Source organism: Sphingorhabdus sp. (assembly GCF_040079335.1).
Classification (GTDB): domain Bacteria; phylum Pseudomonadota; class Alphaproteobacteria; order Sphingomonadales; family Sphingomonadaceae; genus Sphingorhabdus_B.
The window spans coordinates 1-48056 of sequence record NZ_JBEBKL010000017.1 but is presented as its reverse complement, the minus strand read 5'-3'; the positions used below and the strand labels follow the sequence as shown (position 1 = coordinate 48056).

At 58.4% G+C, this 48056-nt stretch carries 31 protein-coding genes and 1 tRNA gene; 17 read left to right on the top strand and 15 right to left on the bottom strand.

Annotated elements, in window-relative coordinates; genetic code table 11:
* Positions 1–37: 37 nt before the first annotated feature.
* The 3 genes from ABL922_RS06915 to ABL922_RS06905 all read right to left on the bottom strand — a co-directional run bounded on the left by ABL922_RS06915 (position 38) and on the right by ABL922_RS06905 (position 3190).
* A complete protein-coding gene (locus ABL922_RS06915) occupies positions 38–1207 on the bottom strand; it encodes an acetyl-CoA C-acetyltransferase (protein ID WP_349023476.1) in 1170 nt (389 codons plus the stop codon).
* 108 nt (positions 1208–1315) lie between these two features.
* On the bottom strand, positions 1316–2242 hold the full coding sequence (locus tag ABL922_RS06910) for a hypothetical protein (protein WP_349023475.1): 927 nt from the start codon (positions 2240–2242) through the stop codon (positions 1316–1318).
* Between the two features lie 42 nt (positions 2243–2284).
* Positions 2285–3190, bottom strand: a complete 906-nt coding sequence (locus ABL922_RS06905; protein WP_349023474.1) for a DMT family transporter — start codon at positions 3188–3190, stop codon at positions 2285–2287.
* A 71-nt stretch (positions 3191–3261) separates the two neighbouring features.
* Between ABL922_RS06905 and ABL922_RS06900 the strand changes: the two genes are divergently transcribed.
* The 6 genes from ABL922_RS06900 (at position 3262) to ABL922_RS06875 (ending at position 9517) form a co-directional block, all read left to right on the top strand.
* On the top strand, positions 3262–4575 hold the full coding sequence (locus ABL922_RS06900; RefSeq protein ID WP_349023477.1) for a hemolysin family protein: 1314 nt from the start codon (positions 3262–3264) through the stop codon (positions 4573–4575).
* Between the two features lie 123 nt (positions 4576–4698).
* A complete protein-coding gene (locus tag ABL922_RS06895; RefSeq protein WP_349023473.1) occupies positions 4699–7566 on the top strand; it encodes a pitrilysin family protein in 2868 nt (955 codons plus the stop codon).
* Between the two features lie 25 nt (positions 7567–7591).
* A complete protein-coding gene (locus ABL922_RS06890; RefSeq protein WP_349023472.1) occupies positions 7592–7894 on the top strand; it encodes a hypothetical protein in 303 nt (100 codons plus the stop codon).
* 121 nt (positions 7895–8015) lie between these two features.
* A complete protein-coding gene (locus ABL922_RS06885) occupies positions 8016–8570 on the top strand; it encodes a TspO/MBR family protein (RefSeq protein WP_349023471.1) in 555 nt (184 codons plus the stop codon).
* A gap of 3 nt (positions 8571–8573) precedes the next feature.
* Entirely contained in the window at positions 8574–8885 is a 312-nt protein-coding gene (locus tag ABL922_RS06880) for an accessory factor UbiK family protein (RefSeq protein ID WP_349023470.1), read from the top strand.
* Positions 8886–9004: 119 nt separating this feature from the next.
* Positions 9005–9517, top strand: a complete 513-nt coding sequence (locus ABL922_RS06875) for a YbjN domain-containing protein (protein WP_115550441.1) — start codon at positions 9005–9007, stop codon at positions 9515–9517.
* Between the two features lie 3 nt (positions 9518–9520).
* Here ABL922_RS06875 and ABL922_RS06870 read toward each other — a convergent pair whose 3' ends face one another.
* Together ABL922_RS06870 and ABL922_RS06865 are read right to left on the bottom strand one after the other, a co-directional pair.
* Positions 9521–9931, bottom strand: a complete 411-nt coding sequence (locus tag ABL922_RS06870; protein ID WP_349023469.1) for a PaaI family thioesterase — start codon at positions 9929–9931, stop codon at positions 9521–9523.
* Positions 9928–10395: a PaaI family thioesterase gene (locus tag ABL922_RS06865; protein WP_349023468.1), complete on the bottom strand. Its 468-nt coding sequence runs from the start codon at positions 10393–10395 to the stop codon at positions 9928–9930. The genes ABL922_RS06870 and ABL922_RS06865 overlap by 4 nt, the downstream gene beginning before the upstream one ends.
* An 82-nt stretch (positions 10396–10477) precedes the next feature.
* Here ABL922_RS06865 and ABL922_RS06860 point away from each other — a divergent pair, with 82 nt between their 5' ends.
* On the top strand, positions 10478–10963 hold the full coding sequence (locus ABL922_RS06860; RefSeq protein ID WP_349023467.1) for an MmcB family DNA repair protein: 486 nt from the start codon (positions 10478–10480) through the stop codon (positions 10961–10963).
* 150 nt (positions 10964–11113) lie between these two features.
* On the opposite strand, the gene ABL922_RS06855 is transcribed toward ABL922_RS06860, so the two are convergent.
* The 3 genes from ABL922_RS06855 to ABL922_RS06845 form a co-directional block, all read right to left on the bottom strand.
* Positions 11114–13042, bottom strand: a complete 1929-nt coding sequence (locus ABL922_RS06855) for a DUF3604 domain-containing protein (protein WP_349023466.1) — start codon at positions 13040–13042, stop codon at positions 11114–11116.
* A 77-nt stretch (positions 13043–13119) separates the two neighbouring features.
* Positions 13120–13908: a sterol desaturase family protein gene (locus tag ABL922_RS06850; RefSeq protein WP_349023465.1), complete on the bottom strand. Its 789-nt coding sequence runs from the start codon at positions 13906–13908 to the stop codon at positions 13120–13122.
* 3 nt (positions 13909–13911) lie between these two features.
* A complete protein-coding gene (locus tag ABL922_RS06845; RefSeq protein ID WP_349023464.1) occupies positions 13912–15006 on the bottom strand; it encodes an alkene reductase in 1095 nt (364 codons plus the stop codon).
* Positions 15007–15081: 75 nt separating this feature from the next.
* Here ABL922_RS06845 and ABL922_RS06840 point away from each other — a divergent pair, with 75 nt between their 5' ends.
* The 8 genes from ABL922_RS06840 to ABL922_RS06805 all read left to right on the top strand — a co-directional run bounded on the left by ABL922_RS06840 (position 15082) and on the right by ABL922_RS06805 (position 22691).
* Positions 15082–15969, top strand: a complete 888-nt coding sequence (locus tag ABL922_RS06840; RefSeq protein ID WP_349023463.1) for a DMT family transporter — start codon at positions 15082–15084, stop codon at positions 15967–15969.
* A 9-nt stretch (positions 15970–15978) separates the two neighbouring features.
* Positions 15979–16647 (top strand): COQ9 family protein, encoded by a 669-nt coding sequence (locus ABL922_RS06835; RefSeq protein WP_349023462.1) that lies wholly within the window; start codon positions 15979–15981, stop codon positions 16645–16647.
* Between the two features lie 44 nt (positions 16648–16691).
* Complete coding sequence (locus tag ABL922_RS06830) at positions 16692–16934, top strand: FeoA family protein (RefSeq protein WP_349023461.1); 243 nt, start codon at positions 16692–16694, stop codon at positions 16932–16934.
* Positions 16931–18781 carry a ferrous iron transporter B gene (locus ABL922_RS06825; RefSeq protein ID WP_349023460.1) on the top strand — a complete coding sequence of 617 codons (1851 nt, stop codon included), beginning with the start codon at positions 16931–16933 and terminating at the stop codon, positions 18779–18781. Before ABL922_RS06830 ends, ABL922_RS06825 begins: the two co-directional genes overlap by 4 nt.
* Before the next feature lie 39 nt (positions 18782–18820).
* Positions 18821–19336, top strand: coding sequence for a single-stranded DNA-binding protein (gene ssb / locus ABL922_RS06820; RefSeq protein WP_349023459.1), 516 nt, complete (start codon positions 18821–18823; stop codon positions 19334–19336).
* 22 nt (positions 19337–19358) lie between these two features.
* The gene (locus tag ABL922_RS06815) at positions 19359–20039 is read left to right on the top strand and encodes a TVP38/TMEM64 family protein (RefSeq protein ID WP_349023458.1); all 681 of its coding nucleotides are present in this window, start codon (positions 19359–19361) and stop codon (positions 20037–20039) included.
* Positions 20029–21501 (top strand): FAD-dependent oxidoreductase, encoded by a 1473-nt coding sequence (locus tag ABL922_RS06810; RefSeq protein WP_349023457.1) that lies wholly within the window; start codon positions 20029–20031, stop codon positions 21499–21501. The genes ABL922_RS06815 and ABL922_RS06810 overlap by 11 nt, the downstream gene beginning before the upstream one ends.
* 122 nt (positions 21502–21623) lie before the next feature.
* A complete protein-coding gene (locus ABL922_RS06805) occupies positions 21624–22691 on the top strand; it encodes a transglutaminase-like cysteine peptidase (RefSeq protein ID WP_349023456.1) in 1068 nt (355 codons plus the stop codon).
* A 300-nt stretch (positions 22692–22991) separates the two neighbouring features.
* Here the strand turns inward: ABL922_RS06805 and ABL922_RS06800 are convergent, their stop codons facing one another.
* The 6 genes from ABL922_RS06800 to ABL922_RS06775 all read right to left on the bottom strand — a co-directional run bounded on the left by ABL922_RS06800 (position 22992) and on the right by ABL922_RS06775 (position 44995).
* The gene (locus ABL922_RS06800) at positions 22992–24275 is read right to left on the bottom strand and encodes an HlyD family type I secretion periplasmic adaptor subunit (protein WP_349023455.1); all 1284 of its coding nucleotides are present in this window, start codon (positions 24273–24275) and stop codon (positions 22992–22994) included.
* Positions 24272–25366, bottom strand: a complete 1095-nt coding sequence (locus ABL922_RS06795; RefSeq protein ID WP_349023454.1) for a cell wall hydrolase — start codon at positions 25364–25366, stop codon at positions 24272–24274. Before ABL922_RS06795 ends, ABL922_RS06800 begins: the two co-directional genes overlap by 4 nt.
* A 2-nt stretch (positions 25367–25368) precedes the next feature.
* Positions 25369–27504: a type I secretion system permease/ATPase gene (locus tag ABL922_RS06790; RefSeq protein WP_349023453.1), complete on the bottom strand. Its 2136-nt coding sequence runs from the start codon at positions 27502–27504 to the stop codon at positions 25369–25371.
* 228 nt (positions 27505–27732) lie between these two features.
* Positions 27733–29136 carry a TolC family protein gene (locus ABL922_RS06785; RefSeq protein WP_349023452.1) on the bottom strand — a complete coding sequence of 468 codons (1404 nt, stop codon included), beginning with the start codon at positions 29134–29136 and terminating at the stop codon, positions 27733–27735.
* 14 nt (positions 29137–29150) lie between these two features.
* The gene (locus tag ABL922_RS06780; protein WP_349023451.1) at positions 29151–29876 is read right to left on the bottom strand and encodes an OmpA family protein; all 726 of its coding nucleotides are present in this window, start codon (positions 29874–29876) and stop codon (positions 29151–29153) included.
* Between the two features lie 44 nt (positions 29877–29920).
* On the bottom strand, positions 29921–44995 hold the full coding sequence (locus tag ABL922_RS06775) for a DUF5801 repeats-in-toxin domain-containing protein (RefSeq protein WP_349023450.1): 15075 nt from the start codon (positions 44993–44995) through the stop codon (positions 29921–29923).
* Between the two features lie 439 nt (positions 44996–45434).
* On the opposite strand from ABL922_RS06775, the gene ABL922_RS06770 reads away from it, so the two are divergent.
* On the top strand, positions 45435–47096 hold the full coding sequence (locus tag ABL922_RS06770) for a histidine kinase (RefSeq protein WP_349023449.1): 1662 nt from the start codon (positions 45435–45437) through the stop codon (positions 47094–47096).
* On the top strand, positions 47089–47754 hold the full coding sequence (locus tag ABL922_RS06765; RefSeq protein WP_349023448.1) for a response regulator transcription factor: 666 nt from the start codon (positions 47089–47091) through the stop codon (positions 47752–47754). Before ABL922_RS06770 ends, ABL922_RS06765 begins: the two co-directional genes overlap by 8 nt.
* A 68-nt stretch (positions 47755–47822) precedes the next feature.
* Here ABL922_RS06765 and ABL922_RS06760 read toward each other — a convergent pair.
* Positions 47823–47897, bottom strand: a tRNA-Glu gene (locus ABL922_RS06760).
* Between the last annotated feature and the right edge of the window lie 159 nt (positions 47898–48056).

Here is a 48056-nt window from a genome sequence, read left to right as displayed (position 1 = left end):
CCCCTAGCCCCTCCCCCGAAGGGGAGGGGAATCAGGTTCAAAGCCGCTCGATGATCGTGACGTTGGCTTGGCCACCGCCTTCGCACATCGTCTGCAGGCCATATTTGCCGCCCTTGGCATCGAGCACACCGAGCAGGGTCGCCATCAGCTTGGTGCCCGAAGCGCCGAGCGGGTGGCCGAGCGCAATCGCGCCGCCATGGACGTTGAGGCGATCATGCGACGCGCCGAGATATTTGAGCCATGCCAGCGGTACCGGCGCAAAGGCCTCGTTGACTTCATAGGCGTCGAAATCCTCGATCTTGATGCCCGCTTTCTTCAGCGCCTTTTCGGTTGCGAACAGCGGCTCTTCGAGCATGATGATCGGGTCGCCTGCGGTCACCGAGATATGGTGGATGCGCGCGCGCGGGGTCAGGCCATGATCTTTCAAAGCCTGTTCGGAAACGATGAGCGCAGCCGATGCGCCGTCACAAATCTGCGAGCTGGATGCGGCAGTGATCGAGCCACCTTCCTGCAACAGCTTCACACCCGAGATGCTCTCCATCGTCGCATCGAAGCGGATGCCTTCGTCGACCAGATGCACTTCCTTGCCTTCGGGGGTTTCGATTTCGATGCCGATGATTTCGTTCTTGAAATGGCCAGCTTCGGTCGCTGCCTTGGCACGCTGGTGGCTGGCGAGCGCGAAGGCGTCGAGATCGTCCTTGGTGAAGCCGTGCTTTTTGACAATCATTTCCGCGCCGGCAAACTGGCTGAACATGATGCCGGGGAATTTCTCTTCGAGGCGGGGTGACTTATAGTTGCCCAGGCCTTCCTTCATGAACAGGGTTGCAACCGAGCCCATCGGAACACGCGTCATGCTTTCGATGCCGCTGGCCAGCACGATATCCTGCGTGCCCGACATCACAGCTTGCGCTGCAAACATCATCGCCTGCTGCGACGATCCGCACTGGCGGTCGATGGTGACGGCGGGGATGCTGTCGGGCAGTTTCGATGCGAGAACCGCGTTGCGGCCCAGATCCATCGTCTGCTGGCCACCCTGCGAGACGCAGCCGGTGATGACGTCGTCGATCGCTTTGGTGTCGAACTGGTTGCGGTCGGCAATCGCATCGAACACGGCAGCGCCAAGATCGACCGGGTGCACACCGGCAAGCTTTCCACCGCGCCGCCCACCGGCGGTACGAACGGCATCGACAATATAGGCTGTGGCCATGACAGGACTCCTTGGATTGATTTAATCGTGCGATTAAACCGAGTCTGTTCAGGGGTCAATGCCTATAGCGAATATAGGTCAGGTGTTTCTGGATGAAGCGATTTGAAACTAGGCTTTCAGCGCCGCAATCGCTTCCCTGGTCGTCCGCGAATAATTGCCCCAGCGATAGCGATAGGTGCCGATATAGTGCACTAAAGCGGGGCTTTTTGGCATCGGTTCATCCCAATGGTTGATATAGCGATCATAGGGCAGTTGCACCGGATCGGTATCGTTGGCGACCACCCAGTTCGACGCCACCTGCTCGCTACCCCATTGCCGCCAGGTGTTACCCAGCCGCTTGTCCATTTCCTGCGAAAAACGGGATACGGTGGCGCGGCCATCATTGCTTTTGGCAAAGCCCGCAAAACCCGCACAGCCGCGTATATAACGCAGCGTATCGGCATCGGGCAGCGTCTTCATTGCCGCTTCGGCATGCGCCTGCACATGGTCGGTGGTTGGTCCATTGGCGTGGAAAATCTGCGAGATTTCCCGCGCACTTTTGAACCCGTGCTGCGCCTCATCGAGTCCGCCTGCCAAAGTGAAACTGCGATTGGCATCAATGGCCTCGGCGACGTCTGGAACGGGCCCGGTGGTGACGGTGTCTGAATCAAGCTGAATGACAAAATGGTCGCTCCGCCGATCGAGAATCGAGATCAGGCGCTCCCAGCAATTGTCACGGGGGCACAGTCCGGTATCGACGTCGGGCTTTTCGATGATTTCAGGATTGTCGCAATGCTTGGCCAGCACCGCTTTGTCATCAGCGGTCAATGTGCCGTCGTTGAGGAGCACAATTTTGCCGCGCGGCAAATGGTGATGCAGCGATTTGACCGCCACCAGATAGGGCAGCAGCACGGCGGTTCCGATCATCGAAAACAGGATGACGCCATCATCCTGCGCAACAATCGGGGGCGTATCCAATATGCCCTGCACTGCGCGCTCATGCGCCCAGCTTCCGGCTTTTCGGCCTATCGCCGTGAGTATTTCCATCAGGTTCAACCGCTATTCCTTGTGCGCAACCTGCCGCACCTAGCCGCTTCCTTAGGCAGAAGCCATTTCGACATGATTAACAATCGCAGGTTTTACACGCGCGGCAATCAGGCTACCGCCAACAATCAGCGCAGTGCCGATTAAGGTTGTCAACGTCACCGGTTCCGCAAAGAATACCCAGCCGAACAGCACTGCCCAGACAAAGGCGGTATATTCAACCGGGATCAATATCTGGGCTTCGGCCCGTGCATAGGCCCAACTCATCAGCAGCAAAGAGAATATGGCAAGCGATGCGGCGGTCAGCAGCATTGGCACCTTGGCGATCACCAGCGGCGCCAGAAACCAGGGTGCAGCAAGTGCCAATACCGACGCAGTTAGCAAATTCTGGAAAAAGGCAATCTCGATCGGCCCCGCTGCCTGTGCCTGCTGTCTTGCTAGAATCAAATTATAGGCGAACAGCACGGCGGAAAAGAGCACAGCCAGCGCGCCCCACAAAGCGTCGCTCGAATAATGCCCGCTGAACTTTCCATAGAGGATCACGCCAACGCCCGCGAGGCCCGCGACCGAGGCCAATATCGCCTCACGTCCGATCTTCTCGCCCAGCAAAATAGCTGCGAGATAGAGCGCGATCACCGGCGCAATAAACGACAGGCCGATAGCTTCGGCCAGCGGCAACACCGCCAACGCCCAGAAAAAGCTGACTGCCATCCCCGCGACAATGAAACTGCGCCACAGATGCAAGCGCAGATTGCTGCGTGCCGGCCAGCCCTGACCAGTCGCGACGAACAATATGCCCGCAATCAGGGTGCCGACAAGATTGCGCCACAGTACGGCATTATAGGCGCCGACGCTGATCGACAGATCCTTCATCGCAGCATCCATCAGCGAAAAAGTCCCAATACCCGCCGCAGCTACAGCGAAGGCGATGGCGGGGCTGGTGGGGCGCAAAGTCGACATCGGCAAGGGCATAGGCATTGCCATGGGTCTTGCCAAGGGCGGCAGACGCACACTATGTGCAGGGCAACACCATGGACCTCGACCCATTCCCCTGGCTTGATGCGCTGATAATCCTCGCGCTGATCGCCCTCAACGGCGTATTCGCGATGTCCGAACTGGCGATTGTGTCGTCGCGCCCCGCGCGGTTGCAGGCGATGGCCGAAGGCGGCAGCAGCGGCGCTGCAGCAGCACTTCATCTGTCAAAGGACCCAGGTAGATTTCTGTCTACGGTGCAGATCGGCATAACCCTGATCGGCATCATCGCCGGTGCCTATTCGGGCGCTAGCCTTGGCGGGCCGACCGGCGAACGCATCGCCTTGTTAGGTTTGTTCAGCGAAAAATGGTCGATGAACATCGGCTTTGGCCTCGTGATTGGGGCTACGACTTTTGCGTCCTTGGTGATCGGCGAGTTGGTACCCAAGCAATTTGCGTTGGTCGCCCCTGAGCGCATAGCTGCGCTGGTCGCGCGGCCGATGGAATGGTTGGCGCGGATTGCGGCACCTTTCGTCTGGTTGCTCGACAAATCCAGCCGCCTCATTTTCAAACTGCTCGGGCTCAACCGCGACAATCGCGATGCGCTGACCACCGAAGAACTGAAGGTCGTCTTCACCGAAGCGACCCATGCAGGCATCATCGAAGAGCATGAGCATAAGGTGATTTCGGGCGTGGTCCGGCTAGCCGATCGCCCGGTGCGCGAAGTGATGACCCCGCGAACCGAAGTCGACACGATCGCAGCAGACGCCAGTGCCGAAACGATCCGCGACCGCCTCTTGAATTCGCCGCACACCCGGCTGCCGGTGATGGGTGACAGCGTCGACGACATTATCGGCGTGGTGCAGGCGCGCGATATTGTCGCCGCCCAGATCGAAGGCCGCCCGCTTGATCTGCGTGCCATGATGCGCAAGGCTGAAATTGTGCCTGATCAGCTCGATGCAATGGATGCGCTCGAAATCCTGCGTAAGTCGGAAGTGCCCATGCTGTTGGTGCACGACGAATATGGGCATTTCGAAGGCATCGTTACCCCCAATGATTTGCTTGCCGCGATAGCGGGAGAGTTTGCCTCTGATCAAGAACAAGGCAGTGCAGCGAATATTGTCACGCTCGACGACGGGTCGCTGCTGATTGACGGGGGCATGGCTGCCGACGCGATGGCGCAAGCGCTTGACATCCAATTGCCCGAAGATCGCGATTACGCGACCGCCGCCGGGCATGTGCTTCACATCCTCCGCCACCTACCCGAAGAGGGTGAGAGCTTTGTCGACAATGGCTGGCACTTTGAGGTCGTCGACATGGATGGTCGCAAGATCGACAAGCTGCGTGTGCGCAAAATCGAAGGAAAAGAATGAATATCGCTGCGACTAGGTCGTTCGTCGAATAGCAGTTTACCCGCATTGGATTCGCCGCTTGCCGCGCTATACCGAATTATCTGCCTGAAAGGGCGCACAAGTTTTCCTGAGGAGAGCAACTACATGATCCGCAAACTGACCCTTGCCCTTGCTGTGTCAACCATCGCCCTGTCGAGCGGTGCCATGGCCAAGACCGCACCGGCACCCGTCGCCGACCTCGTGAAAACGGTCAATATTCCTTACGAGAAGTTCACCCTCGACAACGGCCTGACTGTTATTGTCCACGAAGATCGCAAGGCGCCTGTCGTCGCGGTGTCGATCTGGTACGGGGTTGGATCCAAGCATGAACCCAAGGGTCAGACTGGCTTTGCCCATCTGTTCGAACATATCATGTTCAACGGCAGCGAAAACGCGCCGGGCGACTATTTCCAATATACCAAGCAGATCGGCGCGACCGACCTGAACGGTACGACCTGGCTTGATCGCACCAACTATTTCCAGACCGTCCCGACCAGCGCGCTTGAATCCGCATTGTTCCTAGAAAGCGACCGGATGGGGCACTTGCTTGGCGGCCTGACCGAAGAGTCGGTGAAGACGCAGATCGGCGTCGTCTCCAACGAAAAGCGTCAGGGCGATAACCAGCCTTATGGGATGGTTGAATATGCCCAGTCGGAAAATCTCTTTCCGGTTGGCCACCCCTATCACCACAACACAATCGGCAGCCTTGAAGATCTTGCCGCCGCTAAGCTCGACGACTTCAAGCAGTGGTTCAAAGACTATTATGGCCCGAACAATTCGGTTCTGGTGCTCGCTGGTGACGTGAATGCGGCGCAGGCCAGGCCATTGGTGCAGAAATGGTTTGGCGATGTTGCACGCGGCCGCACTGTGCCGCCGGTGAATGCGCCGATTCCAACGCTTGAGGCACCCAAAAAGATTGTGCTGAAAGACAAGGTTCCTGCCACGCGCATCTACCGCAATTGGATCGTCCCCGGTTTGGCGGACCCCGATTATACTGCCTTGCGTGCCGGCGCGTCGGTGCTCGGTGGCCTCGCCAGTTCGCGCCTCGACAATATCCTTGTGCGGGAAGAACAGAGCGCGGTTGCCGTTTCCTCCTTCGTTTTGCCCTTTGTTCATGGCAGCCTTTTCTGGGTGCAAGCCGATGTGAAGCCCGGAGGCGATGCGGATGCCGTTGGTAAGCGGCTCGACGACATCATGGCCGATTTTATCGCTAAAGGTCCGACAGCTGACGAAGTGCAGCGTGTGGCAGCGAGCGAGGCCGCGGGCCGGATCGATGGGCTTGAACAGGTTGGCGGCTTTGGCGGCAAGGCCGTCGCCTTGGCCGAGGGACAACTCTACACGGGCGATGCAGACTATTACAAGAAAGAGCTGGAACGGCTCGCGGCTCTGAAGCCGGAAACGATTTCCGCCGCTATGCAGAAATGGCTCACACGTCCGGTGCTGGAAATCCGCGTCGAACCCGGCGAGCGTGAGGCCTATAAGGAAGTCGCGTCGGGGTCCGGCGCGCGCACCGGTGGTCTTACAGCTCCGGCGTTCTACATGGCGCCGGGCAGCGATGGCCACGCCTCTGCAGGCGTGAAGGCAGATCGCAGCAAAATGCCGGTACCCGGCGAAACCCCGGCGCTCGATTTTCCGACTGTTGAAACAGGTAAGCTGAAAAACGGCATCAAGGTGCATTTCGCGCGCCGTAATGCTGTGCCCGCTGTGCGCATCGCAGTCAGCTTCGATGCCGGCTATGCAGCTGATCCGTTGGACAAGCGCGGCGTTTCGAACATCATGGGCAATTTGCTTTCGGAAGGCACGCTGACGTTGAACGCGACTCAGCTCGCTGAAACCGAAGAGCGTCTGGGTGCCGATATAAATGTGGCTTCGTCACAGGACCGGACGGTCGCTTCGCTGCGTGCGGTAAAGCCGAATTTGGCGGCATCGATTGGATTGCTGGCAGACGTGGTCAAGAATCCGGCCTTTGCCGAAAAAGATCTCGAGCGTGTCCGCGTCCAGCAATTGACCCGGATCGCAGGTGAAAAGAACCAGCCGCAAGGTCTGGCGCTGCGCGCGTTGCCCGAACTCATCTACGGCAAAGCGCATCCCTATGGTGGACCGCAAACGGGAACCGGCGATGAAGCCGCCGTGCGCACTCTGACGCGTGCCGATGTGGCTTCGTTCCACCAGAGCTGGATTCATCCCGCAAAGGCAGAAATCTTCGTAGTCGGCGATACCTCGCTCAAGGACATCACCAAGCTGCTCAACAAGCAGTTCGGCAATTGGAAACCGAAGGCGACCGCGGCACCGGCGAAGAATTTTGCCGTCGCCATGCCCGAGGCAAAAGCGCGGATCGTGCTGATCGATCGCCCCAATTCGCCCCAGTCATATATCCTTGGCGGCAAGGTGCTTGATGCCAAGGGCAGCGATGACCTGTTGCCCTTGCGCAGTGCCAACGAGATTTTCGGCGGTGATTTTACCTCGCGGATCAACATGGATCTGCGCGAAACCAAGGGCTGGTCCTATGGCGTCCGTTCGCAAGTTGGGGGCAATGAAGACCGCGTGCCATTCCTGATTTTCGCGCCGGTGCAGACCAACCAGACAGGCCCATCGCTGGGTGTGTTGTTGAGCCAGGCGCGCGACTTTGTGTCGAGCAAGCCGATTACCAAGGAAGAGCGCGACACCACTGTGGTCAGCAATGTCCTGGAACTTCCGGGCAGCTATGAACAGTCCGCCGCAGTTCTGGGCCAGATGCGCGCTGATGCCCTGTTCAAACGGCCATTCGACTATGCCGAAAAGCTTGCCGGAAAATATGGCGCTTTGACCCCCGAAAGCATGACCGCAGAGTTCAAGGCCAAGATCAATCCAGAGAAGATGAGCTGGGTTGTCGTGGGTGATGCGGCCAAGGTGAGGCCGCAGTTGGAGGCGCTTGGATTGCCGGTTGAAATGCAATCCGAAGCTGCTAAGCCTACTGACACCAATGCAAATTAACGCTTGAATCAAAAGGAGAAGATTAATGGCAGCAGTAGATGGCGATTGGGAAGTAACCGTCAAAAGCCCGATGGGCGACCAGAAATCGGTTCTGACCATCAACAGCAGTGGTGACAGCTTCACCGGCAAAATGCAGGGCAGCCTGGGTTCGATGGACATTGCCAATGGCAGCGTCAGCGGTAACACATTGAGCTGGAAGATGGACATGACGGTTCCGATGCCGATGACGCTCGACTGCACCGCCACCGTCGATGGCGACAGCATCACTGGCGAAGTCAAGGCAGGTGCCTTTGGTTCGATGCCGGTTTCGGGTACGCGCAAGGCGTAAACCACCTCAAAAATTTGAAATTCAGGCGGGCCGCTCCCCTTTTGGGTGAGCGGCCTTGTCGTTTCTGGATGTGGTGCGTAAGACTTTGGTTTGCCGATTCTTATAGGCCGAAGGGAATAGAATGAGCCAGCTTGCCTCTCCCTCCCAATTGCGGATGTCGCTGTTGCGATGGGCCTTGTTCGTTATCCCGACGATCATGCTGCTCGGATTTCTCTCCGGCACAATTTCCGGGTCGGGTGAGCAGAATAGCTGGTTTGCCGAACTGGTGAAGCCAGAGGCGCAGCCGCCGGGCTGGGCCTTCGGTGTCGTCTGGCCGATCCTGTATCTGCTGATGGGCATCGCATTCTCAATGATCTTGAATGCACGAGGGGCGCGGCTGCGCGGCATCGCCATAGCGCTGTTCCTCGTCCAGTTGGCCTTAAACCTCTATTGGTCGCCGCTGTTTTTTGGTCAGCATCAGGTGACGGCCGCTTTCTATCTTTTGCTCGCGATTTGGGCAACGGCACTGGCCACAACCATCGTCTTCGGACGTGTCCGCCCCGTCGCCGCATGGCTGTTGGTGCCTTATCTTGCCTGGCTCAGCTTTGCCGCAATCCTCAATTACCAGATCGACCGATTGAACCCCGATGCAGAGCGCCTATATGTGCCAGCAGCAACTTCCGAAATCGGAGCCTGAGCCATGCAGAGTGACAAGCGTATTTTCGACGATCTTTCCAAATTCCTGAACGGCGTTGCCGGAACGGTCGCGGGCATGGGGCGCGAAGCCGAGGCTGGATTTCGCGAACGCACCCGCGAATGGGTTGCCGGCATGGATCTTGTCAGCCGCGAGGAGTTCGACGCTGTTAAGCAAATGGCGGCGACGGCGCGTGCCGAGGCCGAAGAGTTGAAGGCGCGTGTCACTGCCCTTGAAGCCGCTTCTGGTAAACCAAAACAGGCGCCGAAAGCGGCAGCAAAGCCAGCGCCTAAGCCTAAGGCAACGCCCAAGAAATAAAGGGCTTAGCGCCCTTATCCACATATGGCCCACAGACTAATGCACCTTAGGGTGCATCGGCGGTTGCGCGCGAGTCCGGCGACGGGCATTTACCATGCATAACAAGCGACAGGGCCGCGATGCGCAATCAGGACGAAGACTTTACCGAGTTCGAGCGCGAAGAGACTGCGCCACTCGACATGCTCGCCGCGCTTTTTGAAGCGCGCGGCTGGGATTTTGAGCCGGTCAGCGACGAAGAAGTCAGCGCTGAATTCAAGGGCAGTTGGACCAGCTACCAGATAAGAGCAATCTGGCGCGAGGAAGACAATGCGCTGCAATTGCTCGTCATGCCCGACGTCACCGTTCCCAGCGACAAGCGTGACGATGTCTATAAGGCTTTGGGCCTGATCAACGAACAACTCTGGATTGGCCATTTCGATCTCTGGTCGTCAAACGGCATGCTGCTATTCCGGCACGGCAGCCTGTTGCCGCCAAATGGACTGTTGGGGGTCGACCAAGCGCAGACGATCATCGACGTCGCGCTCGACGAGTGCGAACGCTTTTATCCGGTATTCCAGTTCATCATCTGGGGCGGCAAATCGCCCGAAGATGCGATCACCGCTGCGCTGGTGGAAACGCACGGCGAGGCCTGAGCCTCAACTCCGTTTCAGCAGATAGTGCAAATAGGCGATCGTGATCGGCTTGGCCGGATCATCCTGCCACGCGCGCGCCTCGACATTGGCCATGGTGCGGCCCAGACGGGTGACTTCACCCACGGCATAGGTCGTCTGCGGCGTCCCACCGCGCATGAAATCGATTGTGACATTGACCTGCTTAAAGCTCGCTTCGTCACCACGTTCGTGCAGCGCGTGCTGGATTGCCGCAACAGCTGCCATTTCGAGTAAACCCGAAATGGCTCCACCATGCAGGAAGCCGGGCCGCCCCTGCACCTTGTTGGCGAAGGGCATCTCGATCAATGGCGCGCCATTGTGCAGCCCAATGATCGTCATATCGAGCGCGCGCGCATAAGGCGGCAGCAATTCGGTGCGGGGGTCTGGCGTTGTCATCCGAGGCGATCCCCCACGCGGATGAAGGTGCCGCTGACATGCGCCAAAGGCTCATCGAGATTGCCATTATGCGCAACGCCGCGAACGAAACCGATGCTGTGTGACAGATGATAGCAATAGCCGCGCCCAAAGACTTTCGCGCCTTTGGGGGAGGGGCGGAGATAATCGACGCGCAGGTCCATCGTCACCTGCGGACGGAATTCCTGCAGCTTGGTCCAGATCGACATGCTGGTGGCATTGTCCATCAGGCTGATAACAACAGCAGAGGCAAGCACGCCGGTATTGGGGTCGCCAACCAGATCCTCGCGCCAGTCAATGGCCAGTTCGACCCAGTCCTCGCCATGGCCGACATAGTCCATGCCGAGGAACCCTCCATGGCCTGCCTTGCCCATGAAGCTGATCGCGATCCGTGGATCGAAGCCGCCATGTTCGGCAGCCAGTTCAGCTATCGTCTTGTCGCTCATGCCCATTCCCTATCTGCGCAGCAGGTCGCTGCCAAGGCAGAAAGGGCTTTATCTTGTTCGCGCTTCGTTCTAGCCATGCGGCATGGCGAGCAACTCTATCAGCATGCAAATTGATTCGGCGGCGGTGGCGCGTGGCGTCAGTCGGTTATTCCTGCGCAACCAGATCATGGTCCAGCCAGAGGTCAGCTTGCGCAACAATCGCCGCGCCGACCTGATGGGCATCAACGCCAAGGGCGAGGTAATTGTCGTCGAGATAAAGGTATCGCGTGCCGACCTGCTGGGCGACCAGAAATGGCCTGAATATCTCGATTATTGCGATCGCTTCTTCTGGGCGGTGCCCGCTGGATTCGATTTCTCCCCGATTGAAGGGGAGGCATTCATGCCCGAGCGTACCGGATTGATCGTCGCGGATGCCTATGATGCCGAAATCGTCCGCTCCGCCGCCCTCGTTCCGCTGGCGGCGGCGCGGCGCAAGGTCGAGATGCAGCGTCTCGCGCGGCTAGCCATGCGCCGGCTGATGGGAATCGCCGATCCCGATCCGACACTGGCCGGGATTATTGCAGAGTAGCATAAACAACGGGGTCTTATTTGCACCGTAGCCCTGAGCCTGTCGTGCCATCGGCCACCAAAGGTGAACGGCGCCTCTCAGATGTTGCTCAAACTATATAGGCGTGCTTCGACAGGCTCAGCACTACGGTTTTATGTTTAGCGAAGTGCCCTAAACCGTCGGATTATACCAGATCGGCGAGGTGTAGGCCCGCTCCTGCGACTTCAGCTCGGTTTCGGGAAGCAGCTTTGCTCCAAAACGCAGCGCATCAAACAGCACCCAGCGCGGCGTCGGAATTTCGAGTACCCGGACATAATAAAAAGCGCGCTGGCCGGGGTTGAACTCCGGATCGCTCCACACCGAACGCAGCTCGGGGGCGCCGATGCTGTTGGTGTAGCTGGCCTTGGCGATGTCAACGGTGTCGCCCACCGGGGTCAGCTTGCCGCCAACCAGTTTGCGTGTGTCGGGTGATGACCAGCTTACCTCGAAGACCTTCTCCTGCAGCTTGCCCGAAGCATCGACCCAGCCCTTAACCACTTGTACGCGGTCTAGATTGGCGCCTTCGGGGTCCTTGAGTGCAGAAATCAGAAAGCTTGGTTTGCCGGTGCCGGCTTTGAGGTCCGCCCCCATAGGAACGCCGCGCGCATAACCAGTCTTTACCCAGTCACCCGACCAGTCCTTGTCGCTGAAGTCCCAGCCGCCAAAAACGCGCACCTGCATGCGTGGACCTGTGGTGGCATAAACCTCCCGCCGCATCATCGCGTCGAAGATCGCGGCACGGGTGTTGGCGGTCGCCCAAACAGCTGCATAGCCACCTGCCAGATAGTGCCAACCAAAGCGGCCTTCGCGGGTGCCCAGATTCTGCGCTTGCGAAGCCCGCTCGGAATTGGGTTCGCCATCCGAATGCTTGCCGAAGAAATTATCCTCGTCAGATGTGGCAAGTGCGGTGTGGCTGTCGGTCGAACCAATCAGGCCGAATTTGTAGGGGTTAACCCCGGTTTTGGCCTCGACAGCTAATCCGCGCTTCAGTGCCTCGCGCACATAATCGCCCGCCAGCATGTCGGGTGTCTTTTTGCGCTGCATTGTCAGATTGCCCAATTCCCAACCCGCATCGCCGAAATTGGCGAACTCGTCATTGGGTGAAAGGAAGGGGTGGCTTTCGCTGTCCCCCTTGATCTGGGTGATTTCGACCAAAGGTTCGCGGGCTGCACGCCGACGTGCATAATCGGCGGTCATCGGTCCACCGCCAGGCTGAACCATTTCGAACATCAGCCCATTGGAAACATTGCTGTTGTGCGGGATGGCCAGCATCTTGCCGCCAGTATTTTTCTCATAGGCGTCCATATAGTCCCACAATTTGTCGACCGTTTCGGTGCCTTCGGTCTGCGGGTCATAGGGACGAACCTTGTCGGCACGCGGCTTGCCATCGCGTAGGATCACAACGCGGTGCAAATTGTCGCCATTGGGCATCAGGGTATATTCGAAACCCATGAAGGCGGTGAACTTGCCCGGTTCGTTATAGCGTTCGACAATGCCGGTATGGCTCGTCCAGATTTTCATCGTGCCTTTGGCTTGCTCTTCGCGTGGAAGGATGCCCGCCAGCTTGCCTTCGCCGGCCGCATTGATCAGTTCCATCGTCGCCTTCTGGCGGCCTTTCTGGCCCTCGTGCATCAGATCGTGCCAACGCAGCAGCGTTGGATCCTTGATCATGAACCGCGGCGCTTCATATAATCGCTGGGTAGCGCCAAGTCCGCCACTATGGTCGGCGATGACGAGGAAATCGAGCGGGCGTTCAAGCTTGGCTTTGAGCCCCCAGGTGGATTTGACTTCCTCGCCCCGAGCAAAACGCAGCGCTTCTTCGGGCCCCAACTTCACGCCAAAGCCGAAGGCGTCAATCGAGTTGGAGGTGTGGAGATGGGTATCTCCCCAAAGCAATTTGGTCGCGACGCCGCTGGTTACTTCCTTGTCATTGGCCGCCTGGCTGTCTTCGGCCTTGCTTGCTTCGCGGTTCGCATTGAATGCTCCCCAGCCAAAATATAGCCCCGCGCCTACCGCCGCAGCGGCAACGGTGCCCAATGCAACCTTGCGAAATGATGCCATTATCCCTCTCCCTCGCCGGGAAAATTGCGCTTTTAGATGCCGCGCGTCAATACCTTCCGATGTGTCAGTAGCTGACGTTACGTCAACGGTAATTTCAGGCTGATTCCCGCATGAGACGGTCGCGCATCCTGCATGTCGGCTAAGCCGATTGACTGCAGATGGCGGCCATTTTCCGACTCATCCACATAGGTTCCAAACAGGCGGTCCCAGATAGTCAGCGCGAAACCGTAGTTGCTCTGTTGCTCACGCATAATGACGCTGTGGTGGACAAGGTGCATATCGGGGGTAACAAGGCATAGCCGGACAATCCGGTCAAGCCAGCGTGGCAGTTCGATATTGCCATGATTGAACGCGGCATTGGCCGCTAGCCAGGCCTCGAACGCGATGATGATGGGCGCCGAGAAGCCAAGCAGCAGCACCCAGCCGGTCTTCCACAATACGGAAAATGCAATCTCACCGGGGTGGAAGCGGATAGCCGTCGAGACGTCGATATCGGGATCGGCGTGATGCACCTTGTGGAAACGCCAAAGCAGCGGAACCTTGTGGGTCAGCCGATGTTGCAGCCACATCGCAAAATCGAGCAGCAGGAACGCGCTCAGCCATTCGGCCCATAAAGGAAGCGCAATCTGGTTGAACAACCCGATGCCCTTCGTTTCGGCCCAGAAAGCAGCAGCGGGAACAGCGATAATCCACGCCAACAGCAAGACAGTCGCACGGTTGCACACAAATAGGATCAGGCTGGTGGTCCAGCGACGCAAACGGCCGAAGCGCAGTGCACGCCTCGGCCGCATGGTTTCGAGAAGGGCGATCAGCACAAAGACGACGGCTGGCATTAGCGCGACCAGCTTTGTGCCGTTATCGCCCATGGCTCAGGCCGCTTCGGCCTCCAGCGCCGGATAGTCGGTATAGCCTTCGGCACCCGGCGAATACCAGGTCTTGAAATTGTCGGGCGCTATTTCGGCCCCGCTTCGCAGACGCTCGACCAGATCGGGGTTGGAGATGTATGGACGGCCAAAGCTGATCGCGTCGGCGAGGCCGCTTGCGATGTCGGCCTGTGCGGTCTCCAGCGTATATTCCTGATTGAGCACCAGCGGGTTGGTGAACACTTTGCGGATTTCCGGCGAAACCGGCTGGACATCGCTGGTACCGAAATTGCCGAAAGTTTTCTGCTCGCGCAGTTCGAGGAAAGCGATGCCGACCTTTTGCAATGCCGCCGCCGCAGCGGTGAACAGGCCGACAGGGTCGCTATCGTCGCAACCTTGCGTTTCGCCATTGGGAGACAGGCGGACCGAGGTGCGGTCGGCGCCGACAGTGTCGGATACAGCCTGCGCGACTTCGGTGGTCAGGCGGATACGGTTTTCGATCGAGCCGCCATAATTATCGTCGCGGAAGTTCGAATTTTCGCGCAGGAACTGGTCGAGCAAATAGCCATTGGCGCTGTGGATCTGGACGCCATCGAAGCCGGCTGCCATCGCATTTTTCGCGGCGTTCACATAATCGCCGATCAGCCGGGGGATTTCATCGAGCCGCAATGCCCGCGCCTCTACATATTCCTTCTTGCCTTCATAGGTATGGGCAAAGCCCGGTGCGGTCGTGGCTGAGGCGGAGACGGGTTGGCCGCCACTGAGGAAATCTGAATGCACCAGCCGGCCCATATGCCACAGCTGGAGGATGATGCGGCCGTCGGCCTTGTGCACGGCATCGGTCACCGGCTTCCACGCCTCTACCTGTTCGTTGGACCAGATCCCGGGCGCGGATGGCCAGCCTGAGCCTTCCTGGCTGATGCCTGTGGCCTCGGCGATGATCAGTCCAGCATTGGCGCGCTGCGCATAATAGTCTGCCTTGAGGGCGCTGATCGGCACATGCACGCCTTCGCTGCGCCCGCGTGTGAGCGGTGCCATCAGGATGCGGTTGGGGGCGTGGATCGCGCCGAGCTGGATCGGATCGAAAAGGCTGGTGGTCATGGTCGCTTGCTTTCCCTATTGGCGTTGCTTGCCTTTTAACATGCGGATACGGGTTGCAAATTGCAACGGGGGTTTATGGCGGACAAGCAAATCTTTCAAAAGGCCCCCGCACTTGTCTTTGCCGCGTTGATCGCGGGCAATGTCTGCATCGCGTTCGGGCCGCTGCTGGTTCGTTTGTCCGATACCGGGCCGATTGCGACCGGATTCTGGCGGCTGGCGCTGGCTACGCCATTTCTTGCTTTTATTGGCTATCGTGCCGGGTTCCGGATCCAGTCGATGCCAAAAGGGCTGTTGGGGCTGGTGTTACTGGCAGGATTCTTCTTTGCGGTGGATATCGTCGCCTGGCATATCGGTATCTTCAAAACCAAGCTGGGCAATGCGACCTTGCTCGCCAATTGCGCCAGCTTGTTGCTCGCCATTTATGGCATATTCCTTGCGCGTAAATTGCCGCCGCCGATGCAGGGCGCGGCGATACTGCTCGCCTTTGCAGGTGCGGCTTTGTTGATGGGGCAAAGTTTTGAAATCTCGCCCGAGCACTTTGAAGGTGACTGGCTGAGCCTGCTCGCAGGGCTGTTCTATACCTTCTATCTGCTCGCAATGATCCGGGTGCGCGAAAGCACCGAAAGCTGGTCGTCCTTGGCGCTGGCTTCGGGCTCGGCCGCCTTGTTCCTGTTGCCGGTCGCATGGTTAGCGGGCGAACAAATCCTCCCCGGCAACTGGACGCCGCTGATCATCCTTGCCTTGTCGAGCCAAGTGCTGGGACAGGGGTTTTTGACCTATGCCCTGCCGCATTTCAGCCCGCTCATCATAGGGCTGGCGCTGCTATTGCAGCCCGCGCTTTCGGCATTTGCAGGATGGGCTGCGTTTGACGAAGCGATGACGCCGCTCGACTATATTGGCGGAGCGATGGTGATGGCGGCTTTGGTGCTGGTTCGCCTTGCCGAGGGGCGGGCAAAGGCTTAGACGCGACTCATGGCTTCTGCACCGCTCCCCGCCAACCCGACGCTTGATGAAATCCGCAATGCCGTGGCCCCGCGCCTTGCTTCGCATGCCGCTTTTGACGGCTGGACTGACAAGGGGGTTGAATCAGCGGCAATGGAGATAGGCGTCGACGCTGATCTTGCGAAATTGTCGCTTAAAGGCGGCCCGATGGCTTTGATCGAGGCATGGATCGGTTCGGTCGATGCCGAAATGGCCCGCCGCCTGCCGCCTGAAAAACTCGATTCGATGAAGATTCGTCAGCGGATAACCACTCTGGTCGCGACCCGCCTCGAAATCGCAGCCCCTGATCGTGAGGGGCAGCGCCGCGCGCTGGCCATCATGGCGATGCCGCAAAATGTCGCGGCTGCCGCGCGCATCGGCTGGCGCAGTGCCGACCGGATGTGGCGGTTGGCGGGGGACTCCGCGACCGATTTCAACCATTATACCAAACGGATGACTTTATCGGCGGTCTATGCCTCGACGCTCGCGGTGTTCGTCAACGACGATAGCGATGACTTTGCCGAGACGCGCGCCTTCCTCGACCGGCGCATCGAAAATGTGATGCAGTTTGAAAAGGCTAAGGCACAGGCAAAGAAACGGCGTGAATATGTGCCCAGCCTTTCACGGTTCATCGGACGTTTGCGTTACCCGCCACGCTAGATAATGCGCTTGCCTTTATTGCGAAACATTATCAAAAAGCCCTCGTGAATCTCGACACTCTCCCCATTCGGGCTTCGGCCCGTATCACTTCGATCGACTGGATAGCGATTCCGGAAACCGAAGGCCATCGCTTGCGTTCGCTGGGATTTGACGCTGGCGTGACGGTGGAGGCGCTGCACAAGGGCATATTGTTCTGGCGTGATCCGATTGCGGTTCGGGTTGGCCGTATGACCGTCGCACTGCGCCGCAAGGTCGCCATCGCCATTGCCTGTGAGCTTGTAGCATGACCGAAGCGGTGCCTCTGGTAGCGTTGGTCGGCAATCCCAATGCCGGGAAAAGCGCTCTGTTCAACGCACTCACCGGTGCCCGCCAGAAAATCGCCAACTATCCCGGCGTCACGGTTGAGCGGAAATCGGGGCGCGCCACATTTGCCGACGGACGCCCGGTGGAGCTGATCGACCTTCCTGGAGCCTATAGTCTTGAGCCGGACAGCCTCGATGAAGCAGTCACTCGTGACGTTGTCCTCGGCCGGTTTGATGGCCAGCGCCGACCCGACGCACTGATTGTTGTCGTCGATGCAGGCAATCTCGACAACCATCTGCGTTTTGCGCTCGAACTGATCGGGCAGGGGTTGCCGACCGTAGTCGCGCTCAACATGGTCGATCTCGCATCGCGCGATGGTCTCGAGCTTGATGCCGCCAAACTTGCGCATGAACTAGGTGTACCTGTAGTCCCGACCGTTGCCGTGCGAAAACGCGGTCTTGAAATACTGCTTGATGAACTTGCGCAGGAACTGAGCACGCACATAGTCGCGCCTGAGGTGCCAAAGGGACGCGCTGACATCACCAGACGCGCGCACGAAATTTCACGAGTGGCGATTGTCAGCGAAACGCAGGGACGTCAGTGGACGCGGCGTCTGGACAATGTCCTGCTGCATCCCGTGGGCGGCATAGTCGTCTTGCTCGCCTTGCTCTTTGTGATGTTCCAGGCGGTCTATGCCTGGTCAGAGGCGCCGATTGGCTGGATCGAAACCGGCTTTGCGATGTTGACCGACACGATAAACGGCGCGGTGCCGGATAGCATCTTCCGATCCTTCCTCACCGATGGTGTGATTGCAGGTGTCGGGGCGGTGGTCGTTTTTCTGCCGCAGATATTGATCCTCTTCCTCTTCATTCTGCTGCTCGAGGCGTCGGGTTATATGACGCGCGCCGCCTTTGTGATGGACAGGATGATGGCGGCGGTCGGCCTATCGGGGCATAGTTTCATTCCGCTGCTGTCGTCTTTTGCCTGTGCCATTCCCGGTATCATGGCGACCCGTTCGATCATGGATCAAAAGGAACGTCTGGCGACGATCCTGATCGCGCCATTGATGACCTGCTCGGCGCGTTTGCCCGTTTACACAGTTATAATCGGCGCCTTTATTCCTTCGGTCGGTGTTGGCCCGGGCATCGGCTTGCAAGGACTTGTGCTCTTTGCACTCTATATTGCGGGCATAGTCGGTGCGATGCTGGCGGCGGCTGTGATCCAACGCTTTGTCACGCAGAGCCGCGGGGGCAGTTTCCTGATCGAAATGCCCCGTTACCAGCTTCCACGCGTCCGCGATATTGCACTGGGTCTCTGGCAGCGTGCGTTGGTCTTTCTGCGCCGTGCGGGCACGATCATTTTTGTCGCAACCATCATCTTGTGGGCGTTGTTGAGCTTCCCCAAGGTTCCAGTCGGCAGCAGCGAAAGCCAGGTCGAATATTCGATTGCCGGGCGTATCGCAGACGGGATTGAACCGATTGTGCGCCCGATCGGTTTCAACCACGATATTGCGCTGGCGATCATCCCTGCGATGGCTGCGCGCGAAGTCGCGGTTTCGGCACTCGCCACCGCTTATGCCATCGATGCCGACGATGAAGAGGAACAGGCGTCGAGCCTAGGCATGAAACTGGCGGGCAACTGGTCGCTGGCTACCGCGCTGGCCTTCCTCGCTTGGTTCGTCTTCGCGCCGCAATGCATCTCGACCATCGCGGTGACGCGGCGCGAGACCAATGGCTGGAAATGGCCCATCTTCATGGTCGTCTATCTCTTTACGCTCGCATATGCTGCCGCCGGGATTACTTATTGGACAGCCCGTGCCTTCGGCTTATAGCAGTGGGCAGAATCCCAATTTCAACAGGCGAGGAACAATATGGCGGGCAGCGTCAATAAGGTTATTTTGGTCGGCAATCTGGGCGCGGACCCCGAGGTGAAGTCATTCCAAAATGGTGGTCGCATCTGCAATTTGCGGATTGCGACATCCGAAGATTGGAAAGACCGCCAGACCGGCGAGAAGAAAGAGCGCACCGAATGGCACAGCGTCGTGCTGCAGTCAGACGGGCTGGTCGGCGTCGCCGAACGCTTTCTGCGCAAGGGCTCCAAAGTCTATATCGAGGGCCAGTTGCGCACGCGCAAATGGCAGGACCAGTCGGGCAATGATCGCTACACCACCGAAATCAGCGTTGCCGGTTTTGACGGCAAGCTGGTGATGCTCGATGGCGCCAAGGGCGGTTCGGGCGGTGGTAATGATGGCTGGGGCAGTGGCAGCGGCGCCTCCTCGGGCGCTGGCGCGGGTGGTGGCCAATCCGGCGGTGGCTGGCAAGGCGGCTCCTCGGGCTTTGGCGGCGGGGACTTCTCTGATGACCTTGACGATGACGTGCCGTTTTGATCGGCAATAGGGTTCTGACAGCATGAACAAACGCATCGCCCTGCTGGCTCTGCTCGCAGCGGCGATTGCGGCCTATTTCTGGTTCGACCTTGGCCAATATCTCAGCCTCGACGCGTTTAAGGCGCAACAGGCGCAGATCATCGCGGCCAAGGACGCCAACCCGCTGCTTTACATCGGCGGCTTCTTCCTGATCTATGTGATCGTCACAGCCCTCTCATTACCGGGGGCGGCGATCATGTCACTGGTGGCGGGCGCGTTGTTCGGCGTGGTCATCGGCACGATCATCGTCTCCTTTGCCTCATCGATAGGGGCGACGCTCGCCTTCCTGTCGGCGCGCTTCCTGCTCCGCGATTGGGTGCAATCGAAATTTGGTGAGCGCCTCAAGCCGATTGATGACGGCATTGCCCGCGACGGGGCAATGTATCTCTTCACGATACGCCTGATCCCGCTTTTCCCCTTTTTCGTCGTCAATCTGCTGATGGGGCTGACGCGGATCAAGACACGGACCTTTTATTGGGTCAGCCAGATTGGCATGCTGCCCGCAACGGTCGTTTTCGTGAATGCAGGCACGCAGATCAGCAAGATCGATTCGCCCGCAGGTCTACTCTCGCCCACGCTCATCGGCTCCTTCGTGCTGCTCGGTATTTTTCCGTGGATTGCACGCGGGCTGGTCGCGGCGGTGAAGAAGGTCAATGCCCGCTAGCTGGACCAAACCGCGTAAGTTTGACCGCAACCTGATCGTGATCGGGGCGGGGGCGGCGGGGCTGGTATCGTCCTATATCGCTGCGATGGCCAAGGCCAAGGTTACTCTGATCGAAGCCCATGACATGGGCGGTGACTGCCTCAACACCGGTTGTGTTCCTTCAAAGGCACTGCTCAAAAGCGCACGCGTGGCGCATGGCGCGCGCGATGCAGCGCGCTATGGCATCGGCACTGGAGAGGTAAAGGTCGACTTTCCGCGCGTGATGCAGCGTATTCGTGAAGTCATCACCGCGATCGAGCCGCATGACAGTATTGAACGCTTTACCGGCCTGGGTGTCGACTGCATCACGGGCTATGCGCGTTTTGTTGATCCGTGGACCGTGGATATCGCCAAGGCTGATGGCAGCAGCCAGCGCCTGACCGCAAAAGCCTTCGTCATCGCAACTGGTGCCGCGCCTGTCGTGCCGCCGATCCCCGGCGTAGAGACAAGCGGCTATCTGACCAGCGAAACTTTGTGGAACGAAATGGCCACACGCAAATCAGCACCTGCGCGTCTTGCCATTTTGGGTGGCGGCCCGATCGGTTGCGAACTGGCACAAGCCTTCCAGCGACTGGGCAGTCAGGTGACCTTGGTCGAAATGGCCGACCGGCTGATGCTCAAGGAAGATGCAGAAGCGGCGGCACTGGTGACGGAGACGCTGAAACAAGAGGGTGTTGATGTTTGTATCGGGCATAAGGCCATACGCTTTAATGCTGGAAAGCAACTGCTGGTCGAAGCCGCAGCCGTTCAGTCGGCAGTCGCCTATGATGATCTCATCATCGCGGTCGGACGCAAGGCGCGCGTGACTGGGTTTGGCTTGGAAGAGCTGGGTCTGCTGGTCGACGGGCGATTGGCCGTCGACGCAAAGCTGGCGACTGCCCTACCGCATATTTTTGTGGCCGGCGATGTCGCCGGAAACCAGCAACTCACCCACGGTGCTAGTCATGAAGCCTGGTATGCGACCGTCAATGCGCTGGCGCGACCGTTCAAAAGCTACAAGGCCGATTACCGTGTGCTGCCACGCGTAACCTACACCGATCCGGAGGTAGCGAGCGTCGGCTTAACCGAATTGGAAGCACAGGCGCAGAGCGTCGCTTATGACGTGACCCGCTACGATCTCGACGATCTCGACCGTGCAATTGCGGAGGGCGAGACGCATGGCTTCGTCAAGATTCTGACCGCGCCTGGTAAAGACCGGATATTGGGCGCGACTATTGTCGCCAGCCATGCAGGTGAAATGATCGCCGAGCTGGTCTTTGCAATGCGCTACAATCTGCCTCTCGGAAAGCTGATGGCGGTCATTCATAGTTACCCGACATGGAGCGAAGCGAATAAATTTGCGGCCGGGCAATATCGGCTGGCAAGGAAACCGGAGCGTTTGCAACGCTTGGCGCAGCGCTGGTTCGATTGGCAGCGTGGCTGAAATCCGTCGCTAAATAATCTTCACTAAAAGCCGTTAACCCTTTTTCGTCGCACTTCGTCGACCATGATCGTCAACCATAGCGTTCAACGCTAAATTGTCCTTTCCCTGCAATTTAGGGCAGCATGAAAATCCATGCTCCCAGCGGAAAAAAGCGCAGTGCCCGTCTTGCCCAAGCGACGGTCGCCCTGACGGCCAGCCTGTGCCCGACTTCGGCCTGGGCCTTGATCGTGCCGCCACCGGCCCACGAACAAAGCTGCCCTGTCGCATATGATACGGCTATGGCGACGCCGGCTTTGGTGCCGACCAAGACAGAGGCGATATTGGGCGGCGCGCGCAGCAAGCTCGACGAACTGCGCGCGCAGCAGGCTGCAGCTGCCGCACCCGTGCAAGTGCAACAAGTCGCGATGCTGGCACCGGCTGCCGGGCCAACTACTGTTGCGGCGGCACCTTGCGCGGCGATGGCTTTCACCCGCTTGCCGAGCTTCGCGCCCGAACCCGATCTGGATCCGCGTGTGCGGGCCACCCAGTGGGTGTCGCGTCTGGCCGCCGTTTCGATCATGCGTCGCCCGCAGATGCAGCCCGGGCTGATGCTGCCCAAGGTCGACACCAGCAAACCCAATGTGTTCGGCAGCGTCGCCCTTTCGGTCGGGCGCACTCCGCTCGACAGCAAATGGCAGCGCGCGCAGGCTTCGGCCTTGTCTGGCCGTGCCGGGCCGTGGCGCGGTGTGGTTGGCGAAGCCCGCGGTCTCGATCAGGCGGCGAAGATCGATCTGATCAACAGCTGGGTCAACCGCCGCGTTAATTTCATCGACGATTCGGTTCGCTTCAAGGTCGCCGACCGCTGGGCGACCGCGACCGAAACCTTGCGCGCCGGGCAGGGCGATTGCGAGGATTATGCGATTGCCAAGATGAAGCTGCTCGAGGCGGCAGGTGTTGCCCGCAACGACATGTTCCTTGTCATTGCCAAGGATCTTGTCCGCCGGGCCGACCATGCGTTGCTTGTCGTTCGCAATGGTGACCGGCTGATGGTGCTTGATAACAACACCGACCGCATCGTCGATGCCGCATCGATCCGCGATTACCGCCCGGTGATGAGCTATTCGGCGGGCAAGGCATGGCTGCATGGCTATGCAACCCAGACCACAGAGGTTCAGCAAGCACCTATCCGCATCGCCGCGCTTGGCAGCTAAATTATCCTGTTGAAATGTAGGATTTATTTTGCCAGCTTGGCGATACTCGCGACGCAAGCGGACGGTCTGGCTCTTTGACAATGTGCGCTTTGTTTCCTCCAGTTCCCAAGCCCAAGACTTCGACAGGATGTAGGATATTTTCTGTCGCCGGGCTTTTCAAAAGTGCCGATTTTGGCGTCAAGTTCGTCAAGCATGTGTCACCCTGATCGTAACGATGGGCAGAATACCTTGGACGACATTGGTGTCAGTTTTGTCAACTTTGGCGTTGGGTTCGTCCCGATTTGTCGCTTTTGACTGCCCTCAGCGTTCGCGCAGCGCTTCCGAGCGGGCCTTGATCAGAGGTTTGAGCAGATAGCTCAAGATGCTCTTGCGCCCGGTGATGATTTCGACGTCGCAGATCATGCCCGGGCTGATTGGCAGGCGTTTGCCAGCCGACAGCAGATAGGATTTGTCGGTTTCCACAACGACCGTGAAATAGGCCTCTTTGGCGACCTCATCATAAATGCTGTCAGCGGAGACCTGCACGACGCGACCCGATAGGCCTCCATAAATCGAAAAATCATAAGCGGTGACTTTGACATTCGCCCTGTCACCGACCTTGATGAAGGCAATGTCGCTGGGCGTCACACGCGCTTCGACCAGCAGCTTGTCGCCCACCGGCACTACCTGCATGATCTTCTCGCCGGCCTGGACGAAACCGCCGATCGTTGTCACCTGTACATCGTTGACCACGCCATCGACGGGCGAGCGGATTTCTGCACGGTTCACGCGGCCGGCAGCACCTTTGAGCGACTGTTCGTTGACCGCCATCTTGGTGGTGATCTGGCTGCGCTCGTCGAGCGCTTCCTGTTTGAACTGGAAGCCGGCTTCGGATGCCTGTGCCTGCGCCTCGGCGATGCCTGCCTGAGCGCGCGATGCAGCCTGCTGGGCGGCGGCCAGTCGGCCCTGAATGTCGGTGACTTCGCGTTGGGCGGAGAGCAATTCAGTTTGCGGCACGATCGATTTGGCGGCGAGCGGAGCCAGCATGTTGACCTGACTTTGCGCCAGTTGGAGGCTCTGCCGCAGGCTCGCTACAGTAGCTTGTGCTTCTCCATAATCGCGGCGTCTTTGTTCAACAGCTGATCCCAAGGCCGAAATCCGGCTGCGCAATGCAGAGGCACGTACCGACTGCAAAGCTGCTTCCTGCCGGCATTCCTCGGCTATGCTGCCATCCGGATTGGGCGGACAATCTCCACCTGTTCCGCCCTCTCGGGAAAGACGTGCTGCGCGGGCGGATAGCGAACGGTTTTCGGCAGCGATCTGGCCGAGTTGCGACGAGGATTCGGTATCGTCAAGACGCACCAGAAGCTGCCCCTTGCGTACGCGCTGGCCGGAACGGACGAGGATGTCCTTGATTGATGCAGGCTCTGCAGCCTGCACCAACTGCATCTTGCTCGACGGGATGACCCGGCCTTGGCCGCGGGTGACCTCGTCAATCTGGGCAAAGCTTGCCCAGATCAGGAACAGCAGGAACCCGGCGGTGGCGGCAACGATGATCTGGCGCGAGCCGCTTTGGCTCCGGTACCAATCGAGTATAGCTCTCATTGCCCACCCATAGCAGTTTTCACTGTTTCCGCACCACCACTAGACTGGCGCTGGGTCACGGCGGAGGATGCGCCGCGGGTCTCGCGCGGATCAGGAATGCTGAGCGTCCAGCCCTTGCTGATATCCAGGCGACCGCCCACGTCATTTTCGGCGGCCCGCATCGGAACCAGTTCCGGTGCCAGCTTTGAACGCGCCAGCGCCTCGGTCTGCTGGTCGACGGTCAACTGCTCGGTGATGAGGCCTTCCTCACCCAGCGCTGCCAGATTCGTCAAAGTAGGAATGCCTTCTACGCCCGAATAGCTGTCGGTGAATGCACCGGGCATGCCCCATTTGCCGGGCCAGCGATAAAAGATGTGCGCCCCCAGTTGCGAAATCTTGGTCAGCTTGGGGGCCCAATATGGCGAAACATAGTTGGCGTGATAATGCGTTGCTTGCCCAACCGAGCGTTCGACATAACCAGTCAGCGATTCACGCGCCACCGCCTCGGCTGCGGCCCATGCGGCGGCAGAAGGCTTGCGGTTGAGCGAGCCGTCGCAGGTGAAGCTGAACTGGCACACGCGCTGGTTCGATCCCTGATAGACGACGCCGCACACCGAGTTGGGGAAGGCCGGATGGCGCACACGGTTGAGCACGACCTGTGCAACCGCGCGGCGGCCCTGCAGCGGCTCATAGGCGGCTTCGAAATAGACCGCCTGCGTCATGCATTGCAGCGCCGTCAGCCCAGCGCCTGAAAAATAGTTACGGATCGCGAACGGTTTCGCAGCAAGGATTGGTGCCTCGGAGAAGGGCAGGGCTTCATTCTTCGCAAGCGCATCGTCGCCAACCAGCTCAGGCTTTTCAAGCGCTGCCTCGGTGATCGAGAGCAGGGCCTGCCGTTCCTTTTCGCTCATTTGCGGCACCGCGGCTGCCTGGGCGGGCTCGCCTAAACCAAGCATCGGTAGCAGGCGCGAAAGATCGGTGTCGCGCATCGAGACCGCGAATAAAGCGAGCGCGGTCAATATCCCGAAGAATATCAGAACGGGTCGGTTCGACCTTTTGGCGTTTTCGGGCGCTGCAGGGTCTTTCGTCGCGTCGAGTAGGGATGCGTGCATGGTCATTCTCCCGCCAAGCCAGCCTTGGCAAGTATCTGATCCCGCGGCCCGTCTGCGATGATGCGACCCTTGTCGATCACGATTAGACGATCGACAATCGCGAGCATGGCGTTGCGGTGGGTGGAAACGATGAGCGTCTGTTCTGGCTTCATGGCCTTGTTGAGACGATCAATGAAAAGGCGTTCGGTTTGCGTGTCCATCGCGCCGGTAGGTTCGTCGAGGAACAACAAATTGCAGGGTTCGACCAATGCGCGGGCCAGAACCATGAAGCTGCGTTGCCCGCCCGAAAGGCGCGAGCCGCGCTCACCGATATGCAGGTCAAAGCCAGCGGCATCGCGACCGATAAAGCCATCGGCGCCAGAGGCGGCGACCGCGGCCAGCAGGCGTTCCTCATCCAGATTGCGTGCGCCGAGCAAAAGATTCTCACGAACGGTGCCGCTGAACAATTCGGCATCCTGCCCGACGAAACGCAAGGCTGCGCGCAGTTCGTGCGGGTGGTGCTGACGGCTATCGAGTCCATCGATGCGGTAGCTGCCTTCGGTTGGCTCATAGAGCCCGCAGATGAGGCGGCCGAGCGTCGATTTGCCCGAGGCGACGCGACCGATCAGGCCAATGCGCTCGCCGGGTTTGATCTTCAGATTAATGTCCGAAAGCGATTCCTTGCCCGCTTCGGGATAGCTGAAACCGACATGATCGAGTTCAATCTGCCCTTGCGAGATTACCGGGACAACCGAGCGGCTTCCCTTCTCGCGCTCGTCGCCTTGTTCCATCAACGTCTGCAGGCTGGCAAGCGTGACAAAGGCCTGGCGACCGCGCGTCATCAGGAATGCCAATTGGCCGACCGGCGACAGCGATTTGCCCGCGAGCATCACGATGGCGATAATCCCGCCCATCGAAATTGCGCCCGCACTGAACATGTAAAAGCCGCCGATGACCAAAGCGACATTGGTTGCCTGCTGACAAAATGCAGCAAGGTTGACCGCAGTTGCCGTCAGGTTGCGCAGCTTTTCCTGCGTTTGCGCGCTGGCGGAGGAATAGCGTTGCCAGCGGCCCAGCATGCGGCCTTCGGCACGGCACGCCTTCAATGTTTCGATTCCGCTGATAGATTCGATCAGCGCCGATTGCTGCAGGCTTGAATCGGCCTGCGCGTCGAGGGCGGCTTGTCCCATCGATTTCTGTAGCAGAAAACCCGCCGCTGCCATGACGATCATCGCGACAACCGGGATCAGCGCCAGCCATCCTGCAAGAATGGCGATCAGCGCAACGAAGAGGAACAGGAACAGGATGTCGACGACCAGCACAATCGTGGTCGACGCGAAGAAATCGCGGACCATTTCATAGTCGGTGACACGACGTGCCAAGGCGCCGGTGCTGCCCTTGCGTTCCGACATGGGCAGGTTGAGCACCTTTTCGAACAGCCGTTGCGAAAGACGGGCATCGAGTGCGCGGCCCAGTTCGTCGACTAGCCGGGTTCGTGCCAGTCGCAACCCGAATTCAACCGAGATGGCTATCGCCACACCAAGGGCCAGCACCCAGAGGCTGGTGACCGACTTGTTCGGGATGATCCGGTCATAAACATTCATCGTGAACAGCGGCAGGGCAAAGGCGAGCAGATTGATCACCAATGCGGCCAGCATCACATAGAGGAAGGATTTGCGAACCCTCCAGACCTCGCTCCAGAACCAGTGGTTGCGGCGAACCTTTTCCCACGGGCGCTCGCCTTCGCGGTCGCGACTGGGATCAGGATCCACAATGACGGCTTGGCCGCTATAAACAGCATCCAACGCACCGCTATCGACCCACACACGGTCCGAACTTCCGGGCAGCTGGATTTCACACGCCTTGCCGTTAACAGCGTGCAGGATCAGCGAACGACCCTGTCCTGCAGACAAAATTGCGGGCAGATCGCGCGCTTGCCAGCCGCGCAGGCGACGGCTTGTGGCTTCGCCGCGCAGGCCAATCTGGTCGAGCGCGGTTTCGGCTTGATGGAAGGGTAATAGACCCGCTTCATCCAGCGCGAGGCCGGCGCGGATCGAGGCAGGCGAAGACGGACGCTCGTTCTGCGCCGCCAGCACGCTGATGCATGCAAGCAACTCGTCACCTTGCGGCGGAGTATTATGCCACTCTTCCAGCGTCAAATGCCAACTCCTGTAAAATCTGAATCAGCGAGTCCGGGCCAAAGCCCTGTCGTGGCAGCTTCCACTAAACGCACTTTCGAAGAGTCAAAAACGGGTTAACCAACATTGTCACATTTTTCGCTGCAATATTTTGATATAAAACAATAATATTGCAGGGCCCTGCAGCTCGTTTACCTTGTTTTTCGAAACGCCGATGGAGATCCACTCCACCGGCGTTCCGTCATGACGTCAGTTCGAATAGCGGCGACGATTGGTTTCTGCCGGCGGAGTCGGGCCGACCTTGAACCGATCACGGGCATTGGCTTCTGCATCGGGACGAGCACCTACACCCAGTGCCTGCATCAGCTCATTGGCGGCTGCCAATATCTTATACTCGGCAAATGTCTCGGCAAAACGCGCGGTTTCTGCACGAACCTGAACATTATAGCGCGTGTTTTGCGCATCAAGCACGTCGAGGAGCGAACGGCGACCGACATTGAACTGTTCCCGATAGGAAAGCAGCAGGTCGTCCGAAACCTTGCTCTGGCGGTCAAGTTCGCCGGCCAGTTTGCCCTGACTGGTCCAGGCATTCCACGAAACGCGGACATCCTCTTCAGCTTCACGGGTCAACTGATGCAGGCGGAAGCGAACTTCGCTTGCCCGGCGAACCATTTCCTGCACCTTTGCGCGGTTTATGCCGCCGTCAAAGATCAGCCAGCGCGCGACCACCCGGGCTTGCAAGTCATTCGTTTCTCCACGGAATCCGTCAATGTCATCGCCGATACGGGCATTGCCCTCCAGCGAGATTGTCGGTCCCAGATCGGCTTTGGCCTTGCCGATAACCGCGTGCGCGGCATCGAGATCGGCCTGTGCTTCACGCACCTTCGGGCTCTGCAGGCGAACCTTTTCGATCGCTTCGGGCAGAGTTCCGGGCAGATTGGCACGCAGCGACGGCGGCAAGGTTGCCGAACTGTCGATGTCGAGACCGGTCAGCGTCCGGAAGGCGATTCCGGTATTGACCATATCTTGCTCGGCTTCGGTCAGCCGTGCCATCGCAGCCTGCAGACGTTCTTCGGCCTGCTGCTGGTCAGCGATGCTGATCGACCCCTTGGTCACGCCTTCGCGCAGGTCACCTACCAGCTTGTTGTGGAAGGCGACATTGTCCTGTGAAGCCGCGACGATACGCTGCTGGAGCAGATAGTCGAGATACTGACGCGAAACCTGCAACGCGATGAATTGCGAACGTTCATCGACGCGATAGGCGGCACCATCGGTGCGCGATGCCTGACGCTTCAGTTCGTTGGCGCGATTGCCCGAATCGAAGATGATCTGTTCGGCACGGACACCCGCTTCCATCGGGTAGAGTTCGTCATTCTCAATACCGAGCGCACGACGGGTCGGGTTTTCGAGGCGGCGTATGCCGACCGAACCCTCAACCGTGATCCGCGGCAGGAACAGGCCTTGCGCCTGTTCGCGCTCGAACTCGATCGCTTCCTTGTTCATCGCAGCCTGATTGATTTCGGGATGGCTTTCAACCGCCACCTCGACAGCGCTTTTCAGGTCAACACTCTGCGCATATGCCGTTCCCGAAAGGGTGAACAGCAGCGCGGCGGGGGTCGCAAGCATCAGCTTGGCTTTTATGCTCTTTTTCATGATCACACTCCCAATCAATTGCCGCGGTCTTGCGCGAGGACTTCAACACGGCGGTTTGCCGGTTCGCGAACGCCATCGGCGGTATCGACTTTCGGCTGGCCTTCGCCCTTGGCGACAACCGTCATGTCGCCACGGGGAACGCCAAGACGTTCAAGCGCAGCGGCGATGTTGTTGGCGCGGCGCTGTGACAGGCCGTTATTATAAGCATCGCTGCCCGATTTATCGGCATGGCCGGTAATGGTCAGCGGGCCCCAGCCGCACTGGGCGCGGTTCTGGGCAATGGCCTGCAACGTCGTTTCGGCTTCACCAGCTGGGACATCGACATTCCAGTCGAAGAACACTTCGGTTGCGCGCGATGCCGTGCAGGCAGGCTGTGGCGCTGGTGGCGGCGGAACATATGGCGCCGGCGTCGGTCGCGGAGCCGCCGTCATCCGGGCATAGAAAGCATCGCATTTGTTGATGCTTTCCTCATCTTTGGTCGAGGTTTTGGTATAACCGATGGCGATACCGCACCACACCTTGGTCTCGGATGCCCAAAGGAACTTGCTGTCGTCAGACCGCACGACATTGCTATCTTGCGTCATGGTAACGGCAGCATCGTATCGCGATGTCAGTTCCGACCGCAACTCGGAAACTCCGAGGTCGTTGAGCGGCGAACGCGGGCTGGCCTGGGCATAGGCCGTCCCGCCGGAAAACATGGTTAACGCAATACCTCCTGCGGCTAGAAGCTTATTTTTCATAGTCTTGCTCCCTGTCTGGTCTCGGTAAAATCTGCGTCCGCAGCTCAGCCGTGATGGCCGGTGGCTGCGGACAATTCCATATGCGTGATAGTTAGCTGGTCGATCATATCGTTTGCGTTGTTGAAGCTGAGCGCTTCGAACACCGGATTGTCACCGAATGTCTGCGCAAGGCTGTCACCTAACAGCGACATATCGTTTGCCGGCCCCGCCAATGCATTGAGCAGCGCGTCGACATTGGCGCCTTCGCCCACCCCTCCCGCAAGCGCGTCCGCGACGACATTCTGCAATGCGCTTTGCGCGAAATTGGCTTCCTGAAGCCCGATGAGCGCCTGCGAGCCTGCGTCAACCGCCATGCCCATCGAGCTGCCATTTGACATGTTGAACATGCCATGGTCGATTTCGGTGGGTGCCAGCAGGTTTGCCGTGATCGCGTCGATGCGGTCGCCGCCAAAGCTGTCGTCCTGGAAGGCGTCGATATCAGCCGTTCGATCAAAGCTGCTGAACTTCACCGCATGGTCGCCAAAGCTCGATGCTCCGGCATCCGGGCCGTTCAGCCCGCCGAACAAGTCGCTGGCCTGCGTTGCTTCGAACGGTGCCGACTGCAGGGCAGCAAAGCCGTCTGCACGATGGCCGCCATCGAAGCTGCCGACTTTCGAAAGAACCGCATCTATTGCGTCATGTTCGATCGCCACTGCTGCAACCAGCCCGGCTGCAACCATTGAGCCTGCCATTCCGGCATTGGCCGAAATCAGAACGCGCTGATCGTTTTCGTTGGCAGCAACCTTGGATCCGCCTGCCGTCGCAAAGCTTGCATCGGCAACGTTATCGGTTGTGCCATCGGCCCTGGTGAAGCTTGATGTGCCATAGACAGTTACGTCGCCATCGGCGGCGGCATATTCCACGCCATCCGAAACCAGATTGATGCTGGCGATACCGGCATCGCTCAGGCTCTGGAACTCGCCAGCATCGGTAACGCCGTTGCTGTTCGCATCCTGCCACACGCCAAACTTGGCGAAATCGGTATCGGATGCATCGAGCACACCGTCCTTGTTGCTGTCATAGTCAGCTGCAAGACCCTGAAGATCGGTCAGGCCATCGCGGGCGAAGATGATTTCCGCGCCATTGTCGACCCGGTTATTACCATTGCCGTCAAATGCCAGGATACCGTCATCAGCGCCGACCCAGGCGGTGTTCTCGGCTTGACCATTTCCGTCATAGTCAAACTCTACTCCCGATGCGACCGGGATGAATTCGACTCCGTCACCATCAAGGTCAAGCGCGACTGGAGCAGCCACCGCATTGACGCTGACATTTGTCGCAACGCCGTTGATGAGGACGCGAACAGAAATCGAAGCCGGGATCAACGTGTCGAGCGTCGCCACGGTAACGAAATTGTTTCCGCCGCCGTCGAGATCGACCTGAATATCGCCGCTACCCGACAGATATTTGACATATCCACCAGTGACAACATTAGTGCCGGTTGGCACCGAAATAAGCTGGGTGAGATCGACGATATCACCTGCTGCGTAGTCGGTGATGATATCGACTTGAGCCGATTCAGCAATCGATCCCAAGTCGATGACGAAGGTGTCGTTACCTGCTCCACCTGTCATCGTATTGAGTCCAAGTCCGCCATGCAGCTTATCCAGCCCGCTACCACCATTGAGAGCGTCGTTACCTAGACCACCATAGAGTGTGTCATTGCCGTCATTACCGTTAAGCGTATCGTTGCCTGCATAGCCGGCGATGGCATTGGCATTGGCGTTGCCATTGACCGTGTTGTTGCCTGAATCCCCGAACAATGTGTCGGCACCGGGTGGCAGGATAGCCGCCTTGACTACACCCGAAACGGCATCGCCATCGCCATCAGTCGCGTTGACATTATAGGCAAGGTTGATCGGATTGCCGCTTGTGATGGTTTCTATCGAGAAGATACCAAGGTCAAAGGCCGGTTGCCCTGCCGTGGCCGATTCAACCACTACCGCGTCGAACGCTGAGGCGGACCCGATCTTATATTGGTCATTGGTCTGCAAGCCCGAGATCAGCACGCTGCCGTTTCCAGCGAAATCCACTGTGAATCCGCCCTGCGTTCCGTCCGCCGTGAAGGTGAACGACAGTCCTGAACTTGCGTCGATCACAACGACCGAATTGATCGTGCGGATGGTCTCGCCGCCTTCGGCTGCGCTGCCAGGGGTGTTACCATAGGTTTCGTCATTGTCGGCGTCGATAGCCCAGACGCGGACTGCTACAGAGTTGGATGCAGGCCCCTGAACCTGACTAATAGTCTGACGGAAGCTCGCAACACCGACATGGTCGGTATAGGCAAAGCCATCTCCAGAGCCATCTGCGGTCAGGTTGCTCACCAAGTCGATGCGCACTGCTTCGGTCGGATCAATAGTTTGATTGCCGACGCCGATGCCCGTCGTGCTGGTATTGATCGTGCCGCCCCGACCTGAAAGCAAAACATCAACCGCGTTGGTCGCATCCCCCGCACCAACTCCCCGGATCGCAACGTTACCTGATGCAGCACTCGTCAGATTGCTGATCGAGATTTCCGAACCATTGGAAATGGTGTTGTTGACGTCCAGCGTGAAAGTGTCGCCGCCGGGGTTAAGGTTGATCGTGTAACCAACGGTACCGCCCGAACCAGTCGAAGAGGTGGTCGCCGTCAGAGTACCCGTTCCGTTACCGAACAGATAGAGCTGTTGGCCGCCAATCTTGAGCAAGCCACCATCCGTATCACGTGCCAAAGTCCCGTTGACGATGTTGAAGGTCGCACCGCCAGCCCCGTCTGCACCTGCAGACGCTGCAAAAACGAGCGCAGCCGTGACCGCTGCGGTATTGCCGTTCTGCGCAATGGCGGTGTCCGGATAGAATGCTCGCGGCGTGTCATCATCAAACGTGATGTTCAGCACGCCGCTATTGGTGGATCCATCGGTATCCGCAACACGATAGGTCAAGGCAACCGAGGCGTCATTTTCCCCGGCAACATTGCTGTGCAGGACATTGTCGACGAGGGTTACCGTGTAGGACCCGTTGCTCGGATTGTTGAGCTGGACCGTGAACAAAGTATCTCCAACGCGGTTGGCATCGGGCGAAACGGTGATGGTGGCTGTCAGCAGGTTTGTGACCGCATTCCAGCTGTATGCCACCGTTTCCAGGCCTATGGCACTGGTCGTTCCCTGAAGCTGGGCGAAGCTGATCGCTGCAATCGGATTGTCGGTTGCGGTGATGTTCAGCGTACCATTGTGAATAGCTTCGCTTGCGCTGGCGGGGACTTCGCCGGCATTCGCGTCAAGATCGCCTGTGCCGCCTGCGTTACCGCTCAAGGCATCATCATCGACGGTTGCAGTGACCGGTGTAGTGCCGGGCAATTCGTTATTCTCGACCAGAACACTCAGGGCAGCCGTTGCCGTATCGCCATCACCGTCGACAATAGTGTAGTTGAACACTTCGGTCGTATCTGCGGGCACTGTGCGCGGAGGCGTATAGCTCCACGCACCGGTGAAGAAGTTGAACGTCAAGCTGCCGCCCGCTTCAGTTGCCGCGGTAAAGCTGGTGGTTCCGTTGATTGTCGCACCGCCACCCGAAACGGTAATTTGCGATCCCGCACCGGTCACGCCATTCCACGTATAGACCGGATCGGTTACCGCAGCAGTCGGCACTGTGATCGACAAGATGCGACCGCCATCGGTGCCAAAATCATCGTTGATATCGAGATCGCCAGTGATCGGTGCGGGTGCGAACAGCGCAGTGAGCGTATCAATCAGATCATCAAAGTTGGCGACCAGAATCGGCGCACCGGCTCCATCAACGTCGATCTGCTGCAGATTACTGTTGTTGATACCTCCGCCGACACCAATCGCTGTGACGTTGATCCCATTCTGGTCGACAAAATTGTTCCATTGCGTCGCCACTGCCGGCATCAAAGCTTGTCCTGATGGCAGCCCGTCGGGTTGGTTTGGATTACCATCGCTCAGGAAGAATACCTGATTATTTGCGGTCTCGTCTGCAGCATAGTTGGCCAGCAAGGTCGTGATAGCATCGGTGAAATCGGTGCTGCTCCCAATTGCCGGAGGACGCGTTCCGCCCGTGGTGGGGTTGACCGTGTCGAGATAGGCATTGGCTGCAGCTGCGGATGTGAAGGTCGCACTCGCCATCGCACTGGTGGCGAAAAGCACGAATTTGACCGAAACATTGCCACCTGTCGAACCGAACAACGCGGTAATTGCGGCTTTGACAGCGACAAGTTGCGTGTTGAGTTCAGTATTGTCGATAGATCCCGAGAAATCGATGACGAACGCTGTGTTGAAATCCTGCAGGACTTCGTCGGTTGCGCCGGATTCGCCGGTCGCTGCCGGACCGTCATCTTCAAATTTGAAGAGTTGCGAAATGTCGACGGTGTCATTCGCGGAGTCGTTGTCGCGATCGGTAATTGTCACGCCAAGTGACAGCACGCCTGAATTCATCAGAGCTTCGCTGCCACCATTTTCGTCATGGTTGCTGCTGTCATTATGTTCGACTGCGCGGAACTGGTTGATCGTGGCGGTGCCGTTTGCCGGATCGATCGTGATGCGGAAAGATAGCAGCCCGCCGGAACTTCCCACCCGCCCTTCGACCGTGGTCGAATTGACCGAGACGAGGACGATGCCACTATTGGTGACAGCGTCGACTAGCCCAGATGGCGGGTTTGTGCCATTAACTGTCAACGAATAGACGCGCAACGCCTCTCCATCCGCCCCTGCATTTGCCGATACTAGGCTGACGATAGAGCCGGTCGCATAGCCAAATGCGCCAACTGCGGCGCCAGGCAGCGTTTCGTCTTCGTTGACACGACCGCCTTCATTCTGGGTCGAGCCTGTCGTACCGAGCGATTCATCAACGATGAGTGCTGTGCCCGAAGCCGCGATATCGATGGCCGGACCATCATCCTTGAAGATCAGCTTGTCGCCAATATTGATGGTCTGCTGTGCCGTATCGCCATCGAAATCGGTCGCGGACGCGGTCAGGGTGACCAGATTGGCCCCTGTCAAGCCGGTCGACTGGTCAGCTGTGGTGTTGGGCGTGTGAGCCACAGCACGCAACTGGTTGAGTGTGACGCTGCCCGAGCCGTTCACGGTTACCGTGAAGACCAACTGGTTGGTCGTCACCGAATAGCCTTCGACAACACCGCCAACCACCCGCAGGTGGACCGCTTCGCCCGTTGCCATGTCGACAAGGCCTGATGCCCCGCTGACTGCGCCAAGCGCATATACGGTCGAACCGGCACCATCGGCGCCATAGTTCACCGTGAAATTCGTGGCGAAGCTGGCTGAAGCATCGGTAAGCAGCGTGGTTTCATCGACAGTCAAGGTCGGGACAACACCCGTTGTGCTGACAGAAGGACCGTGATCGTCGAAACGGACATTGCCGCCGAGATCGATGGTTTCGCTGTCGCTGGCCGTATCCCCGTCATTGTCGGTGATGGTCGACGACGCGGTCAGGTTGACAAGGCCATTGGCCAGCAAAACCGAATGATCCACGAACGGAGTGCCGGTCGGGCTTGGGTCGCCTGAGAGCGGATGGTCAATCTGCTGATATTGGGTCAGCGTAACGACCCCGCCTCCATTGACACCTAGCGAGAACACTACCGAAGCGTCAGTTGCGCTCGCAGGTGCGCTGAGCGCGGTCGAACCGACAATCACACCGCCAACACTATAGAGCTTGATCGCAGTTCCGCCGATCGTCAGCCCCGAATTGGTTCCGGCGGCAACGGCTAGGGTCAAAGCATAGCTCAGCGTCGGGGTCGCGGCCCCGTCGGCACCGCTTGTGGATGTCAGGCCAAAGACGCCGGCAAAATTGGCAATGCTGGCTGCGTTGTCACTCAAGCCTCCAATGGTTTCAGCATCTTGCGTCGCTAGGACAACGGCTGCGTCGTCGCCCTTTGTGACATTGATCGTTGGGCCATCATCTTCAAAGCGGATGATGCTGCCCAGATCGACATTGGCAGTATCGGTGTCGCCGTCGAAATCGGTCGCTGTGACGCGCAGGGTCAGTGCACCTGCGGTCAGCGGCGCCGAATCTTCATCATGCGAAGCGCCTCCGGACAGATGCTCGACCGCAAGGTTCTGCGTAACGGTTACCGCACCGCTGGTCGTATTGACACTGACGGTGAAGGCCACCGCGCCGCCGATTCCGCCCACACGGCCTTCGATAACGCCGGGCGCCGCAGTGTAGAGCAGGATCGCGGTGTTTGTCGTCGACAGCAATAGCCCCGAGTTCGCGCCTTCGATCGGCAGAACAAAATTGTAGGCATAGCTCGTCGGCGCATCCGCGCTGGTGACTGCATTGGTGAGCGTGAACAGGCTGGCCGCTGTCATGGTGACGCTGCCCAGATTCCCGCCTGTTGGATCAATTTCACCGCCGGTCGCGACAACGCCGTCGGTTTCGTCGATGCGGATCTGCGTTCCGGTCAGCGTAAGGGTGACATCCGGACCGTGATCGGCAAAGGCGATATTACCGCCCAGATCGATGGTTTCGCTGTCAGATGCCGTGTCGCCGTCATTATCGGTGATGGTCGACGACGCCGTGAGCGTGACCTTGCCATTCGCCAGAACCGCAACATGATCATCAAACGGTGTTGCCGAAGCGCTGGGATCACTGCCGATCGGGTGATCGATTTGGCTGTATTGGGTTAGCGTGACCACGCCGGTGTTGGACGTCGCAATGTCAAACACGGTGTTGCCAGCAGTTACGGCACCGGCATTGGCCGCGGTCGAACCGACAACCTTGCCGGCGATCAGGTACAGATTGATGGCCGTTCCATTGCTGCTCAGGCCAGAAACTGCATCGGTCACATTCAGGCTGAACGCGAGGCTCGGCGCGGCAGCGCCGTCTGCGCCACCATTTGAGGTCAAACCGAATACGCCATCGAAATTGGCGGAGCTGGTGTCGATATCGCTGATCGCACCGATCGTGTCGGCATCCTGCGTAATCAGTACAGCGTTGGCATCGCTGCCCACAGTTACATTGAGTGTCGGGCCGTCATCCTTGAAGGTGATGCGGTCACCGATAGCAACGGTTTCACTGTCGGTGTCGCCATCATAATCGGTAATCGTGATGGTCGCGTTGATGAGGCCTGAAAGCGTCAGGGTGTCGTCATGCGCCGCGCCCGGGGCGCCATCGACGATATGTTCAAGCGGAACGAACTGCGTAACCGTCAGTGTGCCATTGGCATTGATGGTGGCGGTAAAGGCCGTCTTCACCGAACCATCATTGTAGCTGCCGGTGACGGTCTTGCCGTCGGGTGACAGCGACAGGCTGATCGCATGGTTGCCGATCGCGGTCTGCAGCGTGGTGACGCCGCCACCCACAACCGAAAGAGCGTAAGTCGTCGCGTTGGCCACTGCTGCACCATCTGCACCAAAGGCCGCTGTGGCCGTCACAATTGCCGCAGCAGAAGTCTGGCTGATGCCTGCAACGCCAAAGCCTGCCGGCGAACCGGCGGTGGTTTCATCCAATGTGACCGAGCTGTTGCCCGAAGCATTGGTCAGAACCGGGCCATCATCGGCAAATCGGATATTTGCGCCGATGTTCACCGTTTCGCTGTCGCTGGCGGTATCGCCATCACCATCGGTAACCGAAGCCGAAGCGGTCAGTGTGATCGCGCTGTCGAGCAACGTTTCAAACTGGTCATCATAAGGACCATTGGCTTCGCCGGGCAATGCATGGTCGATCTGGCTATATTGGGTCAGCGTCACCACTCCGTTGCCGCTGACAGCCACCGAGAAGACCACCGATGCAGCTGTTGCGCTGGCAGGTGCTGTCGCCGAGGTCGAACCGACAATGACATTGCCGATCTTGAACAGGTTGATTGCCACGCCGTGGCTCGTGAGGCCCGAGGCACCACCCGCTGTATTCAGCGTATAGGCCAGCGATGGTGCAACCGCACCATCGGCACCAGCGGCCGAGGTCAGGCCAAACACACCGCCAAAATTGGCAGCACTGGTCGCCACATCTTCCGCCGTCGGAACGCCATCGGTTTCTGCATCCTGCGTAACCAGCGATACACCAACATCTTCACCCTTGGTGACATTGATCGTTGGGCCATCATCCTCAATCCGAACGATGCTGCCCAGATCGACGGTCGCCTTGTCGAAATCATTGTCGAAATCGGTCGCGGTGGTTTCGACGAGCAGTACGCCTGCGTTCATTCCACCCGACGTCTCATCGTGATTCGTCGTATCGCTATGTTCGATAGCGATCAGCTGCGTCATGGTGACAGTGCCGTTCGCCGCGATGCTGAAAGTCAGCGCCACATTGCCCGAAATCGCACCACGCCCTTCGACGACTGTATCGCTTACGCGAAACAGATTGATCGATTCGTTGGTTGAAGAGATCAAATAGCCGCTCGGCGTATTGTCGGTGACGATAAGCTTGTAGGTCAGCGTCGCCGGGCCGTCTGCACCCGATACAACCGTTGAAGTGTACAGATTGCCGATCGCAATCGTTGCGCTGCCCAGATTGCCCGTAGCGTCCGGATCGACTTCGGTTCCCGCAGCGACAACGCCATTGGTTTCGTCGATGGTCAGCAGCGCGCCATCTTTCAACGTTGTTGTAAGAACCGGCCCATCGTCCGCGAAGCGTACATTTCCGCCCAGATCAACGAACAGATTCAACGAAGCGCTATCGCCGTCACCATCGGTGTACACTGCGGTTCCGGTCAGTCGCACAAGGTTGTTGGCGAGAGTTGCGAACTGGGTGTCAAAACCGCTATCCACACCGGGGCCGGCATGATCGATTTCAGCAAACTGCGTCAGAGTCACAATGCCTGTGGTCGCGCCGACGGCAATCGTGAAGATCGTGTTGGTCGCATCGACCGCGCCAAGGCTGGCGGCGGTCGAACCTGTAATCACACCCGCGATATTGTAGAGGGTGATTGGCGCGCCATGGCTGTCTAGCCCGGAATCCGGGGTGCCGCCTACCGTTGCCAATGCATAGGTCAGTACCGTCGTTCCAGGCAGGTCGTTGCCATAATTGGCACTTGTGCTGAACACGCCTGAGAAGTTGGCTGTAGTGACGGCAAAATCGCTCGCCGCTGCAATAGTTTCGGCATCCTGCGTTGTCAGCAGAACACCCAATTCGTTAGAAACGCTCAGCGATGCGCCGCGCAGGCCATCGTCGAAGAAACGCATCCCCTGCGATATTCCGACTGTTTCGCTGTCGATGTCGCCGTCACCGTCCTTGATCGTCGCGGTCAGGTTGATGAGGTCTGCTGCCAAATCAAAGAACTGGTTCGCACCGGTATCCGGGCTGTGCACTACGGCGCGGACCTGATCGAGCGTGACCGATCCGGTTGTCGCATTGACGGTGACAGTGAAGACGATGTCGCCGCCAGTCGCTGTCCGGCCGACGATGACGCCGGCTTCGTTTGTCAGCAGTACAGCCTGACCCGTCGCCGTATCCTTGACGCCGCTGTCCGTGCCGTCTGCTGCGATCGACAGTGTGTAGGCGATCGAGCCCGTCGCCGCTGGACCATCGGCATTGTAATTGATCGTGAAGAGCGATGACATGTTGGCCGTCGCATTGGTGGTCAGTGTTGTATCGTCGACCGACAAGGTTGCGGCGGCTGCAGCATTGCCTGTGATATCGGGAATATCGTCAACCACCTGAACTGTAACCATGCCTGTCGCGCTGTCGCCGTCTTGATCGGACGCAACTACGGTTACGGTGCCAAGGCCTGCAGTCTGTGCTGCGAGCGCCAGTTCGTGCGGTAGATTGTCTGCGAGCGTCACGGTGACACCGACAGTGCCGCTGGTTGTCGCAGCGATGCTCGCTGGGGCGGTCAGCGCAATAGTGATTGCAGCGGGGCCACCATCGGTCAACGCACCAATGATAGTTTTGCCGTCGCCCGAAAGCGTCCAGAAAAGGTCGGTGCCTGCGCCGTCGATATTGGCAACCAGATCGGCGACACCTGCAAAGCGGAAGTCGACCAGATTGTCCGAACCAGCGGTAAATGCCAATGTGTCGCTTGCCACTTCGGTCGTCAAGACAGGGTCACTGCCCGTCGCAGCAGGCGTGTCGAGTGCGGCTTCATTGACCGTCAGCGTCGACGTATCGCCACCGATTGGGCCAGATCCATCATTGATGGTTATCGTGATGCTATCGCTCACCGGGTCGCCGTCACGATCAGCCCCGCTGACGGTCAATGTTACCGTCTGAGGCAGATCGTGATCGAGATTGCCGCTCGGTTGGAAGGTGTAGGTGCCATCCGCACGGAAGGTCAGCGTGCCCTGCGCCAATGCAAAGGTAGCCGGCGCGCCGCCAAGCGTGAAGCTCTGCACCGTGCCGTTGACGTTCAGGCTGAGCGTCGTCATGCCATCGGCGCCCGGATCGAGCGTCCACACGCCATTATAAGGAGCGCCGCCCTCTGTAACGCTTGCGGTGGCGCCACCGATTTCGAGTGTCGGCAGATCGTCGACAACGGTAACCGCAAAGCTGCCGCTGGCAGGATCGCCTTCGCTGTCGGTGACGGTGAAGCCGATAGCTGAAAGTATATCGCTGTCTTCGCTGCCAGGAACCGCATGCTGCACCGGCTGGAGCAGTGTTGCAGTATATGTGTAGGTCACGTCACTCGCGCCCGGACCTGCAACCGCACCGGTGATGCTTATACAGATGATTTCTTGACCATCGGCGGAACCGACCAAGTCGTTGCCAACCTTGGCAAAGGTCACGGGAAGCCCGGCCAGCGTGACCAGTTGGCCATCCAGTGCGGCACTGTCGTTAAGCGAAATCGATGCAAGAAGGTTGGTCGGAACGTCGGCGCCAAAGCTAGCGACCAGCGTGCCTGTGGCGCTCGTGCTGTTTGTAGAAGTCACTTCGCCGGGCAAACCATTGTCCGCGTTCGCACCTGCAAAGCCGTCTTCATCGGCCGTCAGGTTCGTTACTCGAACGATTTCGGGAATTGAATCGGCCAGCAAATTGAGCGTAACCGTCGTGGTCGACGGGTCGCCATCGGCATCGGTTATGGTGTAGGTGAAGCTGTCTGTGCCTTCCGCGCCGGCATTCGGCGTGTAGGTGAAAGTTCCATCATCGTTGTAAACGACCGTGCCCTTGGACGGGTTGGTGGCAATCGCAACACCGGTGACTAGGTTTACGCCGTCGGCACCTTTCACATCGTTTGCAAGCGCATCAAAAGTGAGTGCCGTCTGTTCCGCGACCGAATAGGTGCCATCCGGCTTGGCGGTGGGCACATCGTCAACAATGCGCACTTCGACCTGGTCGGTGTCGGTTGAACCGTCAGTATCGGTGACAGCGACATCTAACAATTCGGTCAAGAAATTCTCTCCACCCGCATTGGCATGCGCGGTGTTGTCGGTCAGCACATAGCTGTAGCCGATGGTAATAGCTGTCGCGTTGCCATCTGCCGGAGCCGAAATCGAGGTGATCGTGAACGTGCCATAGCCGCTGGTGATCGTCTGGCCGACAAAGGCTTCTGTGCCACCGATCTTGACCGACGCGATGCCGTCAAGGCCATTGACGGTGAAGCTGCCCGTCTGCGTGAGCGAATCCGGAGTGGTATCCGAGCCGGCAGGTTCAAGTTCACGCACGGGCAGATCGTCTTCGTCAACAATCAGGTCAGGGCCTTCGACGTTCAGACCGTTGATCGTGATGCGATCGTCGCTGCCGTTTATAGTGATCGTCAGCGTCGTGGTCGAAGGATCGCCATCACCGTCGGTGATGGTATAGATAAAGGTTTCGGTCAGCGTATCGTTGCTGTCCAAGCCCTGCACACGCGGATCGAAATTGTTGAGTGTGTAGGTATAGCTGCCGTCGGCATTGAGTGTCAGCGAGCCATATTCGCCCGGCGTATCGCCGTTTACAACGCCTGCAACTTCATCGCCATCGACGCCCGTGTCGGGATCGAATGCGACCGCGGTAACCACCGCGCCATCTGCGCCTTCAGTGTCGCCGACACCATCGGTCGCATTGGCATCAAAGCCACCGACGCCGGTGAGCACATTACCGTCCGCTTGCGGATTGCCTTCGCCATCGACGAATGCATCTTCGGTAACCGAATCAATATCTTCGCGCGCCGTCGGCACATCGTCAACGATATCGATGACGAGCGTTCCGGGCGTGTTGTCGCCATCCTGATCGGTGACCACAACGGCAAAGTCATCAAAGGTCGCGTCGCCAGAGGTGTTAGTGGTCAGCTCATACTCATAGCCGATCGCACCCGGTGCAATGCTGGTGATGGTCAATGTCCCGAAGCTGCCGGTGAAGGTTTGGCCGACTGCAGTAACCGCAGCGCCGTCAATGGTAACCGTCGCCGGGCCATCAGGTGCTGTGTAAGCGATTGTTCCAGCCGTCAGTTCGCTGTCAGCGCCGGCGTCAGAACCGGCAGGCAGGCCTGCCTCTTCAACTTGCGTGCCAGCCTCTCCCTCGGTCGGAAGGTCGAGCGTGGTTTTGCTGTCGTCAATGCTGATTGTCAGCGTCGCGGTCGAGGGATCGCCGTCGCCGTCTGTGATCGTGTAAGAAAAGACATCGGAAACGCCACCTGGCGTCCCCGGATTCCGGGCGTAGCTGTAGCTGCCGTCGGCGTTCAGCGTCAGGACGCCATATTGGCCGTTGGTGGTGCCATCGACCGCACCAGCGCCGCCAAAGCCGCTGATTGCGGTAACGGTTACGCCGTCAGCACCGGGCGTGTCAGCCCCGCCATCGCCTTCAGCATCGGTGATAACATTGCCCGTCGCAGGGCCATATTCACCAGCGGCGATGTTGTCGGCATCTTTGATTGCCGTCGGCGCGTCATCGTGAATGCCGATGACCAGCGTGTCATTTGCACTGTCACCGTCGCTGTCAGTCACGACGACATTGAAACTGTCGGTGGCGCCCTCGCCCGATGTGTTGTCAGTCAACGTATAGCTGTAGCTATAGGCGCCCTCTGAAACGGTGACGGTCAGCGTGCCATGCGCGCCAGTGACGGTGCCGCCAGCTGTAACGTTAGTGCCATTGATAACAAGCGACTGCAGCGTATCGCCACCGGTCGAAATGGCGATGGTGCCGGTTGTGTTTTCGCTGTCGGATGATTCATTCGAACCTTCAGGCTCGCTGCCGCGTGCGGGAAGCCCGGCTTCATCGACGAAATTTTCGCCGCTGACATCGACCCGGGGTTGTGAATCTTTGAGCAAGGTGATGGTTACGGTCGCGGTTGACGGATCGCCGTCGCCATCGGTGATGGTGTATTGGAAGGTGACCGTACCTTCTTCGCCGGGCGCAGGCGTGTAGGTGAAAGTGCCGTCGCCATTATAGGCAAGGCTGCCTGCGCCGCTCAGCGATTCTGATACAATAGTCACGCCGGTCGACAGGTTGACGCTATCCGCGCCGGGAGTGTCATTGGTAAACACATTAACCGTGACGGGCGCGTTTTCGGTTTCCTGGATTGCGCTATCATTCACGGCAAGCGGGGCGTCATCAATGATGGTGATGTTCAGATCATCATTGGCGGAATCACCGTCAAGGTCGGTGACCACGATCGGGAGTGTTACCGTGCTACCTGATGTGTTCAGGGTGTTGTCGTTCAATGTATATGTGTAGGTGATGCTGCCATTTCCGGTAACCGGATCATAGCTGTAAGCCGTGATGACCAACGTGCCGGTCGCATCCGAAACCACCTGCTGGGGAAGAGCTCCCGGTGTGATCGTTACCCCCGATATTGTCACACTCCCGACGCCGTCGGGTGAATTGAAGGTGATCGTTCCGCTGGTGCTTTCAGGATTACCATCAAACTGCGAACCCGATGGTTCGCCATCGCGCGCGGGCAGGTGCGGCTCGCGCACCTGAGTGCCTTCGCCGATTTCCGGCACAAAGACGATCCGGTTGGGGGCATCGCCAATGTTAATTGTCAGCGTCGCCGTCGATGCGTCGCCATCACTGTCGGTCAGTTGATAGGTGAAAACGTCGGTGACACCACCGGGCGTGTTGGTGTTGCGGACATAAGTGTAGGTGCCGTTGGCACCCAGTGTCAGCGTGCCATATTGGCCGTTGATCGTGGTGCCGACAGCAGCAAAGCTGCCCGAGGAGCCAGCGCGGAAGCCGGAAATGGCGCCACCGTCTGCGCCCAAGGTGTCCGCTCCAGCCGAACCGCTGGTGGTTCCAGCACCCGACAGCACATTCCCGGTTTCGGGGCCATAGGTTCCGCCGGCAACGCTGTCGGTATCATTGCGCGCCGTGGGCACGTCGTCAGCGATGATGATGGTGAGACGGGCTGTCGAAGAATCCCCATCGGGGTCAGTCAGCACGACCGTAAAGACATCGGTCGTGTTGTTACCAGAGGTATTGTCGGTCAGTCGATAAGTGTAAGGTATCTGGTCGCCGGTCAGCGCGCCAAGTGTCAGCACACCATTTGGTGTGGTGATCTGCTGACCTTCGCCTGTATAGACGACGCCATTAATCGTGATGGATGCAATGCCATCGGGCGACGTGACAATGATCGTTCCAGTTGTCGAATCCGATCCATTGCCTGCCGACGAGCCCGGCGATTCAACATTACCGTTGGTGCGTGTGCCGGGCAGGCCGACTTCGCTCACATTATCGGTAACGTCCTTGCCAGCCGGGCCGCCATCCTGAATGTTCACATCCGGATCGCGATCGATCAGACCGGGAACCAGTTCACGCTGCTCTGGTTCGGGGAATGCCAGTTCGGTCGGCGGCAAAAGATCTCCCAAACCGAAGGGGTCGCCAATATCGCCGGGAACCTGAGAAAAATTGCCACCCGAGCTCTGCGGTGGGCCAGCCGCCGGTTGCGGTTCCTGACCGATCAGCAGGGCAGCAAGGTTGACGGGAGGGACAGCAACGCCATCGACCACAAATTGGGGCACAAAAACTGCGCCGTCAGGAACGACAACTTCGCTGCCATCGGGCATCCGGATAACCAAATCCCTGCCAACAACACGGATATTGTCCAGCGATACACCCGCAGGGAGCACAAGCTGCCCGTCCTGCCCGGGAACCAGCGCCGCTGCCTGCAAGGCAAATTGCGCATAGGCTGTCGCGGCAGCTGCAATAGAGGCAGCGGCTGTGCCATCGATGCTTTCTGCGGGAAGGATCGGTGTGATGTTGCTGTTGTTGGCGTCCATGGTGTTGTCCTAGTTTGCCAAAATGGCCACACGGACGACAAAAGCCCGTGCGGCGAAGGTTGGTTGATTGGAAATGAGAATCGAAGCTAGCGGGTGGATTCGTGTTGCTGCGCCGAATCGCTGCGCTTCAACTTTCGAAGGGACCAAATGGTCACACATGTGCACTTTTGCCTCCCGTTGCAGCTTTCAAAAAGCGCCGAACCCTGCCGGGTTTGGGCGTTGAACGCTGTTCTGTTTGGCGACCCCGTGAATCCTGTTTTTCGATTCGTTAACAACAGGGTAAGCATGATTGGCGAGATATCGGCAAGAAATATCGATTCCGTTTACCATTTATTACCGTCCGCAGAACTTCGGATATATACCAAAAGAAGTATATCTTTCAGGGCTCCGCACCAGCTATGATCTGGGTGCAAACTGCACAGGCGAGCGCATTGAACACATGAATCAGCTATTCCGGTTCCTGCTTTGGGCCCCATCGATGGCAAGGCTATTTCTCGCTCTTGCCGTGATGGGAGCTCAATATGCGAAGGACGGCTCGCTGGTTCATCCCGCTTCGCTCGCCATACTCATCTGGGCATCGATTTCGATCGGATTGAATCTCCTGACCCAGGTGGCAAGCGTGCAGGCATTGCGCTGGTCGATGCTGATCGATGTTGCGGTGGCCGCAATCGCTGTCTGGTCGGTGCCTTCGACTTTGGTTCAGGCGCTGGCTCTGCTGGCAACGTCATGCCAGCTTCTTTTTCGATCGGGATTGTCGACTTATTACATCGTCAGCCTCGCTGCTCCGTTAATTGTTGCTGCGATCGCAACAGGCCTTTCGGTCGAAACCGTTGCAAATTCAGACAGCATTCTGCTGTCGCTATTGAGGCAGATCGTCTTTGCGATGGCGATTCTCAATGCCGGGGCCGCGATTGCGCTTTCTACACTGCGCGGGGATCAGATTCGCCAGTTTCGTGACCAGGCGGTTTCGATCCGTATGCTTAAACTCGAACGCTCGCTTGAATTTGATCTCCAGCGCTTGGTCGAATCGCTCGCATCGCTTTTCGGGCCGGGCCGGGCCTTTTGCTTGATTGGCGAATTCTCCCAGCACTCAGTGCCCCGGCAATTCGAACAAGGTGGTTCCTTGCATCTCAATGAACATGAAACGCGAAAACTGATCGGTTTGGGTGACGAACTGGGCCATTCTGACGTCGTTCTGGATAATGTCACTCAGCTCACTTTTCCTGTTTCGGGCGGATCCCATAGGGGCGAAGGCCTGCCCGATCAGGCCAAAGGCACAATCACTGCACTATCGCGTGAAGGCGTGGGGCGGTGTATTGCAAAATGGATCAAAATCGGGCGCGCGCAAGGTATTGTTGTTTGCGCCATATCAACGGTCGACGCGATCAAGCTCTACGAGGCACGGATCGTTTGCGAAGCTCTGGACGAGCTGTTTCCCTTGCTCGATAGCGTTTCCGAGGCTGAACGCCATTTTATCGCCGATGCGCATGACGTTGCCCGTCGCGATCTGCACGATGGAGTGCTGCAAACGCTGGCAGCGGTTCGCATGCGTCTGCTGACTGCGGCACGCCGCCCGGACATCAAAGATCATCCGCTACAGACCGAGGTTCGGAAGATTGCGGATATCTTGACGCTCGAACAAGCCCGGCTGCGGGGTCTTTTGGAAACAAGCGAGAATGAAGACCACGGTATCAACCTTGTCACCACGCTTGGCGTCGCCCTGCGGGCCATTTCGATGCAGTGGGAAATCGATGCCCGGTTGGAAGTTGAAGAGCCTGCCATTCCCATCGACAAAGAGTCTGCAATCAACATCGAACATCTGGTCAGAGAGGCGGTTGCCAACGCTGTGCGTCATGCCAACAGCACACAGTTGACAGTCAAGCTTTCGTTACACCAGAATGCTCTCCAGATCGCGATTATCGATCGGGCCGACAAGTCGGCAGGGGGCAGGGTTAAAAAGGGTGGAAAATCAATGCCTTTGAAATCGGCTTCGCTGCTGCAGCGGCTTCGACTCGTAAACGGTTTTGCCTATGCCGACGGCTTGGACAAAAGCGCCATTCTCGCTGTCACCATTCCAATGCAGAGGATCGACAATGCATAATGTCCTGATTGTGGACGATCATCCCTTCTTTTTGCATGGCTTTAGCCAATATGTAGAAAGCAGCGGCAATTTTGCGATCACCACTGCATTGTCAGTGGATGAAGCCATAGAAAAGATCGACGAAGTGCAGCCCGATCTGGCCATGCTGGACGTGACCATGCACGGTGGTGGCGGATTGAAAATATTGCGCCATATTCGTCGCCATCACCCAAATGTGCCGTCGATGTTCCTGACGGTCCATGTTGATCCGGAACAGACAATAGAGGCAATGCGGCTGGGCATATCCGGAATTGCCTTGAAAGACGCGGATCCCGAAACAATCATTTCTGCGATGAACGCGGTGTTGGCGGGAGGCAAATGGTTCGACACCGACGTGACCGAGCCTGCGCTGCGTTTCTCGATCGACAAGCCGAGCCGGAGTTTGCGTTCGAATGATCTTCTCACCAAACGGGAGGCGGAAATTGTCGAACTCGTGTGCCAGGGGCTGCGCAACCGCGATATCGCCGCGCGGTGCGATCTGGCCGAAGGAACGGTGAAAATCCACCTCAACAGCATCTTCCGCAAGCTGGGCGTCACATCGCGTTCGGAACTGATCGTTCAACAGGGTGGCATGAAGGCGGCACAAGCAGGCGCGATTGCATCCGGCACCGAACACTAAACTCTGTAACGAAACCAAATACGGGCTCGGATTATTTCAATCCGGCATCGCTCAACCATATGAATAGATGGTGACCCCTACGGGAATCGAACCCGTGTTTCAGCCGTGAAAGGGCCGCGTCCTAACCGCTAGACGAAGGGGCCAATCGCTTGGCGAGCCGCGCCTTTACGGATTCGGGCAGGCAAGGTCAAGCGTAAGATTAATCGGTGAAAGCGGCGTCGTCGATATGCAGCTCTGCCTTGGGTGTCGCGCCCCAATCGTCGGTCTTTGCACGGCCCGCCAGCCAGTATTTGCGGCCACGC

Bases quoted from the DNA above. Each gene is read 5' to 3' on its own strand.
- ABL922_RS06855 (WP_349023466.1), bottom strand. From the start codon at position 13,042: ATGGCATCATTTCGCAAGGTTGCATTGGGCACCGTTGCCGCTGCGGCG.
- ABL922_RS06795 (WP_349023454.1), bottom strand. From the start codon at position 25,366: ATGCACGCATCCCTACTCGACGCGACGAAAGACCCTGCAGCGCCCGAA.
- ABL922_RS06805 (WP_349023456.1), top strand. From the start codon at position 21,624: ATGAAAATCCATGCTCCCAGCGGAAAAAAGCGCAGTGCCCGTCTTGCC.
- ABL922_RS06890 (WP_349023472.1), top strand. From the start codon at position 7,592: ATGGCAGCAGTAGATGGCGATTGGGAAGTAACCGTCAAAAGCCCGATG.
- ABL922_RS06845 (WP_349023464.1), bottom strand. From the start codon at position 15,006: ATGACCACCAGCCTTTTCGATCCGATCCAGCTCGGCGCGATCCACGCC.
- ABL922_RS06905 (WP_349023474.1), bottom strand. From the start codon at position 3,190: ATGTCGACTTTGCGCCCCACCAGCCCCGCCATCGCCTTCGCTGTAGCT.
- ABL922_RS06780 (WP_349023451.1), bottom strand. From the start codon at position 29,876: ATGAAAAATAAGCTTCTAGCCGCAGGAGGTATTGCGTTAACCATGTTT.
- ABL922_RS06860 (WP_349023467.1), top strand. From the start codon at position 10,478: ATGGCGAGCAACTCTATCAGCATGCAAATTGATTCGGCGGCGGTGGCG.
- ABL922_RS06850 (WP_349023465.1), bottom strand. From the start codon at position 13,908: ATGGGCGATAACGGCACAAAGCTGGTCGCGCTAATGCCAGCCGTCGTC.
- ABL922_RS06885 (WP_349023471.1), top strand. From the start codon at position 8,016: ATGAGCCAGCTTGCCTCTCCCTCCCAATTGCGGATGTCGCTGTTGCGA.
- ABL922_RS06870 (WP_349023469.1), bottom strand. From the start codon at position 9,931: ATGACAACGCCAGACCCCCGCACCGAATTGCTGCCGCCTTATGCGCGC.
- ABL922_RS06895 (WP_349023473.1), top strand. From the start codon at position 4,699: ATGATCCGCAAACTGACCCTTGCCCTTGCTGTGTCAACCATCGCCCTG.
- ABL922_RS06865 (WP_349023468.1), bottom strand. From the start codon at position 10,395: ATGAGCGACAAGACGATAGCTGAACTGGCTGCCGAACATGGCGGCTTC.
- ABL922_RS06765 (WP_349023448.1), top strand. From the start codon at position 47,089: ATGCATAATGTCCTGATTGTGGACGATCATCCCTTCTTTTTGCATGGC.
- ABL922_RS06840 (WP_349023463.1), top strand. From the start codon at position 15,082: ATGGCGGACAAGCAAATCTTTCAAAAGGCCCCCGCACTTGTCTTTGCC.
- ABL922_RS06835 (WP_349023462.1), top strand. From the start codon at position 15,979: ATGGCTTCTGCACCGCTCCCCGCCAACCCGACGCTTGATGAAATCCGC.
- ABL922_RS06915 (WP_349023476.1), bottom strand. From the start codon at position 1,207: ATGGCCACAGCCTATATTGTCGATGCCGTTCGTACCGCCGGTGGGCGG.
- ABL922_RS06815 (WP_349023458.1), top strand. From the start codon at position 19,359: ATGAACAAACGCATCGCCCTGCTGGCTCTGCTCGCAGCGGCGATTGCG.
- ABL922_RS06810 (WP_349023457.1), top strand. From the start codon at position 20,029: ATGCCCGCTAGCTGGACCAAACCGCGTAAGTTTGACCGCAACCTGATC.
- ABL922_RS06775 (WP_349023450.1), bottom strand. From the start codon at position 44,995: ATGGACGCCAACAACAGCAACATCACACCGATCCTTCCCGCAGAAAGC.
- ssb (WP_349023459.1), top strand. From the start codon at position 18,821: ATGGCGGGCAGCGTCAATAAGGTTATTTTGGTCGGCAATCTGGGCGCG.
- ABL922_RS06880 (WP_349023470.1), top strand. From the start codon at position 8,574: ATGCAGAGTGACAAGCGTATTTTCGACGATCTTTCCAAATTCCTGAAC.
- ABL922_RS06785 (WP_349023452.1), bottom strand. From the start codon at position 29,136: ATGAAAAAGAGCATAAAAGCCAAGCTGATGCTTGCGACCCCCGCCGCG.
- ABL922_RS06875 (WP_115550441.1), top strand. From the start codon at position 9,005: ATGCGCAATCAGGACGAAGACTTTACCGAGTTCGAGCGCGAAGAGACT.
- ABL922_RS06825 (WP_349023460.1), top strand. From the start codon at position 16,931: ATGACCGAAGCGGTGCCTCTGGTAGCGTTGGTCGGCAATCCCAATGCC.
- ABL922_RS06770 (WP_349023449.1), top strand. From the start codon at position 45,435: ATGAATCAGCTATTCCGGTTCCTGCTTTGGGCCCCATCGATGGCAAGG.
- ABL922_RS06800 (WP_349023455.1), bottom strand. From the start codon at position 24,275: ATGAGAGCTATACTCGATTGGTACCGGAGCCAAAGCGGCTCGCGCCAG.
- ABL922_RS06900 (WP_349023477.1), top strand. From the start codon at position 3,262: ATGGACCTCGACCCATTCCCCTGGCTTGATGCGCTGATAATCCTCGCG.